The sequence below is a fragment of the Streptomyces telluris genome, from assembly GCF_024519335.1.
Lineage (GTDB): Bacteria > Actinomycetota > Actinomycetes > Streptomycetales > Streptomycetaceae > Streptomyces > Streptomyces telluris.
The window spans coordinates 113213-170883 of record NZ_JANIID010000005.1; the positions used below are offsets into that span (position 1 = coordinate 113213).

The following is a 57671-nucleotide window of genomic DNA, read 5'->3' on the forward strand; positions in this document are numbered from 1 at the left end:
ATCCAGGCGGCGAGCAGCAGGTCGCGCCGGCGCAGGAGCCACAGGACCGCCAGGGCCAGGGCGGCGCGCATCGTCCACGGGTCCCACACCCAGTCGGAGAGCACACGGACGAACCGGGTCCAGCCCCGGTGCTCCACGGCCACCGGGTGCAATCCGTCCGCGACGTTCCGGTCCAGCGAGGCGAGCGGCTCCCACGCGCCCGCGACCAGGGCGAGCAGGACGCCGAAGACGGCCGCGAGGACGAGCCCGGCCGGGATCGGCGCCGGGCGGATGCGGGACGGGGAACGGGGGAGTGCGGGCGAGGGGCGCGGAGGGGCGTGCATCCGCAGATCCTCGCGCATGGGCGCCGCGGGGGCCACCACGCCTGCGGCCCTGGCTCGTGGTGCCCGCTCCGGCACTGCCTCCGAGGCCGGCGCTACGACCCGGACCGGCCGGCGCTAGGACCCGGACCGGGTCAGGACGCTGAGGCCCGGTACGAACGTCACCAGCAGCGGCACCGCGGGGACCAGCGCCGCGACCGCCGTGAGCCGCAGCCGCCGCGCGGCCGTCAGCCTCGGGGCGGGGGCCAGCAGGCGGTGCACCCGCGTCGGCACCTGGGAGAGCTGCGTCGGGCACGGCCCGAACACCCCGCGGTCCTCGTTCAGTTCCACCAGGGCGAGCGCCGTGGTCAGGCGGCCGAAGCGCCGCGACGCCGAGTCGTCCGCCGCGAGCTCCACCAGATGGTGCACCTGGTCGCGGAAGGCTGCGAACACCGGCACCTGCGGGAAGCCGTTGGCCAGGGCCGAGGAGACGTGCAGCAGCCAGTGGTGCCGGGCCCGGGCGTGCCCCTGCTCGTGGGCCAGCACCGCGTCGAGCTGGGGGCCCTTGAGGCGGCGCAGCGCGCCGGTGGTGATCACCAGCTGCGGCGCGGTGCCGCCGGGCAGCCACCACGCGTCGGGGCGCTCGCCCTCCAGCACCACGAGCCGGTCCCCGCCCGGCTCCTCGCCGGGCAGCCGGGGGGAGCGGACGAGCAGTTCCGCGCGGCGCTGCCGGCGGCGGGCGCGCGACCAGCTGATCTCGCGGGTCAGCATCGCGGCGGTCCACACGGCGCCGCTCGCCAGTGCCACGGCCAGGGGCGCGGCCCACGTGGCGTAGGCGGTGAGGGCGTAGGCCTCGACGACGCCGTGCGGGGCGATGGCGAAGACGTGCCCGCGCACGGCCTCCCAGGCCGCCGCGGCGCTGAGCGCCATGGCGAGCAGGCAGCACAGCAGCACGGTCGCCACCGCGCATTGCCACACCCACAGGGCCACGACCGGTTCGCGGTCGGGCCAGTCGGAACGGGTCAGCACGCGCGGAGCCATCGCCGCGACCAGTGCGCCGAGGACCAGCAGCGCGAGCGGGACCATCATGGCCGTCAGCCTATGAGCGGGGCCGCTCCCGCGGGTACGGTCCGGTACGCGAAGTGATGCATTCCACGGGGCGCGGGCTCACAGCGTCAGCAGCATCGCCAGCATGCCGATGCCCATGGACAGCCGGCAGGCATGGGTGAGATCCGGCCGGCCCGGCCAGGAGACCTGCCCGGCGGCCACGGTGACGGGCACGAGCACGGCCACCGTGCGCACCACGTACACGGCGAAGTACACCAGCAGCAGTCCCGTCAGCAGGGGCGTGCCGGCCGGGACGTGTGCGGTCGCGGCGTGCGTGGCCGCCGCCGCTCCCGTGTGCTCCGCGCGGCCGCCCATCGGGGTGCCCGCCATGGCGAGCGCCATGTAGACCATGGCGAACGCGCCCACGGCGTGGTGGAGATGGTGGCTGTCCGCACGGCCGCGCGCCACGCCCACCAGCGCGTGGACGCCGGCCGCGCCGAACACGACGGCGAACAGCAGCGCGCCCCAGGGCCGTGTGTCCAGGACGGCGGGCGGCACGGCCATGGCGGCCATGCCGAGCCCCATCAGGGCGTCGCTCCCGACGGCCCGGCGCTCTCCTCCCGTTCCCGCCCGCAGGCGCACCAGGCAGTAGGCGCCCGTCGCGGCGCACACCGCCACGAGCAGCCAGCCGATCAGCGGCGGTCCGTGCACGGCGCACCTCCCCGGACGTGCAGATCCACCTCCGGTTGATTCCCCCGGGGCCGAGAGCGCATGGGAGCGCACAGGCGCACTGGAGGAGCGCTGGAGCCTACGAAAGTGCGCCCGCGCACGCGCGGTGGCACGTCAGGGGCGCGCGAGGGCCCGGAGGCCTACCCCGGAGCCCGGGTTAGTGTGCACGTGGAGCCGGAACCGTACGGAGAGGACCACAGGAACACGATGGAAACCACCAGCAGCACGGAGACGACCTTCCGGGACGCGACCGTCGAGGACGTGCCCGTTCTCGTCGCCCTCGTCGAGTCGGCCTACCGCGGTGACGCGAGCCGCGCCGGCTGGACGACCGAGGCGGACCTGCTGGACGGCCAGCGCACCGACCCGGACGGCGTCAAGGCCGTGGTGACGGACCCGGACAGCCGTCTGCTCGTGGTGGAGCGGGGCGACCGGATAGTGGCCTGCTGCCAGCTCGAACACCGGGGGGCCCACGCGTACTTCGGGATGTTCGCCGTCAGCCCGGAGATGCAGGGCGCCGGGCTCGGCAAGGTCGTCATCGCGGAGGCCGAGCGGCTCGTGCGCGCCGACTGGAGTGCGACCGAGATGCACATGACCGTGATCAAGCAGCGGGACGAGCTGATCGCCTGGTACGAGCGGCGCGGCTACCGGCGCACCGGGCGGATGAGCCCGTTCCCGTACGGCGACGAGCGCTTCGGCATCCCGCAGCGGGACGACCTCGAGTTCGAACTGCTGATCAAGGAACTGGTCTGACGGGGCAGTGGTCGGAGAAGTAAGGGGCTCTGCTCAGTGGGCAGAGCCCCTTACCCCTACCTCATCTACCTCATCGCCGGCCGGTCCACCTCACAGCCGGTCCACCTCACAGCCGGCCCGCCTCCACGATCCGCCGCAGGAACGTCCGGGTGCGCTCCTGCCGCGGTGCGCCGAAGACCTCGGCGGGGGTGCCGCGCTCCAGCACGATCCCGCCGTCCAGGAAGCACACCTGGTCGGCGACGTCCCGGGCGAATCCCATCTCGTGGGTGGCCAGGACCATCGTCATGCCGTCCTCCTTGAGGTCGCGCACGACGCCCAGCACCTCCCCGACGAGCTCGGGGTCGAGGGCAGCGGTGATCTCGTCCAGGAGCAGCAGCCGGGGCCGGCCGGCGAGCGCCCGTACGATCGCCACCCGCTGCTGCTGGCCGCCGCTGAGCCGGTCCGGGTACTCGCCCGCCTTGCCGCCCAGCCCGAGCCGCTCCAGCAGCTCCCGCGCCCGCTCCTCGGCCTCCGCGCGGGCCACGCCGTGGACCCGCCGCGGCGCGAGCGTGATGTTGTCGAGCACGGTCATGTGCGGGAAGAGGTTGTAGGCCTGGAAGACGACGCCGATGCGGCGGCGGACGGCGTCGGGGTCCACGCGCGGGTCGGTGATGTCCTCGCCGTCGAGGAAGATCGCGCCGTCGTCGATCTCCTCCAGCAGGTTGGCGCAGCGCAGCAGCGTGGACTTGCCCGATCCGGAGGCGCCGATGAGCGCGGTCACCGTGTGCGGGGCGACCTCCAGGTCCACGTCGCGCAGCACGACCGTGCCGCCGAAGGTCTTGCGCACGGCCTCCATCCGCAGCACGGGCCGTTCCGTACCGGCGCTGCCGGCCGGGGCGGTGTCCGTCACGGTGCTCATACGATCCCTCCCTGTGCGCGCCGGCGGTCCGTCCGTGCCGTGATCCAGTCGGTGAACCGGGTCATGGGGATGGTGAGGGCGACGAAGATGAGCCCGGCGACGACGTACGGCGTGTAGTTGAAGCTCTTGCTGGAGAGGATCTGCGCCGCGTAGACGGCGTCCACCGCGCCGGCGATCGAGACGAGGCCGGTGTCCTTCTGCAGGGACACCAGGTCGTTGAGGAGCGGTGGCACGACCCGGCGCACGGCCTGCGGCAGGATGACGTGGCGCAGGGTCTGCCGGGCGCTGAGGCCCAGCGAGCGGGCGGCGGCGCGCTGGCTTGGGTGCACGGATTCGATGCCGGCGCGGAAGACCTCGGCGACGTAGGCCGAGTACGTCAGGACGAGCGCGGTCCCGCCCAGCAGCACCGGGTCGGTCGTCACGCCCTGCAGCCGCAGGGCCGGGACGCCGAAGACGACCATCAGCAGGCAGATCACGAGCGGCAGCCCGCGGAAGAAGTCGGTGTAGGCGGTGGCGAGCGCGCGCAGGGGGAAGAAGACGGGTCCGCGCAGCGTGCGGGCGACCGCGATCAGCAGCCCGAGGACGAGCACGGCCGCACCGCAGACGACCAGCAGGCGCAGGTTCAGCCACAGTCCGTCGAGGACCTTGGGCAGCGCCTCGCGCGCGTAGTGCCCGCTGAGAAACGTTTCACGGGTGCGCTGCCAGCCGGGGGAGCTGACGACGGCGAGGAACAGCACGGCGGCCGTGATCAGCGTGCTGCAGGCGGCGACTGCCGTGGCGCGGCGCGCCCGGGCGCGTTTGAAGCGCTCCCGCTCCAGGCGGCGTGCCGAGGGGGTGTAGGCGTCCTCGGCGGCTTTCTTCACCAGGGAGGGTGCGGCGCCCTCGGGGACGGCGGCCGCTTCGCCGGGGCTCACTTGAGCACCGGGGCGTCGGCGGCCTCGGAGAGCCACTTCTTCTCCAGGCCGGCGAGCGTGCCGTCCTCGCGCAGGGAGTCGACGGCGCCGGAGACGCACTGCGTGAGGCGGCTGCCCTTGTCGAGGACGAAGCCGAACTGCTCGGGCTTGTCCCCTGCGCTGCCGAACTGGCCGACGATGCGGGCGTCGGGGACCTCGGCGGAGGTGATGTAGAAGGCGGTCGGCAGGTCGACGACGATGGCCTCTACCTGGCCGTTCTTGAGCGCGGTCTTGGCGTAGTCGTTCTTCTGGAAGACGGCGGGCTGCCGGTCGGGCCTGACCACGTCGTTCACGACGTCGAGGCTGGTGGTGCCGACCTGGGCGCCGAGCTTGACGTGCTTGAGGTCGGCGGCGCTCCTGGCCTTGGCGGCGGGGGAGTCCTTGAGGGCGATGACGGCCTGGCGGACGTCGTAGTAGCCGGAGGAGAAGTCGACGGCCCGCCGGCGCTCGTCGCTGACGGAGATCTGGTTGATGTCGAGGTCGAACTTCTTGGCGCCCGGAGCGACGGCCGTGTTGAACGGGACGGTCTGCCAGACCACGTCGGCCCGGCCGTACCCGAGCCGCTCGGCCAGGGCGTAGGCGACGGCCGACTCGAAGCCCTTGCCGTTCGAGGGGTCGTCGTCCCGGAACCAGGGCGCGTAGGCGGGCTTGTCGGTGCCGACGGTCAGCTTGCCGGGGGTCTGCGTCGCCAGTTTCTCCTTGGTGCACGCCGCAGCGGACGGGGCGGCGGAGGACTTCGCGGAGCCGGATCCGGAGGCGGAACCGGCGTCGTCCTGGGGAGCGCAGCCGACGGCGGCCGTGAGCAGGACGGCGAGGCAGGCGGCGAGGCGGGCCGTGCGGCGGTGGGTGGCGGGCGCGGCCGGGACGGCGGTGCGGCGCGGAGGCCGGTTGACGACGGGCATGGCGGGAGACTGGCAGCGTGATCACGGCCCTGTCCAGGTCGGGCCGCCGACCGTCCGCATAGCGGAAGACTGTTGCGCTTTCATGAATTCACCGGCGGTGCGGGGGTAGGCCCGGGGGACGGGGGTGGGGGCGTCCGGCGGCGGCCCGTGGCCGGACGGCGGGGGAATGGCCGGATCTCGGCTAGAACAGCTCATGGGGTCTGTGGGACCTGTGTGACGGAATGGTCCCCATGGGTACACATATGGCGGAGGTGTGCAGGAAAAACAGCGGCGCGACCGGGGGTTCGGCAGGATAATTTATGGCCTCCCCTCTTGAGCAGGAGAAGCGCGCACGGATACGGTGTCTTAACACCAAGTTCTCCCGAGGAGGGGCAGCCATGACGGAAATCCTTGCGTCGTCGGCGATAGCGACCGACAATTCGGCCGCCGACCCGGTGATCGATCACCCCGCGTGGGGGGTACTCAAGGACGCCGTGGAAACGATCCGGCCTTGGCAGTCCCCGGACGGCTCCATCGACCTCGCCGCGGAGGGCGCCCCACCGGGCGAGACCGTGCGGGCCCAGGTGGAGCGCGTCGTGGAGGCCGTCGAGCAGCTCTCGCCGCTCCTCCCGCACGACTCCGCCTACCACGCGGCCCTGGTCGCGGACCTGCGCCGCTGGGCGGACACCGGCTTCGGAGTGCCGGACTTCCTCGACTCGCTGCTGGCCTTCCAGCCGGCCGCCCACCGCGAGGACGGCCGCCAGCACCTGGTCGTCTTCCCGATGTACACGCAGAACGGCAACCCCGACCGCAACTTCGAGGCCGTCGTCCTGCGCATGGTCTGGCCCGAGTGGCTCTCCGAGCTGGAGCGCACCCGCTACGACAACCCGCTCTTCCTCGGCATCACCTTCGAGGACTTCACCGCGGGCTACGACACCAACTCCGCGGTCCTCTTCCCGGAGACCATCGCCGTCCGCGAGGCCCCCGAGCGCTTCACCTGGGGCGGCATCTTCTGCGACCGCGAGGCCGCCCGCTTCCGCGCCGTCACCGAGGCGGCCGTCTCCGCCCTCAGCCTGGAGCTGCCCGCCGACATCCAGCAGATGGTCGGCGACCAGCACCGCTGCGAGCAGGCCTTCGTCCTGTGGGACATGGTCCACGACCGCACGCACAGCCACGGCGACCTGCCCTTCGACCCCTTCATGATCAAGCAGCGGCAGCCGTTCTGGATGTACGGCCTGGAGGAGCTCCGCTGCGACCTCACCGCCTTCAAGGAGGCCGTGAAGCTGGAGGCCGAGGGCAACGCGCACGGCCGTGACGTGCAGTACGCCGTCCTCTTCGACCGGATGTTCCGCTTCCCGGTCACCGGCGACCGCGTCCGCAACTACGACGGGCTCGGCGGCCAGCTGCTCTTCGCGTACCTCCACCGGCACGACGTCGTACGCTGGACGGACAACACTCTGCACATCGACTGGGACCGCGCCCCGCAGGTCACCAACCAGCTCTGCGGCGAGATCGAGAAGCTCTACCGCGACGGCATCGACCGGCCCAAGCTGGTCCACTGGCTCGCCGCCTACGAGCTGGTCTCCACCTACCTCGCCCCGCACCCCGGCTCCGTCTGGGCCAAGGGTCCCGAGGCCCTCGACCTCGCCCAGCCGCCCCGCAAGCTCGTGGACGACGTGCTGCCGGACGAGTTCCCGCTCAGCATGTTCTACGAGGCGCTTGCCAAGAAGCTGCGTCACGTGATCGCCTCGACCAAGGGGATCACCGCGGCGAAGGCCGAGCGGGTGGCCGCGTGAGCGAGCAGACGAAGGAGACGACCATGAGCACTCCCACCAACGGCAACGGCCGGCTGGACGGCGCCGTCGTGGCTGTGGCGGGGGCCGCGGGCCCCGCGGGCCGTGCCACGCTGCTGCGACTGGCCGAGGCCGGTGCCACGGTCGTCGCCTCCGACGCGGACGCCGCCCGCCTCGCCGAGGCCGTGGACGCCGCCCGCTACGCCCATGGCGGTGCCACCGTCACGGGCGACACCGTGGACCTGCTGGACCTGGAGGCCACGCGCCGCTGGGTGGACCGCACCGAGAAGGAGTTCGGCCGCATCGACGGCCTGGTCCACCTCGTGGGCGGCTGGCGCGGCTCGGCCTCCTTCGCCGAGACCGACCTCGCCGACTGGGAGCTGCTGGAGAAGCTGCTCATCCGCACCGTGCAGCACACCTCGCTGGCCTTCGAGCCCGCCCTGCAGCGCAGCGGAAACGGCCGGTTCCTGCTCATCAGCGCGGCGGGCGCCAGCAAGCCCACCGCGGGCAACGCCGCCTACGCCGCCTCCAAGGCCGCCGCCGAGGCGTGGACGCTCGCCCTCGCCGACGCCTTCCGCAAGGCGGCGGGCGAGAACGCGCCGTCGGCGGCCGCCGCCATTCTGATCGTCAAGGCACTGGTGCACGACGCCATGCGCGCCGAGCGCCCGAACGCGAAGTTCGCGGGCTTCACCGACGTCAAGGACCTGGCCGAGGCCATCGTCGGCGTGTGGGACAAGCCCGCCCAGGAAGTGAACGGAACCCGTCTGTGGCTGACTCCGCAAGCGTGAGCACGACCCCGCCGGCCGCGACCGACGCGATACGCCGGCACGACCCCGAGGTGCGCGGCTTCGCCAGCGACAACTACGCGGGCGCGCACCCCGAGATCCTCGCGGCGCTCGCCGTCGCCAACGGCGGCCACCAGGTCTCCTACGGCGAGGACGACTACACCGCCCACCTCCAGGACGTGATGCGCGGACACTTCGGCCCCACGGCCGAAGCGTTCCCGGTCTTCAACGGGACGGGCGCCAACGTCGTCGCCCTCCAGGCCCTGACCGAGCGCTGGGGCGCGGTGATCTGCGCCGCCAGCGCGCACATCCACGTCGACGAGTGCGGTGCGCCCGAGCGCGTCGGCGGCCTGAAGCTGCTGACCGTGCCCACCGAGCACGGCAAGCTCACCCCGGAGCTGATCGACCGCGAGGCCTTCGGCTGGGACGACGAGCACCGGGCGCAGCCCCAGGTCGTGTCGATCACCCAGACCACCGAGCTGGGCACGTGCTACACGCCCGAGGAGATCCGGGAGATCTGCGACCACGCCCACGAGCGGGGCATGAAGGTCCACCTCGACGGCGCGCGCATCGCCAACGCCGCGGCCACGCTCGGCGTGCCGCTGCGGGCCTTCACCACCGACGCCGGCGTGGACGTGCTCTCCTTCGGCGGCACGAAGAACGGCATGGTCTTCGGCGAGTGCGTCGTCGTCCTGAACCCGGACGCGGTGCGGGCGATGAAGCACCTGCGCAAGATGTCCATGCAGCTCGCCTCCAAGATGCGGTTCGTCTCGGCCCAGTTCGAGGCCCTGCTCAGCGGCGACCTGTGGCTGCGCAGCGCCTCGCACGCCAACGCCATGGCCGCGCGCCTGGCCGAGCGCGTGTGGGCCGTCGAGGGCGTGGAGGTCCTGCACCCGGTGCAGTCCAACGCCGTCTTCGCCCGCCTCCCGCACGACGTGAGCGAGCGCCTGCAGAAGCGCTACCGCTTCTACTTCTGGGACGAGGGCGCCGGCGACGTCCGCTGGATGTGCTCCTTCGACACCACCGAGGCCGACGTCGACGCCTTCGCGGCGGCGCTCGCCGAGGAGATGGGCCGGCAGTAGCGGCCCGCGCCTGCCTGTGATGAGCAGCAAGAAGCCCCCGGCCGCGCTCGCGGCCGGGGGCTTCTTGCCGGCGTCCGTGGGTTCGGAGCCTAGGCGCGCAGGTCCGCGGCGGCCGCCGCGTGCGGTGCGGGCGCCGTGCCGCCCAGGTGGGCCGGGATCCACCAGGTGTCGTTCGCGTCCTTGGGGCGCACGGGATAGGCGCGCTGGGCCGCCTCCAGGAGGTCCTGCACCCGCGAGCGCACCCGGTCGGTGACGGTGTCCGCGTGCTCGGCGGGGTCGGCGGTCATCGGCTCGCCGACCCGTATCGTGATCGGCACGTGGTTGCGGCCCAGGTCGCGCTTGTGGCCCTTGGTCCACAGCCGTTGGGTGCCCCACAGCGCCATCGGCAGCAGCGGCACCCCGGCCTCCTGCGCGAGCCGCGCCGCGCCGGACTTGAAGTTCTTGAGCGTGAACGACTGGGAGATCGTCGCCTCCGGGAAGACGCCGATGATCTCGCCCGAGCGCAGCGCCGAGAGCGCGTGCTTGTAGGCGTCCATGCCGGCCGCGCGGTCCACGGGGATGTGCTTCATCGCGCGCATCAGCGGCCCCGACACCTTGTGCCGGAAGACGGACTCCTTCGCCATGAACCGCACCAGCCGCTTGGCGGGGCGGGCGGTCAGGCCGCAGAAGACGAAGTCGAGGTAGCCGATGTGGTTGCTCACCAGGACCGCCCCGCCCCGCGCCGGGACGTGCTCGGTTCCCTGGATGTCGAAGCGCAGGTCGAGCGCCTTGAACATGGTGCGGGCGACACCGATCACCGGGGGGTAGACGAGCTCTGCCATCGGGGGAGATTCCTTCCGGGCCTGGGGAGGGGGACGTGCCGGACACCGGCGTACCCGTTAAGTTACGCGGCCGTAGGGTGTGGCTTCTGCCAGATCGTGCCTGAATGCCCGGCCGGGGGCCAGCGAGGACGGCCCGGCGGCCGGGAGATCCTCATCACGTAGGCCGAAAACCGCCGGTGGGCGCGGCGGAATTTTCTGTGGCGCCCCGGGCGCTGCACCGGGGGACGTCACAGGAGAAAGAGGGGCCGAGCGTGCTGCACGAGGGCGACGACGGGCTGCGGCTGGAGGCCGCCGACATCGGCGGGGAGCTGGGGAAGCGCGCCACGCTCGTGCAGTTCTCCAGCGCCTTCTGCCAGCCCTGCCGGGCGACCAGGCGCACCCTGGAGCAGGTCGTGGCCATGGTCGGCGGGGTCGCCCACGTCGAGGTCGACGCGGAGGCGCACCTCGCCCTCGTACGGGCCCTGGAGATCACCGCGACGCCCACCGTCCTCGTCCTCGACGCCGCCGGCCGCATCGTGCGCCGGGCGGCCGGGCAGCCGCGCAAGGCCGACGTCATCGCGGCGCTCGGCGCGGCGGTGTGAGCCGCCGTGATCGTGATCCCTCTCCCATCTCCCGGGCCGCCCTTGACGCTCCGCACCGCGAATCGTCAGTGTGACGTCGTGTGGCCAGGACCGTTTCTCCACGGACGCGCGCACGTCGACCTGCTGCGGACGGCGAGCGCGTGCTGTCCGGGCGCGTGAGTACCGCGACGACCGTTCGGATCGGCTCGACCCTCCAGCAGAAGGACAGTTCCATGACGGCCATGCCCGGGCTCGGCACCTCCCTCGCCACCACCCCCGAACTGCTGCGCTCCGTCTTCCGCAGACACGCCGCCGGCGTCGCCGTGATCACGGCGCAGGGCGCGCGCCCGGCCGGCTTCACGGCCACCTCGCTGACCTCCGTCGCCGCGGAACCTCCCCTGGTCTCCTTCGGGGTGGGCACCGGTTCGTCCAGCTGGCCCGTGCTCGCCGAGGCGGAGCACGTCGGCGTGCACATACTCGGCGAGCACCAGCGGGAGCTGGCCGCGACCTTCGCGCGCAGCGGCGCCGACCGCTTCGCCGCGCCCACGAGCTGGCGTCCCGGGCCGGAGGGCGTGCCGCTGCTGGACGGCGTTCTCGCGTGGCTGGTGTGCCGCGTGGTGGCCCGGGTGCCCGCCGGGGACCACCGGGTCGTGCTCGCCGAGGTCGTCGCGGGCGACTCCGCGGGGGCGGGCCGTCCGCTCGTCTACCACCAGGGGCGCTTCAACGGTCTGCGCGACTGAGACGTCCCGCGTTTCCCGCGTTGGACAGATCACAGCCGACCGGCCTTGCGCCCGGGTGAACGGGTCGGTGTACTGACGAGTAACATTCCGTTCGAGGCGCGGCCCGCCACGGGCGGAATCCGCCCCACAAGGCGCCTATGCTGCCTGCCAAGGCAGCTACGAAGAGACGATGCAGTAGGAGAGCCGGCGTGAGCTTGAGGATCGTTGTCACTGTGAAGTACGTGCCCGACGCCACCGGCGACCGGCACTTCGCCGAAGACCTGACCGTCGACCGCGACGACGTGGACGGCCTGCTCTCGGAGCTCGACGAGTACGCGGTCGAGCAGGCGCTGCAGATCAAGGAGGCGGCCGACGACGACGCGGAGATCACCGTTCTGACCGTCGGCCCCGAGGACGCCAAGGACGCGCTGCGCAAGGCGCTTTCCATGGGTGCGGACAAGGCCGTCCACGTCGAGGACGACGACCTCCACGGCACCGACGCCCTCGGCACCTCGCTGGTGCTGGCCAAGGCCCTGGAGCACGTCGGCTACGACCTGGTCGTCTCCGGCATGGCCTCCACCGACGGCGGCATGGGCGTCGTCCCGGCGATGCTCGCCGAGCGCCTGGGCGTCCCGCAGGTCACCCTGCTCTCCGAGGTCAAGGTCGAGGACGGCAAGGTCACCGGCCGCCGCGACGGCGACGCCGCCAGCGAGCAGCTGGAGGCCTCCCTCCCGGCCGTCGTCTCCGTGACCGACCAGTCCGGCGAGGCCCGCTACCCGTCCTTCAAGGGCATCATGGCGGCCAAGAAGAAGCCGGTGGAGTCCCTGGACCTCTCCGACCTCGGCCTCGAGGCCGAGGAGGTCGGCCTGGAGGGCGCCTGGACCAAGGTCGACGAGGCCACGGAGCGCCCGGCCCGCACGGCCGGCACCGTCGTCAAGGACGAGGGCGAGGGCGGCAAGCAGCTCGCCGAGTTCCTCGCGGGCCAGAAGTTCATCTGAGCTCTCTGATCCCGAACGAACCGTCACCCGCCCCACTTTTTCCGCAGGAGCAACGCCATGGCTGAAGTCCTCGTCTACGTCGACCACGTGGACGGCGCCGTCCGCAAGCCCACCCTCGAGCTGCTCACCCTCGCCCGCCGCATCGGCGAGCCCGTCGCCGTGCACCTGGGCGCCGGTGCCGACGCCGCGGCCGCCGTGCTCGGCGAGTACGGCGCGGTGAAGGTCCTCGCGGCCGACGCGTCCGAGTTCGCCGACTACCTCGTCGCGCCGAAGGTCGACGCGCTGGAGGCCGCGTACAAGGCCGTCTCGCCGGCCGCCGTGCTGCTGCCGTCCTCCGCGGAGGGCAAGGAGATCGCGGCCCGCCTCGCGGTCCGCATCGGCTCCGGCATCATCACCGACGCCGTCGACCTGGAGGCCGGCGCCGAGGGCCCGGTGGCCACGCAGTCCGTCTTCGCGGCCTCGTACTCCACCAAGTCCCGCGTCACCAAGGGCACGCCGGTCATCACCGTCAAGCCCAACTCCGCCGCCCCGGAGGCCGCCCAGGCCGCCGGCACGGTCGAGCAGCTCGCCGTCTCCTTCGGCGAGAAGTCCACCGCCACCAAGGTCGTCTCCCGCACCCCGCGCGAGTCGACGGGCCGCCCCGAGCTGACCGAGGCCGCGATCGTGGTCTCCGGCGGCCGCGGCGTCAACGGCGCCGAGAACTTCTCGATCATCGAGGCCCTCGCCGACTCGCTCGGCGCGGCCGTCGGCGCCTCCCGCGCCGCCGTGGACGCCGGCTGGTACCCGCACACCAACCAGGTCGGCCAGACCGGCAAGTCCGTCTCGCCGCAGCTGTACATCGCGGCGGGCATCTCCGGCGCCATCCAGCACCGGGCCGGCATGCAGACCTCGAAGACCATCGTGGCCGTCAACAAGGACGCCGAGGCCCCGATCTTCGACCTGGTCGACTACGGCGTGGTCGGCGACCTCTTCACGGTCGTCCCGCAGCTGACCGACGAGGTCAAGACCCGCAAGGGCTGATCCCGCGGCACCACCGTGCCGGGGCCCCCGTACGCGACGGCGTGCGGGGGCTTCGTCGTGCACGGACGGTCCTTCCCGCCGGCCCCGCCCGCCGGCGCCGCGGGCCTGTTGACCCGCCGCCGGGCCGTCGATAACTTCGCCCGCACGGACGATCGGTTCCGTCCGTGGGGGGACCTTCCGGCGCCGGCCGGGGAGGCTGGGCGGAGGGGTGTGCCATGGGACAGCACCGGACGGTCGCGACGACGTTTGCGAGCGCGGTGGGGGAGCGCATCGGCGCCTCCCTCGCGGGCGTCGACGCCGAACTCGCGCGCCGCTACCCCGGCGACCCCGGCACCCGCCAGCCCGTCCACACCGTCTACGTCCCCGCCGACGTCTTCGCCGCCGACACCCTGCGCTTCTGGGGCGGCCGGGCCCTCGCCGCCCTCGACGAGCACGCGCCCGACGCCGCCTCCCTCGCCGCCGTCCTCGGCCTCCCCGCCTCCCTCGCCGGCCCCGTCCACGACCGCGTGCGCGCCAAGCTGGAGCGGGAGCCCGTAGAGGACCTGCGCATCGACTTCGAGGACGGCTACGGGCCGCGCCCCGACGACGAGGAGGACGCGGCGGCCGCCCGTGCGGCACGGCTGGTGGCCGCCATGTACGAGGACGGCACCGCGGCGCCGTTCATGGGCATCCGCATGAAGTGCATGGAGGCGGCCGTCCGGGACCGCGGCATCCGCACCCTCGACATCTTCCTCACCGGCCTGATGGAGGCCGGCGGGCTGCCCGAGGGACTGCTCCTCACCCTCCCCAAGGTCACCTACGCCGAGCAGGTGGCCGCCATGGCCGAGCTCGCCGGGGAGTTCGAGAAGGCGCGGGGCCTGGAGCCCGGCCGGATCCGCTTCGAGATACAGATAGAGACCACCCAGGCGATCCTCGGGGCCGACGGGCGCAGCACCGTCGCCCGGATGATCGACGCGGCGGGCGGGCGCGCGACCTCGCTGCACTACGGCACCTTCGACTACAGCGCCTCCTGCGGCGTGGGCGCCGCGCACCAGTCGCCCGACCATCCCGTGGCCGACCACGCGAAGGCCGTCATGCAGGTGGCCGCGGCAGGCACCGGCGTCCGCGTCTCCGACGGCTCGACCAACGTCCTGCCCGTCGGGCCGACCTCTCAGGTGCACGCCGCCTGGCGGCTCCATCACGGTCTCGTGCGCCGGTCGTTGACGCGCGCCTACTACCAGGGCTGGGACATGCACCCGGGCCATCTGCCCACCCGTTACGCCGCGGTGTACGCCTTCTACCGCGAGGGCCTGGAGGGCGCCGCCGCCCGCCTGGACGCCTACGTCAACGGCTCCGGTGGTGACATCCTCGACGAGCCCGCCACCGCGCGGGCGCTCAGCGGGCACCTGCTGCGCGGCCTGGACTGCGGCGCCGTGGACGCGGAGGAGGTGACGGCCCTGACGGGCCTGAGCCGCGACGGCCTGGAGGGGCTCGCGGGGCGGGTGGGCTGAACACCCGCCCCGGGTCGCTCCGTCAGCCTTCCGCGGGGGGCAGTTCGACTGCGGCTCCGTCGTGCGAGCTCGGCCGTTCCCCTCAGCCTTCCGCGGGGGGCAGTTCGCCCGAGCCGCGGACGATCAGACGGGTCGGCAGCTCCACCCGCTGCGGCGGCTCCGCCACCCCGTCCAGCCGGCGGAACAGCCGCTCGGCGGCGGTGCGGCCCAGCCGGGCCGCGTCCTGGGCGACGACGGTGACGCCGGGGGAGAGCAGGTCGGCCAGTTCGAGGTCGTCGAAGCCCACGAGGGCGACCGGGCGGGGCGAGCGGGCCAGGACGCGCACGACCGTGGCCGTCACCCGGTTGTTGCCGGCGAACAGCGCGGTCACCGGCTGCGGCGCGGCGAGCATCCGTTCCGCCTCGGCGCGCACGCGCTCGGGGACCGTGGGGCCCAGGGACACCCAGGACTCGTCCACGGGCAGGCCGGCGGCGGCCATGGCGGCGCGGTAGCCGCGCAGCCGCTCCGTGGCGGTGTGGATGCGCGGGCGGTCGCCGATGAAGCCGATGCGGCGGTGGCCGTGCGCGACGAGGTGGGCGACGCCCTCGCGGGCGCCGCCGAAGCTGTCGGAGAGCACGACGTCGGCGTCGGTCATTCCGGCCGGGCGGTCGACGAAGACCGTGGCGATGCCCGCCGCGATCTCCGGTTCGAGGTAGCGGTGGTCGTCACCGGCCGGGATGATGATCAGACCGTCGACCCGGCGGGCGCAGAAGGCCAGTGCGAGCTCCCGTTCACGCTCCGGGTCCTCCGCGCTGGAGCCGTTGATGAGCAGGGCGCCGTGGGCGCGGGCGACCTCTTCGACGGCCCGGTTGAGGGGCGCGTAGAAGGGGTCGGCGAGGTCTTCGAGGACGAGCCCGATGGAGGCGGTGCGGCCCTTGCGCAGGATGCGGGCGCTGTCGTTGCGCCGGAAGCCCAGGGCTGTGATCGCGTCCTGTACGCGCCGCTCGGTGTCGGGGGTGACGCCGGGCTCTCCGTTCACGACCCGGGAGACGGTCTTCAGGCCGACGCCGGCGCGGGCCGCCACGTCCTTCATCGTCGGGCGGGCGCCGTATCGGGGGGAGGGGCTGCGGGCGGGCTGGGCGCTGCTCGACACGGGTGCTCGTCCTTACCAGGGGCCGGTGCGGGGTGACGTCGAGCATAGAGCCTAGACAACGTTGTCAGATCCGGACAGACTGGCCTCCGCAGCGCCCGCACCCCTGCCCCACCAGGAGAGATCGTCCCCATGCGCACCGACTTCGCCGACCTTGTCGCGGCCCTCGACATCGGCGGTACCAAGATCGCGGGCGCGCTGGTGGACGACCGCGGCCGGCTGCTGGCCCGCGCGCAGCGCCCGACCCCCGCGCACGAGGACGGCGCCACGGTGATGGGCGCGGTGGCGGAGGTGCTGGAGGAGCTCGGGCGCGCGGCGCAGTGGCCGCGCGTGCGGGCCGTGGGCATCGGCAGCGCCGGACCGGTGGACGCGGCCCGGGGGACCGTCAGCCCCGTCAACGTTCCCGGCTGGCGGGATTACCCCCTGGTCGCCGAGGTGGCGCGGCGGGCGGACGGGCTGCCGGTGGTGCTCGTCGGCGACGGTGTCGCGATGACGGCGGCCGAGCACTGGCAGGGCGCCGCCCGGGGGCGCGCGAACGCCCTGTGCATGGTGGTGTCCACCGGCGTCGGCGGCGGCCTGGTCCTGGGCGGCCGCCTGCACCCCGGTCCCACCGGCAACGCGGGCCACATCGGGCACATCAGCGTCGACTTCGACGGCGACCCCTGCCCCTGCGGCGCCCGCGGCTGCGTCGAACGCATCGCCAGCGGGCCCAACATCGCCCGCCGCGCGCTGGAAGCCGGCTGGCTCCCGGGCCCGGACGGCGACCGGAGCGCGGCGGCCGTCGCCGCGGCCGCGCGAGCGGGGGACGCCGTGGCCCGTGCCTCCTTCGAGCGGGCCGCCCAGGCCCTGGCCGCCGGCATCGCCGCGACCGCGACACTGGTCGAGGTCGAGGTCGCCGTCATAGGCGGCGGCGTGGCGGGCGCGGGGGACGTCCTCTTCGCCCCGCTGCGCGCGCGCCTGCGCGACTACGCGACGCTGTCGTTCGCGGCGGGCATCGAGGTGCTGCCCGCCGAACTGGGCTCCGACGCCGGCCTCGTGGGGGCCGCCGCGGCGGCCGCGCAGCACCTCGGGCTGTGGACCGCCCGGGAGCCCGGCCCGGCGTAGCACTTCCGCGCACGAGGAGCCGTGCCCGGCGTAGGCCTCCCGCGCACGAGGAGCCGTGGCCCGGCGTAGAACGCGCCGGACAGTGGCGGTAGGCGCCGCTGCCGTGATGGACGCAGCCGGAAGCCCGGGCGGGGGCCCGCCCCTTCCGGCGTGCGGGGACCCCCGGCACCGTGCCGCTCACACGCGTTTCCGTGGCAAGGTGTTCCGGGCACTTCACAGGGGTCTACGGAGAAGGGGGAACCGTGATCGTCTGGCTGAACGGCGCGTTCAGTGCGGGGAAGACCAGCACGGCCAGGGAACTGACCGAGCTGATCCCGGACAGCACCCTCTACGACCCCGAGGTGATCGGCGGGGCGCTGCAGTACCTGCTGCCGCCCAAGAGAATGGGCGAGGTCGGCGACTTCCAGGACCTGCCGGTCTGGCGGCGGCTGGTCGTCGACGCGGCGGCCGCCCTGCTCGCCGAGGTCGGCGGGGTGCTCGTCGTCCCCATGACCCTGCTGCGCCAGGAGTACCGGGACGAGATCTTCGGCGGGCTCGCCGCACGCCGCATCCCGGTGCGACATGTGCTGCTGGCTGTCGACGAAACGATCCTGCGCGCCCGGATAGCAGGACGCGAGGAGTTCGCGGACGACCCCGACCGCAGCGAGTCCGTCCGGCAGTGGGCACTGGACCACATCGCCCCCTACCGCGAGGCGCTCCCCTGGCTCCATGCCGACGCCTACGCCGTCGAGACCGGCCGCCTGACGCCGCGTGAGGCGGCCGAGCGGGTCGCGGACGCCGTGCGCAGCGGCGCCGCGGGGGCGTGCGCCATCGTGCAGACCCCCGAGCCGACGGCCGAGACGCTCGCCGCCGGGGTGCTCCTCTTCGACGAGGAGGACCGCTTCCTGCTGGTCGACCCCACGTACAAGCCGGGCTGGGAGTTCCCCGGCGGTGTGGTCGAGCCCGGCGAGGCGCCCGCCCGCGCCGGGATGCGCGAGGTCGCCGAGGAGATCGGCATCCGGCTCGCCGAGGTGCCCCGCCTGCTGGTCGTCGACTGGGAGCCGCCCAAGCCGCCCGGCTACGGCGGCCTGCGGTTCCTCTTCGACGGCGGGCGGCTGGCAGGAGCCGACGCCGGCCGGCTCCTGCTGCCCGGCTCCGAACTGCGCGGCTGGCGGTTCGTCACCGAGAGCGAGGCGGCCTCCCTGCTGCCGCCCGTGCGGCTGAGCAGGCTGCGCTGGGCGCTGCGCGCCCGCGAACAGGGGCGCCCGCTCAATCTTGAGGCGGGCGTCCCCGTCGGGTGAGCCCCCGGGCGCCGGGACCGGGCCGCGGAGCCCGGCCCCGGCCGCGGGACGTCAGCGCTTGCTCTCCGCGTAGTTGCCCAGGAACAGGGCCTCGGCCAGGGAGAGCCGCTCCAGCTCCTCCGGCGAGACGCTCTCGTTGACCGCGTGGATCTGCGCCTCGGGCTCGCTCAGCCCGATCAGCAGGATCTCCGCCTCCGGGTACAGCGCGGTGAGGGTGTTGCACAGCGGGATCGAGCCGCCCATGCCGGAGATCTGCATCTCCTGGCCCGGGTAGGCGATGCGCATGGCGTCGGCCATCGCCGTGTAGGCGGGGCTGCCGGTGTCCGCGCGGAACGCCTGCCCCTGGCCGATCTGCTCCACCGCGACGCGCGCGCCCCAGGGGGCCGCCGCCTTCAGGTGCTCGCCCAGCAGCTTCGTCGCCGCGGCCGCGTCCGTGCCCGGGGGCACGCGCAGGCTGATCAGCGCCCGGGCCCCGGCGTGGACCGAGGGGGTGGCGCCGATGACCGGCGGGCAGTCGATGCCGAGAACGGTGACGGCGGGGCGCGCCCACAGCCGGTCGGCGACGGTGCCCGAGCCGATCAGCTCCACGCCGTCGAGCACCTTGGCGTCCTTGCGGAAGTCCTCCTCGGGGTACTGCATGCCCTCCCAGCTCGCCGCCGCCTCGGCCTCCAGGCCGGTCACGGTCGTCGAACCGTCCTCGGCGCGCAGCGAGTCGAGCATGCGGATCAGCGCCGCCAGGGCGTCGGGCGCCGCGCCGCCGAACTGGCCCGAGTGCAGGTTGCCGCCCAGGGTGTCCACCTGGACGCGGACGAGCGTCATGCCGCGCAGCGTCGCGGTGGCCGTGGGCAGGCCCACGCGGAAGTTGCCGGCGTCGCCGATGACGATGCTGTCGGCGGCCAGCAGCTCCGGGTGCGCCGTGGCGTAGCGCTCCAGGCCGCCGGTGCCCTGCTCCTCCGAGCCCTCGACGATCATCTTCACGCTGACCGGCACGCCGCCGTGCTCCTTGAGCGCGCGCAGGGCGGTGAGGTGCAGGACCACCCCGCCCTTGCAGTCGGCCGCGCCGCGCCCGTACCAGCGCCCGTCGCGCTCGGTCAGCTCGAACGGGGGCGAGAGCCAGGCGGCCTCGTCCAGCGGCGGCTGCACGTCGTAGTGCGCGTAGAGCAGCACGGTGGGGGCGCCCGCCGGGCCGGGGAGGTAGCCGTAGACGGACTGGGTGCCGTCGGGGGTGTCGAGCAGGGCGACGTCCTCGAACCCCTCGGCCCGCAGGGCGTCGGCCACCCAGCCCGCGGCCGCCTCGCACTCGCTCCTGGGGAACTGCGCCTCGTCCGCCACCGACCGGAAGGCCACCAGCTCGGCCAGTTCGGTCCTGGCGCGGGACTGCAGCGAGGCAACGGTCGCCGCCAGTTCGGCCGGGACCGGCCGGGGGTGGTGGTTCGAGGACGCTTCCATGGAACGCTCCTTGTGGACGCGGCGTTGTATCCGTACGTATGGGCGATTGTGCCGTTCGATCCTCCCACGCCCGCCTTCCGCTGTGCCCACGGGCTTCCCGTGGCGGCGGCGCGAGGGGCTGGCCGTAGGATGCGGGCGGTAGCCGTAGCCGGTGATCGAGCGGGAGTAGAACCACAGGTGAGCAGCGACAACGCAGCCGAGGGCGCGGAGCGGGACGCGGGCGGGGGCCCGGAGCAGGTGTGGGACGTCGTGGTGGTGGGCGCGGGGCCCGGCGGGGCCTCCGCCGCGCACGCCGCCGCCTCCACGGGCCGCCGGGTACTGCTCCTGGAGAAGGCCGAGCTGCCGCGCTACAAGACGTGCGGCGGCGGCATCATCGGCCCCTCGCGGGACGCCCTGCCGCCCGGCTTCGAACTTCCCCTGCGCGACCGCGTCCACGCCGTCACCTTCTCCCTCAACGGGAAGCTGACGCGCACGCGCCGCTCCAAGCGGATGCTGTTCGGCCTCATCAACCGGCCCGAGTTCGACGCCGCCCTGGTCGAGGCGGCCAAGGACGCCGGCGCCGAGGTGCGCACGGGCGTGACGGTCTCGCGCGTGGAGCAGCACGGCCCGGCCGTGCCCGACCGGCGCACGGTCGCCGTGGTCCTCTCCAGCGGCGAGACCGTCCTCGCCCGCGCGGTCGTCGGGGCCGACGGCAGCGCCGGGCGCATAGGGGCACACGTGGGGGTGAAGCTCTCCCAGGTCGACCTCGGCCTGGAGGCCGAGATCCCCGTGCCCCCGACGGTCGCCGAGGACTGGGCCGGGCGCGTGCTCATCGACTGGGGCCCGATCCCCGGCAGTTACGGCTGGGTCTTCCCCAAGGGCGACACCCTCACCGTCGGCGTGATCTCGGCCCGCGGCGACGGCTCCGCCACCAAGCGGTACCTGGAGGACTTCATCGCCCGCCTCGGCCTCGCGGGCTTCGAGCCGAGCATCTCCTCCGGCCACCTCACCCGCTGCCGCTCGGACGACTCCCCGCTCTCCCGCGGCCGCGTCATCGTCTGCGGCGACGCCGCGGGCCTGCTGGAGCCGTGGACCCGCGAGGGCATCTCCTTCGCCCTGCGCTCGGGCCGGCTGGCGGGGGAGTGGGCGGTCCGCATCGGCGAGGCGCAGGACGCGGTCGACGCCCGCCGTCAGGCCCTCAACTACGCCTTCGCCATCAAGGCCGGGCTGGGCGTGGAGATGGGCGTCGGCCGCCGCATGCTCGCCTTCTACGAGCGCCGCCCCGGTCTGATGCACGCCGCGCTCACCGGCTTCCGCCCGGCGTGGCACGCCTTCACCCGGATCACCCGGGGCACGACCACGCTCGCGGAGATCGTGCGCACGCACCCGGTGGCCCGGCGCGTGCTGTCGGCGGCGGACCGCCCGTAGTTCCCGGACCGGGGGCAGGCCCCCTACTCCCGGTGGAGTAGACGCGCCCACCGCGTACGGCTGACGCGGCGGGCGCCGCCGCCGACTAGCTTTGCCCGTATGGGGAGCGAGAGACGGGCGCCGTGGGCGCGGGAGCGCGGTGCCGAGCCGCCGTGGGAGCGGTGGCTCGCCCGCCCGGCGGGCCGCCTGCCGTGGGCCTCCACGCTGGCCGTCGCCGCCCTCCAGCAGGTCGGCAGCCACTACGCGGCGCTCAACCAGCCCGACCGGGCGCCGCTGGACTCCTTCGCCCGGGTGCTCCTCGCGGCAGGCCCGGCCTTCCTTCTCCTGCGCCACCGTCACCCCACCCTCGCCGTCTTCGGCACCTGCTTCGTCACCGCGCTCTACCTCGGCGGCGGCTATCCCTATGGCCCGGTGTTCGCCTGCGTCGCCGTCAGCTGCTTCACGGCGGTCGTCGCCGGGCGCCGCCGGGCCGTGTGGTGTGCGGTCGGCCTGCTGTGGGCCGGGCACCTTCTCCTCTCCCACTGGCTGTACCGGTGGCTGCCGCCCGGTGGTGACGGGCCGGCTCCCTGGGGCGAGGAGTGGGCGCCCGCTGCCTGGGCCGTCGCCGTCGCCGTCGTCGCCGGGGCCGAGGTCGTGCGCGTGCGGCGCGAGCAGTGGGCCCAGGCCCGGGCCGAGCGGGCCGCTGCGGAGCGCCGCCGTGCCGACGAGGAGCGGCTGCGCATCGCGCGCGAGCTGCACGACGTCCTCGCGCACAGCATCTCCGTCATCAACGTCCAGGCGGGGGTGGGGCTCGCCCTCATCGACAGCCATCCGGAGCAGGCCCGGGCCGCGCTCACCACCATCAAGGCCGCCAGCAAGGAGGCGCTGGGCGAGGTCCGCCAGGTGCTCGACACCCTGCGCACCCCCGGCGACGCGCCCCGTTCCCCGGCCCCCGGGCTCGACCGGCTGCAGGAGCTGGTCCGGCAGGCGGCCGGGGCCGGGCTGGAGGTGCGGGTCGCGGCCGAGGGCCCGCGGCGGGGCCTGCCGCCGGGCGCCGACCTCGCAGCCTTCCGCATCGTCCAGGAAGCCCTCACCAACATCGTCCGGCACTCCGGCTCCCGCACCGCCGAGGTGCGCCTGCACTACGGGCCGGACGCGCTCGAAGTGACCGTCGACGACGAAGGGCCCGCGCTGGCGGGCACGGTCACCGGTGGGGGCAACGGCCTGGTCGGGATGCGCGAGCGGGCCGCGGCCCTGGGCGGCACCGCCGAGGCCGGGCCCCGGCCGGACGGAGGCTTCCGCGTACGGGCCCGGCTGCCGCTGACTTCTTCGCGCAAGGAGACGTAGTGAAGGGGATCCTGTGGGCGACGGAGGTGCCGTGCACGAGGGAGACGCCGTGACCGAGATCCGGGTGGTGCTCGCGGACGACCAGCTGCTCGTCCGCGCGGGCTTCCGCGCCCTGCTGGACGCCCAGCCCGACATCGCCGTCGCAGGCGAGGCCGCCGACGGTGAGCAGGCCCTCGCCCTCGTGCGCGAACTGCGGCCGGACATCGTCCTCATGGACATCCGCATGCCCGTCCTCGACGGCCTCGCTGCCACCCGGCGGATCACCGGGGATCCGGCCCTGGCGGACGTGAAGGTCATCATGCTCACCACCTTCGAACTGGACGAGTACGTCTTCGAGGCCATCCGTTCCGGCGCCTCGGGCTTCCTGGTCAAGGACACCGAGCCGGAGGAACTGCTGCGTGCGGTGCGGGCCGTGGTGCACGGGGACGCGCTGCTCTCGCCGGGCGTGACCCGCCGCCTCATCGCCGAGTTCGCCGCGCGGTCCAAGGAGCCCGCCGAGGCGGCGGGCCTTGCGGAGCTGACGGACCGCGAGCGGGAGGTGATGACGCTGGTCGGCATCGGCCTGTCCAACGAGGAGATTGCGCGGAGGCTCGTCGTCAGCCCTCTGACCGCCAAGACCCACGTCAGCCGTGCCATGGTCAAGCTGGGGGCCCGCGACCGGGCCCAGCTCGTCGTCCTCGCCTACGAGAGCGGGCTCGTCCGGCCCGGCTGGCTGGGCTGACCCCGCGCCTGCACCTGCTTGTGCACCCGCTCCTGCACCTGCTCCTGCTTGTGCACCCGCTTCTGCGCCCGCTCTTCCTGTGCGGCGGGTCCTGTCAGAAGAGGGCCTCCGGGCCGGCGGTCTCGGGCGGGCGTACGAGCACCTCCGCCGTCGTCCGCGCCCCCGGCGCCGCCGCCGTGAGCGCCCACCCGGCCAGCTGCCGTGCGTCCACCAGCAGTTGCCGCCCGTCCGCCGCGTCCAGATACAGGTCCGGTCCCGCCACTCCGGCGACGCTGCCCGATATCGTGCACCCGGGCGCGAGCACGACCGTCCCGCAGCCCGGCCGCAGCCGGTCGAGGTGGAAGACCGCGTCGTGGTGCACGGGGGCGAAGGGCAGCACGGCCAGCGATTCCGGCAGCGTGCCGAGCCCGCACGCCTGCGCGTGCAGGGCGGCCAGTTCGGCCGTCCGCGGCTCCTGGGCGGGTGCGGGGCACCGGGCGGCCCGCTTGGCGGCGTAGGGGATGCGGTCGGGAACCGAGAGCGCCGCTCCGAGCACCGCCTCCGCACGGCGGGCCGCCATCAGCGGCCCGCGCCCCAGCAGGGCGTAGGACAGCGCGCCCTGTTCGAGCAGGCGTCTCCCTTCGCGCTCGGCCGCGGTGATGCCGACCTTGACCGCTCCCGGCACCGACCACGCCAGGTACACGTCGTACGGGCGGGGGTCGTCGAGGGCGGTGTCGGCGGCGACCGAGTGCGAGCGGTCCAGCCGTGCGCATTCCGCGCACTGCGACGAGACCGCCGGGGCCGGCACCTCCGCGCCCACCGGGCACGGCGTGCGCCGGCCGGCCCTGCGGACACCCACGCAGCGCCGTGCGGCGCCCGTCGTGAAGGCGATCGGACGGCCTGCGGGCAGCGGGGTGCCGCGCTCGCCGTGCACGGGGTGCAGCCAGGCCAGCGAGGGCCCGGCGGGCCCCCAGCGCAGCCCGCCGCACCGCCAGTCCCCCTGCTCGGTGCTCATGGCCCACCCCTTCCGTCCACGCCTTCGGATTGTGTCAGCTCCCACTGACAACGCCGCCCGCCCGCGGGCAGGCCCGCCTCAGCGGACGCCGGCGACCGTGCGGCGGGTGGTGTAGGCGACGACCGCCGCCACGGCTGCGAGGGCCGCGACGGTGGTCAGCGCCACGGGCAGCGACGAGGCGTCGGCGAGGAGGCCGATGACTGGCGGCCCGAGCAGCATGCCGCCGTAGCCGAAGGTGGAGGCCGCGGCCACGCCAGCCGGGCCGCCCAGCTCCCCGGCCCGTCCGACCGCGACGGGGAAGGCGTTGGCCAGCCCCAGGCCCGTGATCGCGAAGCCGGCGAGCGCGGCCCAGACGGTGGGCGCCAGCGATCCGAGCAGCATGCCGGCGGCGGCCGCGGTCCCGCCCGCGACGAGGGTCGCGGTCTGGCCGAGGCGTTCGAGCAGCACGGTGCCGCTCAGCCGGCCGAGGGTCATGGCGAGCGCGAAGGCGGAGTAGCCGGCGGCCGCGACGCCCGCGCGGGCACCGAGGTCCTGCTGCAGGTGCAGCGCGCCCCAGTCCGCGAGCGCCCCTTCGCCGTAGGCCGTGCACAGGGCGATCACGCCGAAGAGGGCGACCGTGCGCCGCCCGCGACCGGAGCGGCTGCCGTCCGCCGCGGCGGCGGTCTCGGCCCGCTCGGTGCGCGGCGCCGGGTGCGCCAGGAGGATGCGCCCTGCGACGGCGGTGACGGCGAGTCCGATGAGGCCCAGGAGGAGCAGGTGGCGGGTGGGGGAGAGGTGTCCGGCGACGAGGCCGCCCAGGCCCGCGCCGAGCATTCCGCCGAGGCTGAACGCGGCGTGGAAGCCCGGCATCACGGGCCTGCGGAGCGCGGCGACGAGGTCGACGGCCGCGCTGTTCATGGCGACGTTGATGCCGCCGTAGGCGGCCCCGAAGACGAGCAGGACGAGGCCGAGGGCGAGCGCCGAATGCGTCAGGGGCGGCAGCGCGATGCCCGCGGACATCAGCACGGCGGCGGCGACGGTCACCGGGTGGCTGCCGAACCGTCGGCACAGCCGTCCGGTCAGCACCATGGTGGCCACCGCGCCCGCCGACACGCCGAGGAGGGCCATGCCGAGGGCGCCCGCGGAGGCCCCGGTCTGCTCCTTGATGGCGGGGATGCGGACCACCCAGCCGGCGAAGAGGAAGCCGTCGAGGGCGAAGAAGAGGGTGATGGCGATGCGGAGGCGGCGGAGGGCGGGCGCGGCCGGAGCCGGGCGCTGATCGCCCCGAAGGGCCGTCCGTATTTTGTTTAGCGTCGGCACAAAGTCAGAATAGGGGTGTGACCCAGACTCGGACAACACGTTTGGAGCGGGGCCGCGGCGCCCTCGGCCCGGCCCTGGAGCTCGTACACACCGGCCGCGCCCCCACGCGCGCGGTGCTCACCGCCGAACTCGGGGTGACGCGCGCGACCGCGGGAGCCGTCGCCGCCGAGCTGGAGGCCCTCGGACTGATCACCGTCGACGCCCGCCCCGCGGCGGCCGGCTCCCAGGGCCGCCCCTCGCACCGGCTGTCCGTCGCGACCGGCGGACCGGTGGTCCTCGCCGCCCAGATCCACGCCGACGGCTTCCGCGCCGCTCTCGTGGGCCTCGGCGGCCGGATGGTCGCCACCGCGCCCGGCTGCATGACCGTCCCCGCCGACCCGTCGCACATCATCGACGCCGTGGTCGAGGCCGGGGCCGGACTGCTGCGCGAGACCGGCCGCCGCTGCCTGGGCGCGGGCCTCGCCGTCCCCTCGGCCGTCGCCGAACCGGAGGGCACGGCCCTCAACCCGCTCCACCTGTCCTGGCCCGCCGGCGCGCCCGTTCGCGAGCTGTTCACCCAAGCCCTGGCCAAGGCAGGGATCCCCGGCCCGGGCGGCGTCACCGCCACCGGCTCCACCGGCAACGACGTCAACCTCGCCGCGCTCGCCGAACACCGGCACGGCGCCGGCCGCGGCTCCCGGCACCTGCTGTGCGTGGCCACGGGCCACCGTGGCGTCGGCGGGGCGCTCGTCCTCGACGGCCGCCTGCACAGCGGCAGTTCCGGCCTCGCCCTGGAGGTCGGCCACCTCACCGTCAACCCCGCCGGTCTGCCCTGCCACTGCGGCAGCCGCGGCTGCCTGGACGTCGAGACGGACCCGCTCGCCTTCCTCACCGCGGCCGGCCGCACCCCCGGCCCCGAGGTCTCCCTCCTGCAGCAGGCCCGCGACCTGCTCCGCACGGAGTACTCCGACCCGGCCGTGCGCACCGCCGCCGAGCTGATCGTCGACCGGCTCGGCCTCGGCCTCGCGGGCCTGGTCAACATCCTCAACCCCGACCGCATCATCCTCGGCGGCCTCCACCGCGCCCTGCTGGACGCCGACCCCGAGCGGCTGCGCGCCGTCGTCGCCGACCGCAGCCTGTGGGGCCGCAGCGGCAGCGTGCCGATCCTGCCCTGCACCCTCGACTACAACAGCCTCATCGGCGCGGCCGAAGCCGCCTGGCAGCCCGTCCTCGACGACCCGCTGGCGGCCCTGGGCTGACGGGCGCCGGAGGGGTGGCAGGTAGTTTGTTCAGAATATGCCGGTAGGAGGCAGATTCTTGAGAACGTCTCCCGGCCATAGACCTATGGCAACCAGATGGCCGATCCCGTTTCGGGGACCGGCCATCTGGTTGCTTGGATCAGCGAGCTGTATTCGCGATGCGGCGTCGGAGCTGCTCATCGCTGATGGTGTCCGGGTGTCGCCAGGCGGCGTCAATGACCTCTTCGGTCTGGAGCCTGTGGACCTCGACGCCAGTGCGGAAGAGGAACCGGAAGTCGATGTGCTGGTGGTCGGGCTCGCCCTTGGTCTCGTTGGCCGGGATGGGGTGGACGTCGATGTGGACGGGCCGGTCCACCACGGCTGTGACGGATTCGGCGGGGATGCCGGTCTCCTCGGAGAGCTCGCGCAGTGCCGCCTCGATGAGAGTCCCGTCCTGGGCTTCGAGGTGGCCGCCGGGCAGTAGCCACTTGTCCAGGGCCAAGTGATGGATGTGGAGGATGTGCCCGTCCGGGCGGGTGAGGACGGCTCCGGCGGTGGCGTGGCCTCGGAATTCCTTGCGGCTGGCCAGGTCGGCGCCGTCGTCCAGGAGGCCGAGGATGGGGGTGAGGGCGGGCTTCTCGTCGGGGTGCTCGTCGAGGTAGCCGTGGATGGTGGTGCGGATGTGGTCTGCCGTGATGGCCAAGTCGATCACCTGTTGAAGTAGGAGAGCCAGGTCGCCGCGATCGCGGCTCGGTCGTCCGGGCTGACCTCGTGGAGACCGGGGGCCAGGTCAGCGCGGGTGAGCATACTGATCGCGGCCAGGATCTCGGCCTGGACCAGGAAGATGAAGGGTCCGACGCTCGCGCCGTGCAAGAAGTTGACGGCGTTGCCGCTGTTGGCGAGGTAGAAGTAGTGGCCAGTGGTCTGGTAGCGGGTGACGTGCTCGCCGACCATCGTGCGGGTGTAGACGTCCGGGAGGGCGTCCAGTTCCAGCTCGTCCTCCTTAGAGGTGACGGTGGCGACGTAGGCGCCGTTGCGCAGGTGGGGGAAGTCCTCGCCCTTGAGGGACCGGGCGCCGGTCGCGCAGAGCACCAGGCCGGCGGTGGCCAGGGCGGCCTCGCGGTCGCGGGTGACGGCGAAGCCCTGGGAGAGTGCATGGGTGCGGCGGACGGGATCGATGTCGCAGACGGTGACCTGGACGCCTTTGGCGTGCAGGAGCCGGGCGATGGAGGAGCCGAGTTTTCCGAAGCCGATGACCAGGGCCGGGCGGCCGTAAAAGATGTCGCCTCGGTCGCGCATGACGGCTTCGGTGGAGAAGACGACCGACTGACCGACGAGGAAGTCCTCGGGGGCCTTCAGTGGTGAGCGGGCGACCGAGACGACAGGACAGGGCAGTTTGTCGAGCTCCAGGTAGCGGCGGTGGCCGTTCTCGGTGTCTTCGATGACGCCGAGGAGCCGGCCGGTGAAGCGGCTGTGCAGCTCCGTCAGGGCGGGGGCGAAGTAGCCGCCGACGTCCAGCAGGACCACGGGTTCGCCGGCCGCCCGGGCCTCCAGGTAGTCCAGGGCGATGTCAGGGTCGGTGAACAGCTCGCGGGAGAGCGTGTCGCAGGGGATGGTCTGTTCGACCTCGCGTTGGGCGGCGGGGTGGACGGACTTCGGTTTAGGCAGCACGGCTCGCAGCCGGGTCATCGAGGCCACCGCGCGGACGAAGCCGGGACGTTCGACGAGCAGGTGGGTGATCAGGAACGAGGTGGCCTGGTCAGTGGGGGTGAAGTGGGTGGCGATCTTGGAGAAGTAGGCGTCCAGCCGGGCGCGCTCGAAGGGTTCCATGGCAGTTCCCTCTCGGTTGAGTGTGGGGTCGTGCATGGGGCCCGCCCAGGCAGCCGTCAAGGTCGGCGAGGCCATCCCGTCCGCCGACGAGTGGGCCAAGGCTGGCGGCGACGGCGCCGCATGCGGGTCTCGATCGCGGCGGAAGTGTCGTGACTGGTGTCCAGGCGAGTAAGCCAGCAAGATGTGCGCGATGTCCTGCCCATTGGGGCCTGTGCCCGACCACGTCCAGGCGCTGACCGAGGACAGCAGGCTCGGGCTGGGCCCAGTGGACGGCGCGAGCGTCAGGGCGCGGGTCAGCATGGCATCTCCTGTGGGACGGCCGCGATGCGAAACCGCGACCAGACGATCTTTCCGGAAGGCCGGCCGGGCTCGACGCCCCAGCCGACCGAGAGGGCGGCGACCAGGTGCAGACCTCGACCGGAGGTCATGGTGCGGGTGGACGAGCGCCATTCGGGCCAGAGGGGCTGTTCGTCGTGGACTTCCAGGTGGAGGTACTGGTCGTCGGCGATCAGCCGGACCAGGAAGTCGTCGTCCATGCCGTGGACGACCGCGTTGGTCGCGAGCTCCGAAACACACAGCCGGACGTCATCAGCGAGGGCGTCCAGGCCCCAGGCCAGGAGCGACTTGTCGGCGAAGTCGCGGGCCAGACCGACGGAGACGGGAGCCGAAGCGAAGAACCTCTGATCGACTGCGGGCTTGCTGTCGCTCATGACTCGCGCTCCAGTGCTGGTGCGGGTCCGTGCCCACGCTTCCGGGTCTGGGAACCCTCTTCACCGAGGCGCTTGCGGCGGGACGGACCAGGGGTTTCTTTGCGGGCAAGCAGCAGCCGGGCTCCGGTCGCCGCGATGCGTTTGCCCCTCGCTGTGGCTATGGCCCTGGGGCCCAGGTGGGAGGCGGAGGGCAGCACGACTCCGTAGGTGCCGGGCATTTCCAGTGCGTCCATCAGCCCGGTGAAGACCGCCGAGTTCACCGTGGTGACGCGCTCAGTGAACAGTCCGGACAAGGTCAGCTCATGCTGGCGGCAGTACCCGGCCAGCGAGTCCTTCAAGGCTTTCTGACGGGCCGTGGAGACATTGACCAGCCGCAGGAAGCCATAGACGACCGGGCCGCTGACGCGGCGGTGCTCGGTAAGGGGTTCCATGAAGAGTGACCGCCCAAGAGATCCAGGAGACGAAACAGGAAGGCCGCCCCGGGCAATGAAGGGGCTGTGACCTGTGAGTGGAAGCGTCCTCTCTGGCGGGCGGCGACGAAATGACGCGGTGTAGCACTTGCGTGGCACTTCCGTCCCCCCGCATACGTGTGCCGTGCTTGCATGAGCTCTCGGAAGGGAGCGACGCGTGGCGACCGTGCACCACTGGACCGGCCTGGAAGCCAGGGTCCTGCGTCTCGCCCTGCGGATGAGCGTCCGCGCGTTCGCCCAGCACCTCGGCGTCGCGGTGAGGACCGTCTCCAAGTGGGAGAAACTGCTGGCCGCGACCGGGCCCCGCCCGGACACTCAGGCGATCTTGGACACCGCTCTCGCCCGTGCGGACGCGGCGGTGCATCTGCGGTTCGAGACGTTCCTCTCCGAGGCCGGCGGGCCGCCCGCGAACACCCTCCGCGTCACCTCGGCAGGTCCCCGGGCCTGGGAGTACGAATCGTGGACCGACGATCTGGATCGGGTCGTCGTCGCTTTGAGCCGCCAGAACTTCGCGTTCGCCGACCACCTGCTGGGCCGGTGGCTGAATCGCTTCCGGCCGCCGGAGCTGGACGACAAGGGCCTGTATCTCCTTGCCCGCTCGACCGCCCTCATGGGCGACCTTAGGCGCGACCAGGGGGCAGTGGTCGGGCCGCTGTCGGCCCAGCACACGTATGCCGGGGCCCGCTCGATCTTCAGCCGGCTCGACATCCCCCGCCGCGTCGCCCAGCTCGACCTCTCCCTGGCCGTCGTCGCTGAGATGTCCGGCCGCCTGGAGACCGCCGCCCGCCACTACGAACACCTGGCCGTCGATGACCGGCTCGCCCGCCGCGACCGCGCAAGGGCCCGCCTGTGGGTGGGGACCGCGCTGAGCAAGGAAGGCGAGCACGACTATGCGGGGCGCGTCATGCTCGCCGCGACCCGCGACTTCGAAGAACTCGGCGAGCCGGACGACTGGTCCGTCGCCCACCAGAAACTCGCCCTCGCCCATCGGGGCGTCGGCGACCTGAGCAAAGCCCTGCACTTCATCGGCATCGCCCGCAGCACCGGAGTGACCGACTCCCCGATGCAGCGGGTGCGGCTGGGCACCGCCCACGGACACATCCTGCTGTCCGACCCTGCCACCCGGGATGATGGCCTGACAGCCCTCGATCAGGCTGCGAAGCTGGCGGCCCAATACGGCATGAGCCACCAGCTGACCAGCATCGAGAGCATCCGGAAGACCGCGGGGGCGGACAGCCCCTGGCGGCGGTGACCAGGAGAGACGCCAGTGACGACGGACATCCAGCGGGCCATCACCGACGACCAGCGCCGGCGGGCCAAGCTGATCTGGAATTACCACCAGATGGGCCACGAGCTCCGGTCCGTGGACGCCGCGATCGGCCTGGGCAGCCACGACCTGGGAGTCCCCGCTTTCTGCGCCGAGCTGCATCGATCCGGGCTGTTCCCCACCCTCGTTTTCTCCGGCGGCCCCAACCCCACTCGCCCGGGCCGCTTCCCCCGGGGCGAGGCCGTGCACTTCCGCGAGCATGCGCTCGCCCTTGGCGTCCCGGATGAAGCGGTTCTGCTGGAGCCCCAAGCCAGGAACACCGGCCAGAACATCACTTTTTCCCGCGACGTCCTGGCCGCCGCCGGGATCGCCGTGAAGACAGTGCTGCTGGTCGCCATGCCGTATATGGAGCGACGCGCGTTCGCTACTGCCCGCAAGGTCTGGCCCGAGGTGGAGGTGGTCTGCGCCTCGGCGTCACTGGAGTTCGACGACTACTTGAAGACGATCGGCGACGAGAAGCTCGTGGTCGACCAGCTCGTCGGTGATCTGCAGCGGGTAATCGAGTATCCGAAGCTCGGCTTCGCCATCGAGCAGGACGTCCCGGAGGACGTGCATGCCGCATACGAATCTCTCCTTGAGGACGGCTTCGACAGCCGTCTGCTCAACACCTGACCCGCCGCCGGGCGGGCTGTGTGCCATCCTCCAGCCCAACTTCTTCCCCCGGCTCTCGACGCTGGCCACGTTGTTCGCGGCGGATTACTGGATCGTCCTGGACGACGTCCAGTTCACCCGCCGCGACTACCAGCACCGGACCCGCCTCGCTGCCTGGACAACCCGACTGACCGCGGATGGCTGTCCATAAGGCGGCCGTCGCCGAAGTGTCCGCCCGGGCCCTGCTGGACCTTCTCGGCCGGCAAGGCCGCATCCTCAGCAACAGCGGCCTTCCGGCCCGGCCGGGATGCTCGCAGCGGCTGGCCGACCTGACTGCTGCCGCCGGCGCCCGCACCTATCTGTCCGGGACCGGCGGCAGGCAATACCTCCAGCCGGACCCCTTCACCGCCAGGGCATCGCCATCACACCCTGTCGGCAGCGACGCACGGACTCTGTCCGCCACCCCGCTTCGGCACCCAGAACACGGCAGCCGACCATGGCGTTCCCTTCCCCGATGGCCTTCAGGAGTACGCACACCACCCCCGCGTACTCCCCCCGCGGCAGCCGGACGGCAGCCGCCCGTAGGACGATCCGCGGGCCCCCGGCGGCGAGGCTCGGTGGTGGGCGACGACCCGTCGCCGGCAACCGCCACCACCGAGGAGCCGATCCCTCATGAACACCCTCGCCCACGCCCTGGCCCACGGCGGCCCGGGCCCCTGGATCCTCTTCTTCCCCCTCGTCTGGGCCGCCGTCGTCATCGGCGTCGTCACCGTCCTGCGCCGCACCGTCTGGCGCGGCGGACGCGCCCCCTGGCACCATCGGCAGGCGCGCGCCGAGCACTCGCCGCTGACCGTCCTCGGCCGCCGCTTCGCCGCCGGGGAGATCGACGAGGACGAGTACTGGCGGCGCGTGTCCGTCCTGGAGGAGCACTTCGGCACGCCCGGCAAGCGCGGTGCGGCATGAGCGCCCCGCGCCCCGCGCCCGTCGCACAGGCCCCCGCCGCGCGCGTGGTCGACGCCGTCAAGGTCTACGGCGGCACCGCGCGCGGCGCCGGCACCGCCGTCACCGCCCTCGACGGAGTGAGCGTCGACTTCCCGGCCGGCCGCTTCACCGCCATCATGGGCCCCTCCGGCTCCGGGAAATCGACCCTCATGCACTGCGCCGCGGGGCTCGACACCCTCACCTCCGGCTCGGCGTTCATCGGTGACACCGAGCTGGGGGGCCTGGACGACCGCCGTCTGACGCTGCTGCGCCGCGAGCGGATCGGCTTCGTCTTCCAGGCCTTCAACCTCGTGCCGACCCTCACCGTCGCCGAGAACATCTCGCTGCCCCAGGACCTCGCGGGCAGGCGCGGCGACCGCGGCGACGAGCAGTGGACCGACGCCCTCGTCGACGTCGTCGGCCTCCGCGACCGGCTGCACCACCGGCCGGGCGAACTCTCCGGCGGCCAGCAGCAGCGCGTCGCCGTCGCCCGCGCCCTCGCCGGCCGCCCCGACGTCGTCTTCGCCGACGAGCCCACCGGCAACCTCGACTCCCGCTCCGGCGAGGAGGTGCTGAACCTGCTCGGCCGCGCCGTGCGCACCATGGGCCGCACGGTCGTCATGGTCACCCACGACCCGGTCGCCGCCGCGCACGCCGACGACGTCGTCTTCCTCGCCGACGGCAGGCTCGTCGGCCACTTGAGCGACCCCACGGCGGACGGCGTCCTCGACCGGCTCAAGAGCCTGGACCGGCGGGGCGCCCCCGGGCGCGCGGAGGTGCCGTCATGAGCACCGGCACCGCACCCCCGCGCCTGAGCGGCCTCGCCGCCGCCCTGCGCCTGAGCGCCGCCTCCCTGCGCACGCACAAGAGGCGCTTCGCGGGCACGTTCCTCGCCGCCCTGCTCGGCGTGGGCTTCCTCAGCGGGACCCTCGTCATGAGCGACACCCTGCGCGGATCCTTCGGCACGCTCTTCGCCGACGCCGCGGCGGACACGGACGCGGTCGTCCGCAGCGCCGACGTCGTCACCGCGCCCGACGCGGGCCAGGGCACCCGGCGCACCGTGCCCACCGGCCTCGCCTCGTCCCTGCAGAAGGTCCCCGGCGTCGCCGCCGCCGTGCCCGAGATCCAGGGCGCCGGGCAGCTCGTCGGGCGCGACGGGAAGCCCGTGGGCGGCCAGGGCCCGCCCACCCTGGCGGGCAACTGGATCGACGACCCGCACCTCAACCCCTACCGGCTCGCCGCCGGACGCGCGCCCGCCGCCCCCGGGGAGGCCGTCGTCAACCGCGGCGCCGCCGAGGACGGGGGCCTGCACATCGGCGACCGCACCGTCCTGCGCACCCCGGACCCCCTCACCATCACCGTCGTCGGCATCGCGACGGCGGGCGGCGAGGGCGGCCTCGGCCGGACCACGTACACCGGCCTGACCCGCGCCGACGCGGAGAAGTACCTGACCCCGCAGCCGGGCCGGGCCACCGCGGTCCGCGTCCGCGCGGCCGAAGGCGTGGACGGGCGGCAGCTCGTCGAGCGCCTGAAGCCCGTACTCCCCGCGGGAGTCGAGGCCGTCACCGGACAGGAGTGGGCCGACGAGAACAAGGACGCCGTCTCCGGCACGTTCCTGTCGCTGTTCACGACCCTGCTGCTCGTGTTCGCCGGAATCGCCCTGCTGGTGGCCACGTTCAGCATCCACAACACCTTCGCCGTCGTCGTCGCCCAGCGCACGCGCGACAACGCCCTCCTGCGGGCGATCGGCGCCTCGCGCGGGCAGATCCTCGCCGCCACCCTGGCCGAGGCCGCCGCCGTGGGAGCGGCCGCCTCAGCGGCCGGGCTCCTGTGCGGCATCGGCATCGCCGCCGGGCTCCAGGCGCTCTTCCCCGCCGTGGGATTCCCGTTCCCGCAGGGCGGCCTGGTGATCAGCGCGCTCTCCCTGCTGCTGCCGCCCGCCACCGGCCTGCTGGTCTGCCTCGGCTCGGCACTGCTGCCCGCCGTACGGGCCGGGCGCACGGCACCCCTGGCCGCGCTCCGGGAGGCCGCCGTCGACGACTCCGCGGCCTCCCGCGGCCGCGCGCTCGCCGGGGCGGGGCTGCTCCTCGCCGGAGTCGCCCTGACCGCGACCGGCGCTGCGGGAGCACCCTCCGTCCTGCTCACCGGGACCGGCGCCGTGGTGGTCCTCGCGGCGTTCGTGGCCCTCGGGCCCGTCCTGTCCTCCGTCGCGGTCCGCGCGCTGGGCGCTCCGCTCGTGCGGCTGCGCGGGCTCACCGGGGCGCTCGCGCGCCGCAACGCCCTGCGCAGCCCCCGGCGTACCGCGGCCACGGCCATGGCCCTCGTACTGGGAGTCGCCGTCGTCACTCTCTTCACCGTCTTCGCCGCGTCGTTGAAGGCGACGACGGACCGGGCGGTCGGCCGCGCCTTCGCCGGGGACGTCGCCGTCAGCGCCCCGGCGCTGGGCGCGGGCGGCAGCGGGCTCAGCCCGCGGCTCGCGCCCGCCCTCGCCCGGCTGCCCGAGGTGAGCACCGCGCTGGGCCTCGGCAAGGGCGTCGCCGTCGTGGACGGAGGCGGCCGGCAGGTCACGGTCGCCGACCCCGCGGGCCTCACCGCCGTGCTCGACCTCGGGCCGGTGGACGGGGCGCCGGGCGCCCTCGGCGCCGACGGTCTCGCGGTCTCGCGGGACGAGGCGGACAAGCGCGGCTGGACGGTGGGCAGCACCACCGAAGTCGCCTTCGTCGACGGGCAGAAGCAGCGCTTCACCGTCCGGGCGGTCTACGGGGAGCGCAGCCTGGCCGGCGACTACGTCCTCTCCCGCGAGGCGTGGAGCCCGCACCGGGGCCAGGACGCCGACCGGGTCGTCGCCGTCGCGTTCAAGGAGGGCGTCTCCACCGCCGCCGGCAAGGCCGCCGTGGAGAAGGCGTCCGCCGCGTACGGCAGTCCGGAGGTCCGGACCCGCGCCGAGTACGCGGCCTCCTCGGCGCAGCGCGTCGACACGATGCTCACTCTCGTCTACGCCCTGCTGGCCCTTGCAGTGGTCATCGCCCTGCTCGGCATCGCCAACACCCTGACCCTCGCGGTCCGCGAACGCACCCGCGAGCTGGGCCTGCTGCGGGCGGTGGGGCAGACCCGCGGGCAACTGCGCGCGATGGTGCGCTGGGAGTCGGTGCTGGTCGCCGCGTTCGGCACGGCCGGCGGCCTGGTGCTCGGCGCCTTCCTCGGCTGGGCCCTCGTACGGGCCACGGGCACCGCCGCCTTCTCCGTGCCGGCGCCGCGCCTGGCGGTGGTCGCCCTGGTGGGGTCGGCCGCCGGCGCGCTGGCGGGCCTGCGGCCCGCCCGGCGGGCGGCGCGCCTGGACGTGCTGCGCGCCGTCGCGGCGGAGTGAGCGCCGCGCACCCGCCCGGGGTGGGGACCCCCGTCCGGTCAGCCGGGAACGGCGGAGCGGACGGGGGAGCGGTCGAGCACCGCGGCCGGCCTGCGGGCGGCGGCGGGCTCGTCGAACGCGGGCTCCTCCAGCGGCGGGAGGGCCGGGACGGGCTGTTCGAAGGTGACCGTCGTGCGGTCGTCCCGGGTCTGCCGGCCGGCGGCGGACGGGTCGGGGACGGGCAGCGAGAACCAGACGACCTTGCCGCCGTCGTGGCGCTCCTGCACGCCCCAGCTGTCGCTGACGGCCGCGATCAGGGCGAGACCGCGGCCGTGGGTGCTGCCGGCGTCCAAGTCCGCGACGCGGGGCAGCCGCGGGTCGTGGTCGCGGACCGAGACGGTGAGCCGGTCCAGTACGAGGTCGATCTCGACCGTGCAGCGTTTGTCCGGTTCGGCGTGCTGGTGAACGTTGGTCAGGAGTTCGGTGACACAGAGCGCCGCGGGGTCGATGAGCGGATCGAGATTCCAGTACCGCAGTTGCGCAGATACGATTCTGCGGACCTGGCCGATCCGCGGTGGAAGAGCCTGGAGCTCTACGGTGCAGTGCTTGTTCGGTCGGCTGATCACGGCTGCGACTCCCTGGAAGAAGTAGGGCTAGCCTGATGCAGAAGGGCGTTCTGGCACGCGCTGGGGCCGGGCCGGCGGAGACGGCTGCCGAGCCGGGCGGCGGCTGATGTCCAGAGCGTAGCCGCCGGTGAACCCTCAGTGATGCTGGTACGAATCAAGGGTCGACTCCCACAGCCGGAAGCGCAACTTCTGCACCCTCAGCCCCTGGCGTCACCATGGCGTCCGGAGCGGACGGCCTCCAGAAACCGCCGGACGGCGGCCTCCCCCGACGCCTCCTCCGCTGCGTCCTCCGATCGGCCCAGGGTGAGCAGGTAGCGCGTGCCGTTCACGGTCGCCCGGGCGCGGTCCCGGCCGGAGAACCACGGCTTGCTCGCGTGGACCGACCCCAGGGGGGCGCTGTCGATCTCCCGGCCGTAGCTGGTGAGCAGCTCCAGCCTGCCGTCCCTGATCTTGACCTGGCCCGCCCGGGTGAGCGAGCGAAGGGACCGCTCGATCCGCACCCCGGTCGCAGTGAACTCCGGCTCCGACACGCCAACCGCCTCCCCGGCCGATTCGTGTGCTCGTGCGCAGTCTGCCTGTGAGGCGGCTCACGCACCAGTGCCCATTTATGATCGAAAGGTCCGAGTGCTCCGCATGGGCCCGGATGAACGGGAGGAGCGGCGTGAACGGCACCGTGGACCCGGGGGACGCGGACGGGGCGGCCACCGGCCCGCGCCCGGCCGCCTCCGCAGCAGGCCCCGCCCCCACCCCCACCCTGGACGTCGACCGCAGCGACCCGGCCCACCGCGCCTGGCTCGCCGAAGCGGTCCGCAAGGTCCAGGCCGACGCGAACCGTTCGGCCGACACCCACCTGCTGCGCTTCCCCCTGCCCGAGGAATGGGGCATCGACCTCTACCTCAAGGACGAGTCCACCCACCCCACCGGAAGCCTCAAACACCGCCTCGCCCGCTCGCTCTTCCTGCACGGGCTCTGCAACGGCTGGATCCGCCCCGAAGCCCCCGTCGTCGAGGCGTCCAGCGGCTCCACGGCGGTCTCCGAAGCCTATTTCGCCGGCCTGATCGGCGTGCCGTTCGTCGCCGTCATGCCCCGCACCACCAGCCGGGAGAAGGCCCGGCTCATCGAGTTCCACGGCGGCCGGTGCCACTTCGTGGACGACCCCCGCACGATGTACGCGGAGGCCGCCCTGCTCGCCGAGCGCTCCGGCGGCCACTACATGGACCAGTTCACCTACGCCGAACGGGCCACCGACTGGCGCGGCAACAACAACATCGCGGAATCGGTCTACAGCCAGCTGAGCCGCGAACGCCACCCCGTACCCGCCTGGATCGTCGCCACCGCGGGCACCGGCGGCACCTCCGCGACCATCGCCCGCTACGTGCGCTACATGCGGCACGACACCCGCATCTGCGTCGCCGACCCCGAGTACTCCTGCTTCTTCGAGGGCTGGAAGAACCACGACCCCACGGTGACCGGCGAGCGCGGCTCGCGGATCGAGGGCATCGGCCGGCCGCGCATGGAACCCAGCTTCATGCCGGGCGTGATCGACCGGATGATGAAGGTCCCGGACGCCGCGAGCATCGCCGCCGTCCGCGCCCTGGAGCGGGCCATCGGCCGCAGGGCGGGCGGCTCCACCGGCACGGGGCTGTGGAGCGCCCTCAAAATCGTCGCCGAGATGGCCGGCGACGGCTCCAAGGGCAGCGTCGTCACCCTCCTGTGCGACCCGGGGGAGCGCTACCTCGACACGTACTACTCCGACACCTGGCTCGCCGGACAGGGCCTGGACATCGGGCCGTACGCCGCCGCCATCGACACGTTCCTGGCCACGGGGCACTGGCCGGCCTGACACCGCCCGTGTCGTCCAGCATGCGACAGGGGACGTGCGGCCACGGGCACCGGCCCCAAGGCAGGGCTCGGGGCGGAGACGCGGAAGGCCCCGCACGGAACCGGGGGGCCGGAGGTTCACGTGCGGGGCCGCACTCACCGGGAGGGGGCTGTCAGACGGCGATCAGGGTGTACGTGCCCGTACCGTCCTGCCTGCCGCTGGAGTACTGGCGGATCAGCTCCCCGTCCGCGTACCGGTCGTGGCCCAGCATGGAGCCGGTGTACTTGTTCTGCAGGCCGACCTTCGAGCTGCCGGGTACGTCGCGGTAGATGTAGAACCGCTGAAGGTCGTCCTCCCCGCAGTTGGCGGTCGTCAGGTAGGCCTGCTCCCGGTTGGCGATGTCCGCCGGGATGGTCGCGCATCCGCCGTTGCCCCAGTTCCACAGGGACGCCTCGATGACCCCGTTGCGCTCCGTCACATTGCACAGCCGCCAGTTGTCCAGGTGGGCGCTGGTCCAGTTGGATTCGCGCAGGCGGATGCCGTCGTTGGCCAGGAGCGGTGCGCTCCAGTTCAGGGGCTTGCCGGGGACGTGGATCCTGTAGACGGGGTTTTGGCAGGTAAGGGCGGCCCGCGTGGCGGGGGCCCGGCTCCCCGTGGCCCTCACGCTCTTCTCGGCCTTGGCGGCTTTCTCGGCTTCGTGCCGGGCCTTGTCGGCCTTCGCCGAGGGGACCGGCCCGGCCGGGTGCTTCGCGGTGGCGGTGGCGGAGCCGCAGTCGAGGAGGTCCTGTGCCTTGCGCATGATGCTGCTGGCCGGGACGGTGTCCTCGCAGCGCACCGCGCCTTCTTCGAGGGCGGTGTAGGTGGTGTAGCTGCCGGTGTCGGCCCCCTCGATCCACTTCAGCGCCCAACCGCCGTCGCCCTGCTGGACGCGGTTGCAGTTGAGGCTGCCGTACGTGCCGGTGACCTTCTTGGTGCCCTTGTAGAGGCCGTAATAGCCGGGATTGCGGAAGTTCCATGTGACGGACGTCGACGTGCTGCTGGTGGAGGTGTAGTTCACCTGCACGTTCAGGCCCAGGCTCGCGCCGACTTGGCCGAGGGTCTCGACGGCGAAGCCGCCTTCGATGTTGCCGGTGACGCCGACGGACACCGAGATGGTCGTCTGGACGCTGGTGGTGACGGACTGGGTGCCGGTCGAGCCGTTGGTGACGTACCAGCCTTTGAAGTGGGTGATCGTCGGGGCCACTTCGGAGGTCTTGATGAACGGGTGCCGTTTGCCGAGGTCGGCCGCCGTGCAGGCGCCACCGGCCTCGGCCTGGGCGGCGGTCGTGGTGGTGGCGGGTGCGGCGGCGGCCGGTGAGACGGCAAGTCCCACGGTGGCTACAGCGGCCGAGGCGGCACAGACCACGAGTGTTCTGCCTATGTGGCCGGCGGGTCTTGTGGGGCGCATCGTTGCCCTTTCCCCTGGTTGTTTGTGTTCAGTCAACGGGTGAACGTAGCGGCCACGGGAGTGGTGGTGTGAGCGCGCAACGGGTCAAAAGCGATCGTGGAGGGGCTAATTCCGCCCCTGTGCGGGCGGGCGCCGGACCGGTTCGATCCCTGGTGGCCCCGTACACCACCGATCGAGGGGAACCATCCTGTGAAACGCCTCAGACACCTGCTCGCCACCGTGGCCGCACTCGCCCTCACCGCGACCCTCCTCGCCGTGGGCGGCTCACCGGCCGCCGCCGCACCTGCCGAGGCCGCTCCCAAGGGCCACGGCACATGCAAGGCCACCGCCGCGGGCTGGACTTGTACCAAGGCGGTGCCGATGGCCGCGCCTGCCGCCATGACCGCGCCCGGCGCGTGGGAGGCCTCGGATGGTCCGTGCAAGAACGGCCGGGACTCCGACCGGCACAACTACTGCTGGGGCGAGAAGATCACGACCCGGGGCTTCGACAGCAAAGGCAATGAGACAGGCCGCGCCGTCATCCACGCCTTGAGTTTCGCCCGCCTGAGCTCCTCCAAAGCGGAGTGGACGGAGAACATCGCCGTCAAGGCCACCGAGATGGAGGGTAAGGCGAAGACCGTGACGATGGATCTGTCCGCCACCTGCAGCGGCCTGTGCACCGTGACCTCACAGGCCTGGGGCGGCGCGCCCGTCGAGCTGAAGCTGGGCGATGAGGAGATCGGGCACCTGTCCTTCACCTCCGCTGTCGCCAAGGACGCTCATACGCTGATCACCCCCACCTACACATCATTCGGGGGGATCCTTGAGATACCCGGCGTCGCGAACCCGGTGACCTGGAACAACAACCGCGAGCTGCGCTGTGATGCGGAGGTCGGCGGCTACCCCGGCTGCATCGTGATGGGACACCTGGCCAACGTGACCATCCGCGAATCCGCCTATGGGGCTGCCGCCATCGCCTACGCGTGGGCGCAGAGCAACCTCAGCGGCAACAACTTCGGTACCCCGACGAGGCCGTTGCTCCGCAATGCCGGCGGGGACAAGGAGGCGGACAAGAAGCGCCGACAGTCGTGCACGGCGGCCCCGCTACCGTTCAAGCCGGACCCCAGTGTCACGGACGACTCCTGTGACGAGTTTCCCTTCGCCAGAGCTGTGCAGGGCGGCACGAACGGCTCCAAGTGCACGGAGATCATCCCCAGGAAGACCGCCGGGGTGTGGCGCGTCGATGTCGTACGGGACAGCCCCGACGGTAAGAACGCGCCGTGTATCCGGGCCCATGTGCCCCTGAAAGACAACACGGGAGCGGGCGGTGAACTCGGCCGGGCCGTCGTCTCGGACCGCATACTCGAGTTCGAGTGGTACGAGGTGATCATCGCCCCCTAGGTGGCGGGCCTCCCTCCCCGGGCACCCGGGGAGGCCATTCCGGCGAGGTGGACAGCGGACGGACGGTTGATTCCGAGCTCAACGAAATTCTAGGGAAATTCGGGTATCACCAGCCATACGGTCGTCCTTGACTTCCGAAAGAGTCGAGGTGGTGACCATGCACGACCAGAGACCGCTGCGAGCCGCGACCTGGCCGATGTCCCGGACCTGCCCGTTCTCCCCGCCACCGGACTACGCCGGCCTGCGCGAGCACCCCGGCCTGCCCGGGCTGACGGGCCCGAGCGGACGCACCGTGTTCGTCGCCGCACGCCACGAGGACGTCCGCGCGGTGCTCGGCGACGCCCGGTTCAGCTCCGACCGCGCCAGCGGTGGCGAGGGCCGCCGGGCCACGGTCGAACTGTGCGTACTCCTGGTCGCCGCGGGCCTGGAGACCACCGCCACGATGGCCGCGCTCGGGGTCCTTACTCTCCTCGAACACCCCGGCCAGCTCGCCCTCATCACCGCCGTCCGGCGCATCCCCACGCTCCGCCTGGCCACGCCACGCGACGAACTGCGCTTCGTCAACGGCTCCGCGTTCTCGGTCTCGGCACTCCCGGTCACCTGGTGACGGAGACGAAAAGCGCCGGCCGTCCGTCATGCGCTTACCGAGTTGCGGGAGAGACGGTTCGTTTTGTGGCGGTCAATTCAGGCAGGGGGTGTGGAACCGCGCCGCGTTTTTCCGGATGAAGAGCTTGCGGTGATGATGATTCAGAGCGGCGCCACTGACCGAACTTGTGGCCTGCGGTTTTGGCTGGATGGTCGCGAGTCCGGTGAATGATTTTGCGTCCATGGTGGCCGATAAAGTCCAAACTTCTCTGGGAGGGCACCGGATGCCGGGCGAACCGATTGCGATTGTGGGAATGGCGTGCCGCTACCCGGGCGGAATAACCGCCCCGGAAGGGCTCTGGCAGGTGGCCAGGGACGGGATCGACGCGATCGGCGAGTTACCGGAGGACCGGGGCTGGGACCTGGCGGCCCTCTACGATCCCGATCCGGACCGGTCCGGTACCTCCTACGTCCGGCACGGCGGCTTCCTCTACGACGCCGGCCATTTCGACGCCGAGTTCTTCGGGCTCTCCGCCCGCGAGGCGTTGACCACCGATCCGCAGCAGCGCCTCCTGCTCACGACGGCGTGGGAGGCCCTGGAGAACGCGGCCATCGATCCCACCTCGCTGCGGGGCAGCCGCACGGCCGTGTTCGCCGGCTCGATGATGCACGACTACGCGCCCCGGGTGCACACCGTCCCGGACGGGCTGGAGGGGTACCTGATCACCGGGAACACCTCCAGCGTGGCGTCCGGCCGAGTGGCCTACGTGCTCGGCCTCAACGGCCCCGCGGTCACGGTGGACACCGGCTGCTCCTCGTCGTTGGTGACCACTCATCTCGCGGTGCAGTCGCTGCGTCTCGGCGAGTGCGACCTGGCCCTGTCCGGCGGGGTGACGGTGATGGCGACCCCGGAGATGTTCGTGGAGTTCTCGCGGCTGCGGGGCCTCGCCCCGGACGGCCGGTGCAAGCCGTTCTCCATGACGGCGGACGGCACGGCCTGGTCCGAGGGCGTCGGAATGCTCGTGCTGGAAAGGCTCTCCGACGCCCTGCGCCATGGGCACACCGTGCACGCGCTGGTGCGCGGCACCGCGGTCAACTCGGACGGGGCCTCCAACGGGCTCTCCGCACCCAGCGGGCCGGCTCAGGAACGGGTGCTGCGGGCGGCGCTGGCCGACGCCGGACTGTCCGAGGCGGATGTCGACGCGGTGGAGGCGCACGGCACGGGCACCATGCTCGGCGACCCGATCGAGGCACGGGCGCTGCTGGCGGTGCACGGCCCGCAGCGGACGCGCTCGCTGCTGATGGGGGCGGTCAAGTCGAACATCGGGCACACGCAGGCCGCCGCCGGGGTGGCGGGCGTCCTGAAGATGGTGCACGCCATGCGCGACGGCGTGCTGCCGCGCATCCTGCACCTGACCGAGCCCAGCCCGCACGTGGACTGGGAGTCCGGCAGGGTCACCCCGCTCGCGGAGAACACGCCGTGGCCCGAGACCGGACGCCCGCGCCGGGCCGGCGTGTCCTCGTTCGGCATCAGCGGCACCAATGCCCATGTGATCCTGGAACAGGCGCCGGAACCCGCGCCCGCCGCGGCACCGCGACCGGCGTCCGCAGTGCCGCTGCTGCTGTCCGCACGGTCGGCGGAGGCGCTGCGGGAGCAGGCCGGCCGGCTGGCCGAGCGGCTCCGCCCGGACCGGGTCGGCCTGCTGGACGCCGGATTCACGCTGGCGACCGGCCGGGCCGGGTTCGAGCACCGGGCCGCCGTCGTCGGCCGGGACCGGGACGCGTTGGTGCACGGACTGGAAGCGCTCGCCGAGGGCGGTTCGGCACCGGGCACGGTCCTCGGGTCACCCTGCCGGGACACCGGTCCGGTGCTGTTGTTCCCCGGCCAGGGCACGCAGTGGACCGGGATGGCCATGGGACTGCTGGAGTCCAGCCCGGTCTTCGCCGGGCACATGGCGGCCTGTCAGGACGCGATGGCGCCGTACGTGGACTGGAACCTGAGCGACGTGCTCACCGACGAGGACGCGCTGCTCCGGGTGGACGTGGTGCAGCCCGTGCTGTGGGCGGTCATGGTGTCGCTGGCCGGACTCTGGCGGGCACACGGGGTGCGCCCGGCCGCGGTGGTGGGCCACTCCCAGGGCGAGATCGCGGCCGCGACCGTGGCCGGCGCGCTGTCCCTGGACGACGGGGCGCGGATCGTCACGCTGCGCAGCCGGGCCTTGCGGGCGCTCTCCGGTACGGGCCGGATGCTGTCGGTGGGGCTGCCGAGAGCGGCGGTCGAAGAGGCGATGGCCCGCTGGGGCGAGGACCTCTCGGTGGCCGCGGTCAACGGGCCGCGCTCGACGGTGGTCTCGGGCGCCGTCGAGGCGGTCGAACAGTTCGCCGCCGCACTGGTCGCCGAGGACGTACGGGCGACCCTGTTGCCGGTGGACTACGCCTCGCATTCGGCGCAGGTCGAACTGCTGCGTGCGGAGCTGAGCGAACTGCTGGCGCCGGTGACTCCGATGGCGGCCGAGGTTCCCTTCCACTCGACCGTGACCGGTGGTCCGGTGGACACCACCGGGCTGGACGCGGACTACTGGTACCGCAACCTGCGCGCCACGGTCGAGTTCGAGGCGACGGTGCGCGGGCTGGTCGCCGCCGGGCACACCACGTTCCTGGAGTCGAGCCCGCATCCGGTGCTCGCCGGCGGCGTGCGGCAGATCCTCGGGGACTACGAGGAGGACCACGGCGGGGGCGGCGTGGTGCTGGAGACCCTGAAACGGGACGACGGTGGTGCCGACCGCTTCCTGCTGGCGGTGGCCGAGGCGGCCGTCCACGGTGTGGACGTGCACTGGAACGGGCTGTTCGACGGCGCCCGGAGTGTGGAGCTGCCGACCTATCCGTTCCGCGAGGAGCGGTACTGGATGCTGCCGACCGCCGCCTCCGGGCCCGTCGCCGGGCATCCGATGCTGGACTCGGTGGTCCAGCTCGCCGGCGGTGGCCTGGTCGCCACCTGCCGGCTCTCCCTCACCCGGCACCCCTGGCTGGCAGAGCACGGGGTGCGCGGCACCGTGCTGCTGCCCGGGGCCGCGTTCGTCGAGCTGGCCCTGCACGCGGGTGAGCGGGCGGGGCTGCCGGTGCTGGACGAGCTGGTGCTGGAGAGCCCGCTGGTGCTGCCCGAGCGGGGCGAGACCGAGTTGCAGATCGCGATCGGCGAGACGGATCCGGGCACGCTGGCGATGTACGCCCGGTCCGCGCCGGACGCGCCGTGGACCCGGTGCGCGACCGGGACGCTCCGGGCCGCGCAGTCCGGCGGCGAGACCTTGACGGAGTGGCCGCCGGCCGGTGCCGAGGAGATCGACCTCGACGGCGAGTACGCACAGCTCGACGAGCGGGGTTACGAGTACGGGCCGGCCTTCCAGGGGTTGCGGCGGGCCTGGCGGCTCGGTGCGGAGCTGTGGGCCGAGGTCGAGCTGCCGGTCGATCCCGGGCGGTTCGGCCTGCACCCGGCCCTGCTCGACGCCGCCTTGCACCCGCTGCTGCTGGATGCGGGGGACGCGCCGGTGAGGTTGCCGTTCTCCTGGAGCGGGGTCGTACTCCATGCGGTCGGGGCCACGGCATTGCGGGTGCGGCTGACTCCGCAGGGCAACGACTCGTTCGCCGTGGCGCTCGCCGACGCGGCGGGGGAAGCGGTGGCCACGATCGGCGCGCTCGCGCTCCGGCCCGTGGGGCCTGTGCGGCCGGGGACGGCGGGCGTGGACCGGGCGCTGCACCGGCTGGACTGGGTGCCGGTCGCGGGGCGGCCCGCCCCGGCGATCGCGGACGCGCCGGTCGTGGACGTGGCCGGGCCCGAGGAAGCACTGGCGCGGGTCCGCGAGTTCTTGGACACCGACGACGAGGAGGCGACGGGCGGGCCCCTGGTCGTGCGGACCCGTGGTGCGGTCGCGATCGCCCCGGAGGACGACCAGGACCCCGACGCCGCGGCGGTCTGGGGCTTGGTCCGCACGGCACGCACCGAACATCCCGGCCGGTTCGTGCTGGTCGACCTGGACCGCCCCGGCGACCCCGAGGACGCCGGCTCCGCCCTGGAGCTGGCGTTGGGCACCGGTGAGCCGGAGATCGCCGTCCGGGGCGGGCAGGCGTTCGCGCCGCGGCTGGCTCGGGTGACGCGGACGGGGGACCGGCCCGCCCTCGCCGGTGGCACGGTGTTGATCACCGGCGGGACCGGCGTACTCGGCCGGGAGCTGGCCCGGCACCTGGTCACCGAGCACGGGGTGCGGCACCTGGTGCTGGCGGGACGGCGGGGCGGCGCGGCGCTCGAATCCGGTCTCGAGGACCTGACCGGCACCGCCGAGATCACGGTCGTGGCGTGCGACGTCGCCGATCGGGCCGCCCTCGCCGAACTGCTGGCGGCGATCCCCGCGCACCGCCCGCTGACCGCGGTGATCCACGCCGCCGGGGTGCTGGACGACGGCACGGTGCGCTCCCTCACCGCCGAACGGCTGAACGCGGTGCTGCGACCGAAGGTCGAGGGTGCGCGCAACCTGCACGAACTGACCCGACACCTCGACCTGGCCGCGTTCGTGCTGTTCTCCTCCGTAGCCGGTGTCCTCGGCACGCCGGGGCAGGCGAATTACGCGGCCGCCAACGCGTGGCTGGACGGGCTGGCGCAGCACCGCCGTTCGCGGGGACTGCCCGCTTCGTCGATGGCGTGGGGACTGTGGGCGCAGGACACCGGCATGACCGGGCGGCTGGGCGACACCGACCGGGCCCGGCTGCGGCGGACCGGGCTCGTGCCGATGTCCCGCGAACACGGGCTCGCACTGTTCGACGCGGCGCTGGGCGCCGACCTGGCGTGCACCGTGCCCGCCCGTTTCGACCTGGCCAACGTGCGTGCGGCAGGCCCGGAGCGGGCGCCGGTGTGGGCCGGGCTGCTCGGCGTCCGGCGGAGCGCGGCCCGGCCGGCCGCCGTGGCCGCGGCGCCCGTGTACGTCTCCGGTGGCGAGCGGTCGGTGCTCGACCTCGTGCTGGCCACGGTGGGCTCCGTGCTCGGCGTGGAGCGCCGGGTGGACCCGGCGCGGGCGTTCCGCGACATCGGCTTCGACTCGCTGTCCGGGGTGGAGCTGCGTAACCGGCTCACCGCCGCGACCGGGGTGCGGCTCCCCGCGACCGCGGTGTTCGACCACCCCACCCCCACGGCCCTGGCCGGGTACCTGTCCGGGCAGATCCCCGGCGCGGTACCCGGCGGCCGGGCACCGGTTGCCGGGCCCGGCCCGCACGAGACGGACGACCCGGTGGTGCTGGTCGGCGCGAGCTGCCGCCTTCCCGGCGGGGTGTCCACCATGGACGAGCTGTGGGAGTTGCTGGCCGCCGGGCGGGACGCGATCACCGAGTTCCCGGAAGACCGCGGCTGGAACCCGGACGAGGTCTACCACCCGGAGCCGGGCCGTGGCGGGCGCAGCTACGTGCGGCACGGCGGCTTCCTGGACGGGATCGCCGAGTTCGACAACGAATTCTTCGGCGTCGCCCCGGCCGAGGCGGTCTCGATGGACCCGCAGCAGCGCATCCTGCTGGAACTGGCCTGGCACGCGCTGGAAGACGCCGGGATCGACCCGACCGCGTTGCGGGGCAGCCGCACCGGTGTCTACCTCGGGCTGATGGGCAACGACTATGCGCGCCGCGCGCACCGGACGCCCGAGGACCTCACCGGCGACGTTTCGATCGGCAACGCGGGCAGCGTCGCGTCGGGGCGGCTGGCCTACACGTTCGGTTTCCACGGCCCGGCGATCACGGTGGACACGGCGTGTTCCTCCGCGCTGGTGGCGATGCACCAGGCCGCGCAGGCGCTGCGGGCCGGTGAGTGCACGGTCGCGCTGGCGGGTGGCATCACGGTGCTCACCACGCCGACGCTGTTCGTGGAGTTCTCCCAGGTGGGGGTGCTCGCCCCGGACGGCCGGTGCAAACCGTTCGACGCGGCCGCGGAGGGCACCGCGTGGAGCGAGGGCGCCGGCCTGCTGGTGATGGAGCGGCTTTCCACCGCGCGCGAACGGGGCCACCGGGTGCTCGCCGTGCTGCGCGGCTCGGCACTCAACTCCGACGGCGCGTCCAACGGGCTGACCGCGCCGAACGGTTCGGCCCAGCAGCGGGTGATCCGCGACGCGCTGGCCGTCGCGGGCCTGGCACCCGGCGAGGTGGACGCGGTGGAGGCGCACGGCACCGGAACACCGCTCGGCGACCCGATCGAGGCCACCGCGCTGCTGGCGACCTACGGGCAGGACCGGGAGCGTCCCGTGCTGGTCGGGTCCGCGAAGTCCAACCTCGGGCACACCCAGGCCGCGGCGGGCGTGGCGGGTGTGCTCAAGATGGTGCTGGCCATGCGGCACGGCCGGTTGCCCGCGACCCTGCACTTGAATGCCCCGAGCCCGCACGTGAACTGGGACGACGGTGCGGTGCGGCTGCTGGACGAGCCGGTGGACTGGCCGCGCGTGGACCGTCCGCGCCGGGCGGCGGTGTCCTCGTTCAGCCTCAGCGGCACCAACGCGCACGTGATCCTGGAGGAGCCCGAGCCCGAGCCCGGACCGGAGCCGGCGACCGCCGCGGCTCCGCCGCTGATCCCGTGGGTGCTCTCCGCGGCCACCCCGGAGGCGCTGCCCGCGCAGGCCGGGGCCCTGCTCCGGCGGCTGGCCGACGAGGACGGGAACGGCTCGCCGTCCGCGCTGGACGTGGCGTACTCGCTGGCCACCACGCGGGCCCGGCTGCGTGCCCGCACCGTCGTGCTCGGCACGGACACCGGCGAGCTGACCGCCGCGCTGCGAGCCGGGACCGGCATGACCGGAGTGGCGGCCGACGGCGCGACCGCGTTCCTCTTCCCCGGCCAGGGCGTGCAGTACGCGGGCATGGCCACGTCGCTCCGGGACCGGGTGCCGGTGTTCGCTGCGGCCCTCCAGGAGATCGCCGCCGAGCTGGACCCGCTGCTGGACCGGCCGCTCGCCGAGATCCTCCGGGACGGACCCGGTGAACGCACCGACCATGCGCAGGCCGCGGTGTTCGCGGTTCAGGTGGCGGTGTTCCGGCTGCTCACCACGTTGGGGGTGCGGCCGGACGCGGTGGCCGGGCACTCGGTCGGCGAACTCGCCGCGGCGCACGCCGCGGGCGTGTTCTCGCTGGCCGACGCTTGCGCACTGGTGGCCGCCCGCGGGCGGCTGATGCGCGAACTCGGCGGCGAGGGCGTGATGGTGGCGGTCCAGGTACCGGAAGCCGACGTGCCGGAACTGCTGCGCGGCTACGAGGACCGGGTGGCGCTGGCCGCGGTGAACGGGCCCGCCTCGGTGGTGCTCGCCGGGGACGCGGACGCGGTGGGGGAGATCTCGCAGCGGGTGGGCCACGTGCACCGCCTGGCGGTGCGGCACGCGTTCCACTCCCACCACATGGACCCGGTTCTGGACCCCTTCCGGGAGGCGCTGGCCGGAGTGGAGTTCCGGACACCGGTGATTCCGCTCGTGTCCTCGGTGACCGGCGCACGGGTCACCGAAGAGCTTCGTGACCCGGAGTACTGGGTCCGGCATGCGCGGGAACCGGTGCGCTTCCACGACTGCCTGCGCGCTCTGGACGCGGCGGGCACCAGCACCTACCTGGAGCTGGGACCGGGCGCGACGCTCAGCGCGCTCGGCCAGGAGGCGCTGGGCGGGGACGGTTTCCTGCCGGTGCTACGGCAGGACGCCGACGAGGTGCACGGCCTGCTGACGGCGTTGGCGACCGCGTACACCCGTGGGGTGGACGTGGACTGGGCGGCCTGGTGCGCGGGCGGGCGGGCGGTGCCACTGCCCGGCTACGCGTTCACCCGGCAGCGGTTCTGGCTGCCCGACGACGACGGGGTCCCCGCCGACCCTCTGCTGCACGGTGTCGAGTGGCAGCTGCTGCCCGACCCCGGCCCGGTCGCCGACGCGCCGGGGCCGTGGCTGGTGGTGGCCCCGCCGGGCGTGGACTGGGACCGGCTCACCGAGGACGTGGCGGGCGCGCTGGGCGAAGGGACCCGTATCGTGCGCGGCGACGCCGTGGACGGCGAGCACTGGGACCGGCTGCTGCCCGACCTGCCGGGCGGCGGCATCGTGTCCCTCCTGGCGATGGCCGGGGGCCCGGACACGCCGCGGGTGCCGACCGGCCTGGCCGCCACCCTGGCGCTGCTGCGGGCGCTGCTGTCCAGAGGTGCGGACACGCCCCTGTGGTCGGTCACCAGCGGCGCCGTGCGGGCCGACACGGCGGACACCGTGCCGAATCCGGAGCAGGCCGCCGTGTGCGGGCTGGCCCGGGTCGCGGGCATGGAAGCGCCCCGGCTGCACGGCGGCCTGGTGGACCTGCCGCTGCGACCGGCCGCGGAGGACCTGGCCGCGCTGCCCGCCGCGCTGGCTGCCGGAGACGAGATCGCGATCCGGGGCGGGCGGCTGCACGCCAGGCGACTGGTCCCGGTGCCCCGCACCGAACCCGCCGTGACGGAGCCCGTCGGCACCGTGCTGATCACCGGGGGACTGGGCGGCATCGGCGCGCACGTCGCCCGCCGGCTGGCGGCCCGGGGCGCGGACCGCCTGCTGCTGGTCGGCCGCCGGGGCGTGGACACCCCTGGCGCGACGGAACTGCGCGCCGAACTCACCGCGCTGGGCGTGGAGGTCGACATCGCGGGTTGCGACGTGGCGGATCGCGAGGCGCTGGCCGGGCTGCTCGCCGGGCGGTCGCTCACCGGTGTGGTGCACGCCGCCGGGGTGCTTGACGACGGGGTGCTGGAGGCGCTGTCCGAGGACCGGCTGGCGCGTGTGTTCGCGGCGAAGGCGGACGGCGCGCGGTTCCTGCACGAGCTGACCGCCGGCCATCCGCTGCGCTTCTTCGTGCTGTGCTCCTCGCTGGCCGGCACCGCAGGTTCGCCGGGGCAGGGCAACTACGCCGCGGCCAACGCCGTCGTGGAGGCGCTGGCAGCCCATCGACAGGCCGGCGGGCTGCCCGCGACGAGCCTGGCCTGGGGCCCCTGGCTGGACACCGGGATGACCACGTCCTGGCCCGTCGGCTCGCGGTCGGACAGCGGCGCCACGCCGATGCCCGCCGACCGGGCGCTGGACGCGCTGGAGCGGGCACTGTCCGGCGGTGCGGCGGAGTACGTGGTCGGTGCCGTGGACTGGCCGCGGTTCGCCGCCGAACGGCCGGGGCGCCTGTGCTCCGGACTGCCGGGTGTGGGCGCGGACACCGGGCCCGAACCCGCGAGCGCGTTGCGGGAACGGCTGGCGGCCACCGCGCCGCAGCGGCGGTCGTCGGTGCTGCTGGAGCTGGTCACTGCCCGGGTCGCCGACGTTTCGGGCCGGCCGGCCGGAGACCTGGACGCGCACCGGCCGTTCCGGGAGCTGGGCCTGGACTCGCTGGCCGGGGTCCGGCTGCGCAACCTGCTCGGCGCGGACACCGGAGTGCCGCTGGCGGCCTCCACGGTCTACGACCACCCCACCGCCGCCGCGCTGGCCCGGTACCTCGGCGACGCGCTCGGTGTCGACGAGGGCGACCCGGACGAGCGGGTCGTGCTGGACCGCCTGAGGGAGCTGGAGGCGGCCCTGCTCCGGCGGCCTGCGTCCGTACCCGTCCCCGAGGTGATCACTACGACACTGCGGCGACTGCTGCGCAGCCAGGAAGAGGGCTCCGCCGGTGAGCAGGCCGCGGTGCCCGACCTGAGCGACGCCACGGACGACGAGATGTTCACGCTGATCGACGGAGTGCTCGACGACGCGATATCGGACACCGGTCGCACTGCCGGCCGTGTCACGGAGAGGAGCTAGCCCATGTCGGTGCCAAGCCGCCCACCGGTCACCGCGCTTGACAACCCGCTGCACGCCCTGCTCGACCGGGAGGTGCTCGCGAACCCCTACCCGTTGTTCGAGCGGTGGCGGGAGCAAGGTCCGATGTGGACGTCGGACGGCTCCCTGCTGCTGAGCGACCACGCCGGCTGCATGGCGGTGCTCAAGAGCCACACGACCATGGGCAGTGACACCTTCAACGCGCCGGGGATGCGGGAACTCTTCGGCGACCGCGGCGACGAGCCGGTGCTCAACTCGATCTTCTTCATGGACGATCCCGGACACGGGCGGCAGCGGAACCTGGTCAGCAAGGCGTTCACGCCACGGATCACCGCGCGCTTCGAGCCGTGGATTCGCGAGATCGTGGACGAACTGCTCCGCGACTGCCTGGCCGACGGCGAGTTCGACGGCGTGCAGGACCTGGCCGCGGTGCTCTCGCTGCGGGTCATCGCGACCCTCCTGGGCATCCCGGGCGAGGACATCCCGATGCTGCGGGAGTGGTCCAGCGACATGGCGCTGTCCACGGAGCTGCCCACGCTGGTGGCCAGCTTCCACTCCACCGCGATGTTCGACCGCGAGGAACTCGTCCGCATCATCCGCACCACCACCGAACTGCACGCCTACTTCGCGGACCTCATCCACAAGCGCCGCCGCAACCCCGGCGAGGACCTCATCTCCAGCCTGCTCTCCACGCAGGAGGACGGGCGCGGGCTGAGCCGGCGTGAGGTGACGAACGTCGTGGTGACCGTGTTCACCGCGGCCCACGAGTCCACCACCAACCTGATCACCAACGGCCTGCTCGCGATGTCACGCCACCCGGAGCAGTTCCAGCTGCTCCGGCAGGACCCGGCGATCGTCGGCGACGTGGTCAGCGAGGCGCTGCGCTACGACTGCCCGATCATGCTGACCGGCCGTGTCGCGCTGCGGTCCGACCGGATCAACGGCATCGACATCCCCGAGGGCTCGGTGGTCACCCTCGTCCTCGCGTCCGGCAACCGGGACGAGCGGGTGCACCCGAGGGCGGGTCAGTTCATCGCGGACCGGAAGCCCGCCGCGATGAACCTCGCCTTCGGCGCCGGCGCGCACTACTGCCTCGGCAGCAGCCTGGCCCGGCTGGAGGCGGAGATCGTGTTCGGTGAGCTGGCTCGCCGGCTGCGCGGCTTCCACGTGCACGAGGACTCACTGAGCTATCGCAGGCACGTGGTCGTCCGCGGCCTCGACACCGAACGCATCACCTTCCAACTCTGACCAGCCATCTGTCGCAGGGAGTCGTTCATGCCCGATGAAGTCAGCACGCTCCGGGAATATCTGAAAAGGGTCACCACGGATCTGTTACGCACCCGGGAGCAGTTGCGTGACGCGACCGAGCGGTCCGCCGAGCCGATCGCGGTGGTCGGCATGTCGTGCCGGCTGCCCGGCGACGTGGCCTCGCCCGCCCAGCTGTGGGACCTGGTGGCTGCGGGCACGGACGCCATATCGGCGTTCCCCGGGGACCGGCACTGGCCGATCGAGGAGCTCTACGACGCCGATCCGGAGTCCCAGCAGGCGCGGCGGTCCTACGTGCGCGAGGGCGGCTTCCTCAGCGGGGCGGGCGATTTCGACCCCGCGTTCTTCGGGATCTCCCCGCGCGAGGCGCTGGTGATGGACCCGCAGCAGCGGTTGGTGCTGGAGCTGGCCTGGGAGGCGTTGGAGTCCGCGGGCATCCTGCCGGACTCGCTGGTGGGCGAGCGGGCCGGGGTTTTCGTCGGCGCGTCCAGCAACGACTACGAGATGCTCTGGCAAGGCACCGACCAGTTCTCCCAGTACGGCATCACCGGCAACACCATGAGCGTGATCTCGGGCCGGATCAGCTACGCCCTGGGCTTCCACGGCCCGGCCCTCACCGTGGACACCGCCTGCTCGTCCTCCCTGGTCGCCACCCACCTCGCGATGCGGGCCCTGCGCGCCGGCGAGTGCCCGATCGCGCTGGCGGGCGGTGTGACGGTGCTGAGCACTCCGGAGACGTTCGTCGAGTTCTGCGGCCAGGGCGTCACCTCCCGGGACGCTCGGATCAAGGCGTTCGCGGCCGGCGCGAACGGCTCGATCTGGGCCGAGGGGGCGGGTCTCCTGGTACTGGAGCGGCTGTCCGACGCGCGGCGGCACGGCCATCAGGTGCTCGCGGTGCTGCGCGGCTCGGCGGTCAACTCCGACGGCACCAGCAACGGGCTCTCCGCACCCAACGGCACCGCCCAGCAGGAGGTGATCCGTACCGCGCTCGCCGACGCCGGACTGTCCACCCAGGACGTCGACGTGGTCGAGGCGCACGGCACCGGCACCCCGCTCGGCGACCCGGTGGAGGGCACCGCACTGGTGGCGACCTACGGCCGGAACCGGCCGTCCGGCCGGCCGCTGCTGCTGGGCTCGCTGAAGTCCAACATCGGGCATACGCAGGCCGCGGCCGGCGTGGCCGGCATCATCAAGATGATCATGGCGATGCGGCACGGTCTCGCGCCGAAGACGCTGCACGTGGACAGCCCCACCCCGAAGGTGGACTGGGGAGTGAACGGGGTCAGCGTGCTCGCCGATGCGATGCCCTGGCCGGAGACCGGCCGAGTGCGCCGCGCCGCCGTCTCCTCCTTCGGGATCAGTGGCACCAACGCCCATGTCGTGCTGGAGCAGCACGTCGAGCCGGAGGCGCCGGAGCCCGGCGTGCCGTCCGCCGGTCTGGTGTGGACGGTGTCGGGCCGCACCGAGGACGCGCTGCGCGCCCAGGCGACCCGGCTGCTGGCCTTCGCCGAGTCCGGCGACGCTCCCTCCGCCGAGGGGCTGGCGCACGCATTGGCCACCCGCCGCACCCACTTCCGCCACCGGCTGGCGGTGTCCGGCCGGGACCGGGCCGAACTCACCTCCGCGCTGCGCGGCCACCTCGGCACCGGCCTGGCCCCCGATGTGGCGGTGGGCGCCGCGGCCGGCGGCGGGTTGTGCATGTTGTTCACCGGTCAGGGCGCGCAGCGCCTCGGCATGGGGCGGCAGCTCGCCGCCTCCTTCCCGGTGTTCGCCGAGGCGCTCGACGAGGTGTGCGAGCTGTTCGACCGGGAGCTGGAGAGGCCGCTGCGGACCGTGCTCGAGGGCGAACCGGACCTGCTCGACCGCACCGACTACGCCCAGGCCGCCCTGTTCGCGGTGGAGGTCGCGCTGTTCCGGCTGATGCACTCCTGGGGTGTGCGCCCGGACATGCTGCTGGGACATTCGATCGGGGAGATCAGCGCGGCGCACGTGGCCGGGGTGTGGTCGCTGCCGGACGCGGTCCGGCTGGTGGCTGCCAGAGGCCGCCTGATGGCCGCGCTGCCCGAGGGCGGCGCGATGCTGTCCGTGCAGGGCACCGAGGAGGACCTGGCCCCTTGGCTGGCCGGGCGCGAGCGGCGGGTGTCCGTCGCGGCGGTGAACGCCTCGGACACGGTGGTCGTCTCCGGTGCGGACGAAGACATCGAAGAACTGGAGGCCGACTGGGCGGGCCGGGGGCGGCGGACCCGGCGGCTGCGGGTCAGCCACGCGTTCCACTCGCCGCTGATGGAGCCGATGCTGGCCGAGTTCGGCACGGTTCTGGCCGGGGTGACGACGCACGATCCGGAAATCCCGGTGATCTCCAACCTCACCGGCGAGACGGCCACGGCGGAGCGGTTGCGCTCGCCGGCGTACTGGACCGCGCACGTCCGGCAGGCGGTGCGGTTCCACGACGGGCTGCGCACCGCACGCGAGGCCGGTGCACGCGTCCTGCTCGAACTGGGACCGGGCGCGGTGCTCTCCGCGCTGGCCGGGCGGGATGCCGGGCCGGACGAGGCGGTGGTGCCCACCCTGCGCGGGGCCGATCGTGACGAGACCAAGGACGTGCTGCTCGCCCTCGGCGCGCTGCACACCCAAGGCGTGGAGGTGGACTGGCCCGCCGTGCTGCCCGCCGCGCCCGCCAGGACGGCGGACCTGCCCTGCTACGCGTTCCAGCACGAGAGGTACTGGCTGGTGCCGGACGGGAACGGGCTGAACCTGCGTTCCAGCGGGCTGCTCCCGGTGGGCCACCCGCTGCTGGGCGCCATGGTCTCCGCGGCCGAGGGCGACGGCGTGCTGCTCACCGGCAGGCTGTCCCTCCAGTCGCACTCCTGGCTGGGGGGCCACCTGGTGCGCGGCATCCCCCTGCTGGCCGGCACCGGCTTCGTGGAACTGGCGCTGGCCGCGGGCGAGCACGTCGGCTGCGACCTGCTCGAACAGCTGACCGTCGAGGCGCCGCTGGTCCTGCCGGAGCACGGCGGGGTGTCGGTGCAGGTGGTGGTGGGCAGCACCGAGGAGACCGGCCGCCGCCCGGTGCGGGTGTACTCCCGGCCGGAGGGCGTGGGCCGGGCCGAGCCGGGCCCATGGCGGTCACACGCCTTCGGCTACCTGGGCATCCGCACCGCGACACCGGACACGACCCTCGCGCACTGGCCGCCGCGGGACGTGCGGGAGATCCCGGTCGCGGACGTCTATGACGAGGTGGTGGAGGGCAGGCACTTCCGCTACGAGGGCGCCTTCCGGGGCCTGCGGACCCTCTGGCAACGCGACAACCCCGACGGGAGCTCGGAGATGTTCGCCGAGGTCGCCCTGCCCGCCGAAGCGGCGGGGGACGCCAAGCGCTACAGCCTGCATCCGGCGCTGCTGGACGCGGCCCTGCACGCGGTCGGTCTCGGCCCGCAGCTGGACGGGATCGACGAGGGCAGCGGCTCGATGCCGTTCTCCTGGTCGGGGCTGTCGCTGTTCCGGGCCGGAGCCTCGATGGTGCGGGTGCACGTCACCGGCGGGAACGGCGACGTGGCGATCACGCTGGCGGACGAGACCGGTGCCACCGTGGCCAGGGCGGACCTGGTGTTCCGGCCGCTGCCCGCCGATGAGTCCTACCTGCTGGGACCGGCCGAGGACGGCGCGGAACTGCTGGCACAGGACTGGGTGCCCGTGCGCCGGCCCTCCACCGTGGACGATTCCGGTGAGTGGCACGACCCTGGGACCGGGGGGCTCGACCTCGCGTCGCTGGCGGACGCGCAGGACCCGGTGCCGCCGGTGGTGGTGCTGCGCCCGGCCCGTCCCGCCGGGGACGACGTCACCGCACGGGTCCGCGCCGCGCTCACCGAGCTGACCGGGCACCTGCGAGTGTGGCTCACCGACCAGCGGTTCGCCGGTTCGCTGCTGGTGATCTGCACCGAGCGCGCGCTCGGCGTGCGTGCGGGCGACGAACCCGACCTGGCACTGTCCGCGGCCCACGGGCTGGCTCGCTCGGCACAGAACGAGTACCCGGGCCGCGTCCTGCTGGTCGACGTCGACGAACCGGCCGGCACCGCGTTGCGCGACGCGGTCGCCGTCGCGTCCGCGGCCCGTGAGCCCCAGGTGGCGCTGCGCGCGGGCGAGCTGCTGGTGCCCCGGCTGCACCGCGACGACGGTCCCGCAAAGAGCGACGGCGGCTCGGCCGCCCGCACGCCCGACCCCGACGGCACCGTGCTGATCACCGGTGGACTCGGGTCGCTGGGCCGCACGCTGGCCCGGCATCTGGCGAGCCGGGGCGCCCGCAGGCTGCTGCTCCTCTCGCGCCGTGGCGCGGAGAGCCCCGGCGCCGCGGAACTGGTCGCCGAACTCGGCCGGCTCGGCGCGCACGCCGAGCTGGCGCGCGGCGACGTCGCCCGACGGGACGACGTGGCCCGGGTGCTGGCCGAGGTGCCGGCGGCACACCCGCTCACCGCCGTCATCCACGCGGCCGGTGTGCTGGACGACGGCCTGGTGGAGTCGCTGACCGACGGGCAAGTGGAGAACGTGCTGGCGCCGAAGGTCGACGGAGCCTGGCACCTGCACGAGCTCACCCAGGACCTCGATCTCGCCGGGTTCACGTGCTTCTCCTCCGCCGCCGGCGTGTTCGGCACCGCGGGCCAGGGGGCCTACGCCGCGGCGAACGCCTTCCTGGACACGCTCATGAGCCGGCGGGCCGCCGCCGGGCTCCCGGC

Annotated in this window: 46 protein-coding genes and 1 pseudogene (2 of these 47 running past the window's edge); 29 read left to right on the plus strand and 18 right to left on the minus strand. The window is 73.4% G+C overall.

Going from position 1 to position 57671, the window contains the following annotated elements; genetic code table 11:
• The 3 genes from NQU55_RS08090 to NQU55_RS08100 form a co-directional block, all read right to left on the minus strand.
• On the minus strand, window positions 1-323 hold the 5' end (the start) of the coding sequence (locus NQU55_RS08090; RefSeq protein WP_168094553.1) for a phosphatase PAP2 family protein. The gene continues 367 nt to the left of window position 1, outside the view; 323 of the gene's 690 nt are visible here — the first part of the coding sequence; its start codon is at window positions 321-323; its stop codon lies beyond the left edge, outside the window.
• A gap of 114 nt (window positions 324-437) precedes the next feature.
• Complete coding sequence (locus NQU55_RS08095) at window positions 438-1388, minus strand: M56 family metallopeptidase (protein ID WP_168094552.1); 951 nt, start codon at window positions 1386-1388, stop codon at window positions 438-440.
• A gap of 78 nt (window positions 1389-1466) precedes the next feature.
• On the minus strand, window positions 1467-2057 hold the full coding sequence (locus NQU55_RS08100; protein WP_168094551.1) for a DUF5134 domain-containing protein: 591 nt from the start codon (window positions 2055-2057) through the stop codon (window positions 1467-1469).
• Between the two features lie 225 nt (window positions 2058-2282).
• Between NQU55_RS08100 and NQU55_RS08105 the strand changes: the two genes are divergently transcribed.
• Window positions 2283-2825 (plus strand): GNAT family N-acetyltransferase, encoded by a 543-nt coding sequence (locus tag NQU55_RS08105; protein ID WP_168094550.1) that lies wholly within the window; start codon window positions 2283-2285, stop codon window positions 2823-2825.
• 106 nt (window positions 2826-2931) lie between these two features.
• On the opposite strand, the gene NQU55_RS08110 is transcribed toward NQU55_RS08105, so the two are convergent.
• From NQU55_RS08110 to NQU55_RS08120, 3 genes are read right to left on the minus strand one after another with little or no spacing between them, the layout of a single operon-like run.
• Window positions 2932-3723, minus strand: a complete 792-nt coding sequence (locus NQU55_RS08110; protein ID WP_168094549.1) for an amino acid ABC transporter ATP-binding protein — start codon at window positions 3721-3723, stop codon at window positions 2932-2934.
• Complete coding sequence (locus NQU55_RS08115) at window positions 3720-4589, minus strand: amino acid ABC transporter permease (protein WP_206329708.1); 870 nt, start codon at window positions 4587-4589, stop codon at window positions 3720-3722. The genes NQU55_RS08110 and NQU55_RS08115 overlap by 4 nt, the downstream gene beginning before the upstream one ends.
• Window positions 4590-4633: 44 nt before the next feature.
• Complete coding sequence (locus NQU55_RS08120) at window positions 4634-5578, minus strand: ABC transporter substrate-binding protein (protein WP_168094547.1); 945 nt, start codon at window positions 5576-5578, stop codon at window positions 4634-4636.
• A 377-nt stretch (window positions 5579-5955) separates the two neighbouring features.
• Between NQU55_RS08120 and NQU55_RS08125 the strand changes: the two genes are divergently transcribed.
• The 3 genes from NQU55_RS08125 to NQU55_RS08135 are packed head-to-tail and all read left to right on the plus strand — an operon-like array spanning window position 5956 to window position 9217.
• A complete protein-coding gene (locus NQU55_RS08125) occupies window positions 5956-7353 on the plus strand; it encodes a DUF6421 family protein (protein ID WP_168094546.1) in 1398 nt (465 codons plus the stop codon).
• 23 nt (window positions 7354-7376) lie between these two features.
• Window positions 7377-8138 carry an SDR family NAD(P)-dependent oxidoreductase gene (locus NQU55_RS08130; RefSeq protein ID WP_168094545.1) on the plus strand — a complete coding sequence of 254 codons (762 nt, stop codon included), beginning with the start codon at window positions 7377-7379 and terminating at the stop codon, window positions 8136-8138.
• Window positions 8117-9217: a threonine aldolase family protein gene (locus NQU55_RS08135; protein WP_372504654.1), complete on the plus strand. Its 1101-nt coding sequence runs from the start codon at window positions 8117-8119 to the stop codon at window positions 9215-9217. Before NQU55_RS08130 ends, NQU55_RS08135 begins: the two co-directional genes overlap by 22 nt.
• A gap of 89 nt (window positions 9218-9306) precedes the next feature.
• Here the strand turns inward: NQU55_RS08135 and NQU55_RS08140 are convergent, their stop codons facing one another.
• The gene (locus tag NQU55_RS08140; RefSeq protein WP_168097015.1) at window positions 9307-10038 is read right to left on the minus strand and encodes a lysophospholipid acyltransferase family protein; all 732 of its coding nucleotides are present in this window, start codon (window positions 10036-10038) and stop codon (window positions 9307-9309) included.
• 254 nt (window positions 10039-10292) lie between these two features.
• Between NQU55_RS08140 and NQU55_RS08145 the strand changes: the two genes are divergently transcribed.
• From NQU55_RS08145 to NQU55_RS08165, 6 genes are all read left to right on the plus strand, one after another.
• On the plus strand, window positions 10293-10619 hold the full coding sequence (locus NQU55_RS08145; protein ID WP_240976357.1) for a TlpA family protein disulfide reductase: 327 nt from the start codon (window positions 10293-10295) through the stop codon (window positions 10617-10619).
• Between the two features lie 78 nt (window positions 10620-10697).
• On the plus strand, window positions 10698-10778 hold the full coding sequence (locus tag NQU55_RS37065; RefSeq protein WP_372504660.1) for a putative leader peptide: 81 nt from the start codon (window positions 10698-10700) through the stop codon (window positions 10776-10778).
• A 53-nt stretch (window positions 10779-10831) separates the two neighbouring features.
• Window positions 10832-11338: a flavin reductase family protein gene (locus tag NQU55_RS08150; protein WP_168092901.1), complete on the plus strand. Its 507-nt coding sequence runs from the start codon at window positions 10832-10834 to the stop codon at window positions 11336-11338.
• 188 nt (window positions 11339-11526) lie between these two features.
• Window positions 11527-12315, plus strand: a complete 789-nt coding sequence (locus tag NQU55_RS08155) for an electron transfer flavoprotein subunit beta/FixA family protein (protein WP_058042856.1) — start codon at window positions 11527-11529, stop codon at window positions 12313-12315.
• A 57-nt stretch (window positions 12316-12372) separates the two neighbouring features.
• Window positions 12373-13335 carry an electron transfer flavoprotein subunit alpha/FixB family protein gene (locus NQU55_RS08160; RefSeq protein WP_168092900.1) on the plus strand — a complete coding sequence of 321 codons (963 nt, stop codon included), beginning with the start codon at window positions 12373-12375 and terminating at the stop codon, window positions 13333-13335.
• 215 nt (window positions 13336-13550) lie between these two features.
• The gene (locus NQU55_RS08165) at window positions 13551-14825 is read left to right on the plus strand and encodes a DUF6986 family protein (RefSeq protein WP_168092899.1); all 1275 of its coding nucleotides are present in this window, start codon (window positions 13551-13553) and stop codon (window positions 14823-14825) included.
• 82 nt (window positions 14826-14907) lie between these two features.
• On the opposite strand, the gene NQU55_RS08170 is transcribed toward NQU55_RS08165, so the two are convergent.
• Window positions 14908-15897 carry a LacI family DNA-binding transcriptional regulator gene (locus NQU55_RS08170; protein WP_168092904.1) on the minus strand — a complete coding sequence of 330 codons (990 nt, stop codon included), beginning with the start codon at window positions 15895-15897 and terminating at the stop codon, window positions 14908-14910.
• A 189-nt stretch (window positions 15898-16086) separates the two neighbouring features.
• Here NQU55_RS08170 and NQU55_RS08175 point away from each other — a divergent pair, with 189 nt between their 5' ends.
• Together NQU55_RS08175 and NQU55_RS08180 are read left to right on the plus strand one after the other, a co-directional pair.
• Entirely contained in the window at window positions 16087-17058 is a 972-nt protein-coding gene (locus NQU55_RS08175) for an ROK family protein (RefSeq protein ID WP_168092898.1), read from the plus strand.
• A 242-nt stretch (window positions 17059-17300) separates the two neighbouring features.
• Complete coding sequence (locus tag NQU55_RS08180; RefSeq protein WP_168092897.1) at window positions 17301-18338, plus strand: NUDIX hydrolase; 1038 nt, start codon at window positions 17301-17303, stop codon at window positions 18336-18338.
• A gap of 51 nt (window positions 18339-18389) precedes the next feature.
• Here the strand turns inward: NQU55_RS08180 and NQU55_RS08185 are convergent, their stop codons facing one another.
• On the minus strand, window positions 18390-19787 hold the full coding sequence (locus NQU55_RS08185) for a dipeptidase (protein ID WP_168092896.1): 1398 nt from the start codon (window positions 19785-19787) through the stop codon (window positions 18390-18392).
• Window positions 19788-19964: 177 nt separating this feature from the next.
• On the opposite strand from NQU55_RS08185, the gene NQU55_RS08190 reads away from it, so the two are divergent.
• The 3 genes from NQU55_RS08190 to NQU55_RS08200 all read left to right on the plus strand — a co-directional run bounded on the left by NQU55_RS08190 (window position 19965) and on the right by NQU55_RS08200 (window position 23241).
• Window positions 19965-21194, plus strand: coding sequence for a geranylgeranyl reductase family protein (locus NQU55_RS08190; RefSeq protein ID WP_256790162.1), 1230 nt, complete (start codon window positions 19965-19967; stop codon window positions 21192-21194).
• Between the two features lie 99 nt (window positions 21195-21293).
• Window positions 21294-22520: a sensor histidine kinase gene (locus NQU55_RS08195; protein ID WP_168092894.1), complete on the plus strand. Its 1227-nt coding sequence runs from the start codon at window positions 21294-21296 to the stop codon at window positions 22518-22520.
• Window positions 22521-22578: 58 nt separating this feature from the next.
• Complete coding sequence (locus tag NQU55_RS08200; RefSeq protein WP_168092903.1) at window positions 22579-23241, plus strand: response regulator; 663 nt, start codon at window positions 22579-22581, stop codon at window positions 23239-23241.
• A gap of 94 nt (window positions 23242-23335) precedes the next feature.
• On the opposite strand, the gene NQU55_RS08205 is transcribed toward NQU55_RS08200, so the two are convergent.
• Together NQU55_RS08205 and NQU55_RS08210 are read right to left on the minus strand one after the other, a co-directional pair.
• Window positions 23336-24235 (minus strand): DUF2797 domain-containing protein, encoded by a 900-nt coding sequence (locus NQU55_RS08205; protein ID WP_168092893.1) that lies wholly within the window; start codon window positions 24233-24235, stop codon window positions 23336-23338.
• Between the two features lie 78 nt (window positions 24236-24313).
• Entirely contained in the window at window positions 24314-25534 is a 1221-nt protein-coding gene (locus tag NQU55_RS08210) for an MFS transporter (protein WP_168092892.1), read from the minus strand.
• Window positions 25535-25551: 17 nt separating this feature from the next.
• Here NQU55_RS08210 and NQU55_RS08215 point away from each other — a divergent pair, with 17 nt between their 5' ends.
• Complete coding sequence (locus tag NQU55_RS08215; protein ID WP_168092891.1) at window positions 25552-26772, plus strand: ROK family protein; 1221 nt, start codon at window positions 25552-25554, stop codon at window positions 26770-26772.
• Between the two features lie 139 nt (window positions 26773-26911).
• Here the strand turns inward: NQU55_RS08215 and NQU55_RS08220 are convergent, their stop codons facing one another.
• From NQU55_RS08220 to NQU55_RS08235, 4 genes are all read right to left on the minus strand, one after another.
• On the minus strand, window positions 26912-27463 hold the full coding sequence (locus NQU55_RS08220; protein ID WP_308402207.1) for an NUDIX hydrolase: 552 nt from the start codon (window positions 27461-27463) through the stop codon (window positions 26912-26914).
• Complete coding sequence (locus tag NQU55_RS08225; RefSeq protein WP_256790163.1) at window positions 27460-28581, minus strand: NAD(P)-binding domain-containing protein; 1122 nt, start codon at window positions 28579-28581, stop codon at window positions 27460-27462. Before NQU55_RS08225 ends, NQU55_RS08220 begins: the two co-directional genes overlap by 4 nt.
• 293 nt (window positions 28582-28874) lie before the next feature.
• Complete coding sequence (locus NQU55_RS08230) at window positions 28875-29291, minus strand: ATP-binding protein (RefSeq protein ID WP_168094232.1); 417 nt, start codon at window positions 29289-29291, stop codon at window positions 28875-28877.
• A complete protein-coding gene (locus NQU55_RS08235; RefSeq protein ID WP_168094231.1) occupies window positions 29288-29722 on the minus strand; it encodes a hypothetical protein in 435 nt (144 codons plus the stop codon). The genes NQU55_RS08230 and NQU55_RS08235 overlap by 4 nt, the downstream gene beginning before the upstream one ends.
• Window positions 29723-29918: 196 nt before the next feature.
• Between NQU55_RS08235 and NQU55_RS08240 the strand changes: the two genes are divergently transcribed.
• The 7 genes and pseudogenes from NQU55_RS08240 to NQU55_RS08270 all read left to right on the plus strand — a co-directional run bounded on the left by NQU55_RS08240 (window position 29919) and on the right by NQU55_RS08270 (window position 36027).
• Window positions 29919-31013, plus strand: a complete 1095-nt coding sequence (locus tag NQU55_RS08240; protein WP_168094230.1) for a helix-turn-helix domain-containing protein — start codon at window positions 29919-29921, stop codon at window positions 31011-31013.
• A 15-nt stretch (window positions 31014-31028) separates the two neighbouring features.
• Window positions 31029-31700 carry a YdcF family protein gene (locus NQU55_RS08245; protein ID WP_256790164.1) on the plus strand — a complete coding sequence of 224 codons (672 nt, stop codon included), beginning with the start codon at window positions 31029-31031 and terminating at the stop codon, window positions 31698-31700.
• The gene (locus NQU55_RS08250) at window positions 31642-31890 is read left to right on the plus strand and encodes a WbqC family protein (protein ID WP_256790165.1); all 249 of its coding nucleotides are present in this window, start codon (window positions 31642-31644) and stop codon (window positions 31888-31890) included. The genes NQU55_RS08245 and NQU55_RS08250 overlap by 59 nt, the downstream gene beginning before the upstream one ends.
• A pseudogene (locus NQU55_RS08255) lies at window positions 31877-32032 on the plus strand (WbqC family protein); the annotation flags it as partial. The gene NQU55_RS08250 and the pseudogene NQU55_RS08255, both read left to right, overlap by 14 nt.
• A gap of 319 nt (window positions 32033-32351) precedes the next feature.
• The gene (locus NQU55_RS08260; protein ID WP_168094235.1) at window positions 32352-32642 is read left to right on the plus strand and encodes an SHOCT domain-containing protein; all 291 of its coding nucleotides are present in this window, start codon (window positions 32352-32354) and stop codon (window positions 32640-32642) included.
• On the plus strand, window positions 32639-33448 hold the full coding sequence (locus NQU55_RS08265; RefSeq protein ID WP_168094234.1) for an ABC transporter ATP-binding protein: 810 nt from the start codon (window positions 32639-32641) through the stop codon (window positions 33446-33448). Before NQU55_RS08260 ends, NQU55_RS08265 begins: the two co-directional genes overlap by 4 nt.
• Window positions 33445-36027: an ABC transporter permease gene (locus NQU55_RS08270; protein ID WP_168094229.1), complete on the plus strand. Its 2583-nt coding sequence runs from the start codon at window positions 33445-33447 to the stop codon at window positions 36025-36027. The genes NQU55_RS08265 and NQU55_RS08270 overlap by 4 nt, the downstream gene beginning before the upstream one ends.
• 38 nt (window positions 36028-36065) lie before the next feature.
• Here the strand turns inward: NQU55_RS08270 and NQU55_RS08275 are convergent, their stop codons facing one another.
• Complete coding sequence (locus NQU55_RS08275) at window positions 36066-36632, minus strand: ATP-binding protein (RefSeq protein ID WP_168094228.1); 567 nt, start codon at window positions 36630-36632, stop codon at window positions 36066-36068.
• Between the two features lie 197 nt (window positions 36633-36829).
• A complete protein-coding gene (locus NQU55_RS08280) occupies window positions 36830-37162 on the minus strand; it encodes a hypothetical protein (RefSeq protein WP_168094227.1) in 333 nt (110 codons plus the stop codon).
• A 113-nt stretch (window positions 37163-37275) separates the two neighbouring features.
• On the opposite strand from NQU55_RS08280, the gene cds1 reads away from it, so the two are divergent.
• Window positions 37276-38475: an L-cysteine desulfhydrase Cds1 gene (gene cds1 / locus NQU55_RS08285; RefSeq protein ID WP_372504655.1), complete on the plus strand. Its 1200-nt coding sequence runs from the start codon at window positions 37276-37278 to the stop codon at window positions 38473-38475.
• A 151-nt stretch (window positions 38476-38626) separates the two neighbouring features.
• Here cds1 and NQU55_RS08290 read toward each other — a convergent pair whose 3' ends face one another.
• A complete protein-coding gene (locus NQU55_RS08290) occupies window positions 38627-39901 on the minus strand; it encodes a hypothetical protein (RefSeq protein ID WP_168095797.1) in 1275 nt (424 codons plus the stop codon).
• Window positions 39902-40090: 189 nt separating this feature from the next.
• On the opposite strand from NQU55_RS08290, the gene NQU55_RS08295 reads away from it, so the two are divergent.
• The 5 genes from NQU55_RS08295 to NQU55_RS08315 all read left to right on the plus strand — a co-directional run.
• The gene (locus NQU55_RS08295; protein ID WP_168095796.1) at window positions 40091-41281 is read left to right on the plus strand and encodes a NucA/NucB deoxyribonuclease domain-containing protein; all 1191 of its coding nucleotides are present in this window, start codon (window positions 40091-40093) and stop codon (window positions 41279-41281) included.
• Between the two features lie 157 nt (window positions 41282-41438).
• Window positions 41439-41888: a cytochrome P450 family protein gene (locus NQU55_RS08300; protein ID WP_168095795.1), complete on the plus strand. Its 450-nt coding sequence runs from the start codon at window positions 41439-41441 to the stop codon at window positions 41886-41888.
• A 223-nt stretch (window positions 41889-42111) separates the two neighbouring features.
• Window positions 42112-51657: an SDR family NAD(P)-dependent oxidoreductase gene (locus tag NQU55_RS08305; RefSeq protein ID WP_372504662.1), complete on the plus strand. Its 9546-nt coding sequence runs from the start codon at window positions 42112-42114 to the stop codon at window positions 51655-51657.
• 3 nt (window positions 51658-51660) lie between these two features.
• Window positions 51661-52923, plus strand: a complete 1263-nt coding sequence (locus NQU55_RS08310; protein WP_168092137.1) for a cytochrome P450 — start codon at window positions 51661-51663, stop codon at window positions 52921-52923.
• 27 nt (window positions 52924-52950) lie between these two features.
• On the plus strand, window positions 52951-57671 hold the 5' portion of the coding sequence (locus NQU55_RS08315; protein ID WP_168092136.1) for a type I polyketide synthase. It continues 844 nt past the right edge of the window; the window shows 4721 of its 5565 coding nt (coding positions 1-4721); the start codon lies at window positions 52951-52953; the stop codon falls past the right edge of the window.

Bases quoted from the DNA above. Each gene is read 5' to 3' on its own strand.
- NQU55_RS08095 (WP_168094552.1), bottom strand. From the start codon at position 1,388: ATGATGGTCCCGCTCGCGCTGCTGGTCCTCGGCGCACTGGTCGCGGCG.
- NQU55_RS08105 (WP_168094550.1), top strand. From the start codon at position 2,283: ATGGAAACCACCAGCAGCACGGAGACGACCTTCCGGGACGCGACCGTC.
- NQU55_RS08110 (WP_168094549.1), bottom strand. From the start codon at position 3,723: ATGAGCACCGTGACGGACACCGCCCCGGCCGGCAGCGCCGGTACGGAA.
- NQU55_RS08120 (WP_168094547.1), bottom strand. From the start codon at position 5,578: ATGCCCGTCGTCAACCGGCCTCCGCGCCGCACCGCCGTCCCGGCCGCG.
- NQU55_RS08125 (WP_168094546.1), top strand. From the start codon at position 5,956: ATGACGGAAATCCTTGCGTCGTCGGCGATAGCGACCGACAATTCGGCC.
- NQU55_RS08130 (WP_168094545.1), top strand. From the start codon at position 7,377: ATGAGCACTCCCACCAACGGCAACGGCCGGCTGGACGGCGCCGTCGTG.
- NQU55_RS08140 (WP_168097015.1), bottom strand. From the start codon at position 10,038: ATGGCAGAGCTCGTCTACCCCCCGGTGATCGGTGTCGCCCGCACCATG.
- NQU55_RS08150 (WP_168092901.1), top strand. From the start codon at position 10,832: ATGACGGCCATGCCCGGGCTCGGCACCTCCCTCGCCACCACCCCCGAA.
- NQU55_RS08160 (WP_168092900.1), top strand. From the start codon at position 12,373: ATGGCTGAAGTCCTCGTCTACGTCGACCACGTGGACGGCGCCGTCCGC.
- NQU55_RS08165 (WP_168092899.1), top strand. From the start codon at position 13,551: ATGGGACAGCACCGGACGGTCGCGACGACGTTTGCGAGCGCGGTGGGG.
- NQU55_RS08170 (WP_168092904.1), bottom strand. From the start codon at position 15,897: ATGAAGGACGTGGCGGCCCGCGCCGGCGTCGGCCTGAAGACCGTCTCC.
- NQU55_RS08175 (WP_168092898.1), top strand. From the start codon at position 16,087: ATGCGCACCGACTTCGCCGACCTTGTCGCGGCCCTCGACATCGGCGGT.
- NQU55_RS08185 (WP_168092896.1), bottom strand. From the start codon at position 19,787: ATGGAAGCGTCCTCGAACCACCACCCCCGGCCGGTCCCGGCCGAACTG.
- NQU55_RS08195 (WP_168092894.1), top strand. From the start codon at position 21,294: ATGGGGAGCGAGAGACGGGCGCCGTGGGCGCGGGAGCGCGGTGCCGAG.
- NQU55_RS08205 (WP_168092893.1), bottom strand. From the start codon at position 24,235: ATGAGCACCGAGCAGGGGGACTGGCGGTGCGGCGGGCTGCGCTGGGGG.
- NQU55_RS08225 (WP_256790163.1), bottom strand. From the start codon at position 28,581: ATGGAACCCTTCGAGCGCGCCCGGCTGGACGCCTACTTCTCCAAGATC.
- NQU55_RS08230 (WP_168094232.1), bottom strand. From the start codon at position 29,291: ATGAGCGACAGCAAGCCCGCAGTCGATCAGAGGTTCTTCGCTTCGGCT.
- NQU55_RS08235 (WP_168094231.1), bottom strand. From the start codon at position 29,722: ATGGAACCCCTTACCGAGCACCGCCGCGTCAGCGGCCCGGTCGTCTAT.
- NQU55_RS08250 (WP_256790165.1), top strand. From the start codon at position 31,642: ATGCCGCATACGAATCTCTCCTTGAGGACGGCTTCGACAGCCGTCTGC.
- NQU55_RS08260 (WP_168094235.1), top strand. From the start codon at position 32,352: ATGAACACCCTCGCCCACGCCCTGGCCCACGGCGGCCCGGGCCCCTGG.
- NQU55_RS08265 (WP_168094234.1), top strand. From the start codon at position 32,639: ATGAGCGCCCCGCGCCCCGCGCCCGTCGCACAGGCCCCCGCCGCGCGC.
- NQU55_RS08270 (WP_168094229.1), top strand. From the start codon at position 33,445: ATGAGCACCGGCACCGCACCCCCGCGCCTGAGCGGCCTCGCCGCCGCC.
- cds1 (WP_372504655.1), top strand. From the start codon at position 37,276: ATGAACGGGAGGAGCGGCGTGAACGGCACCGTGGACCCGGGGGACGCG.
- NQU55_RS08290 (WP_168095797.1), bottom strand. From the start codon at position 39,901: ATGCGCCCCACAAGACCCGCCGGCCACATAGGCAGAACACTCGTGGTC.
- NQU55_RS08300 (WP_168095795.1), top strand. From the start codon at position 41,439: ATGCACGACCAGAGACCGCTGCGAGCCGCGACCTGGCCGATGTCCCGG.
- NQU55_RS08310 (WP_168092137.1), top strand. From the start codon at position 51,661: ATGTCGGTGCCAAGCCGCCCACCGGTCACCGCGCTTGACAACCCGCTG.